Source organism: Streptomyces sp. TBY4 (genome assembly GCF_024213195.1).
GTDB lineage: Bacteria > Actinomycetota > Actinomycetes > Streptomycetales > Streptomycetaceae > Streptomyces.
Window position 1 is genome coordinate 1 of record NZ_JANAVF010000005.1, and the last position, 56,742, is coordinate 56,742.

Below are 56,742 nucleotides of genomic sequence, written 5' to 3' on the forward strand. Positions count from 1 at the left end.
GCTCCGCACGCCCGGTGTCCCTGTACCGCTAGGGGGTGTCCGCAACGTCCCGCCGGCCGCCCGCAGGGCGGCCCCGCGGCGTCTGGCGCGTGCTCTCGGTGTGCCGGGCGGAAGCCCGCGTACTGGACGTACTCGGGATTTCGCCCGGTGCGCCGAGAGCGCGTGCCAGGCGCCGCGGGGCAGGCGGGACTTTGCGGACACCCCCTAGGAGCGCAGGAAGGCCCGTACGCCCGCCGAGGTGGGATCGTCCCCGAGCAGGTCGTTGTGCTTGAGACAGCCGACGGGGGTGTTCACCGCCCCGGTGAGCGGCACGCTGTCGTCGGGGTTGATGACCTCGTCGCAGTTCGACCAGAAGGTGGCGTACCGCACCGCGCCGGGGGTCTCGTCGCCGGAGTTCAGGTTCTTCACCACGTAGGAGCCCGGGGTCATGTCGCGGCAGGCCTGGTCCCACAGGGCGCAGGCCCAGGCGGTGGAGGTGCCGCGGTTGGGGCCGGCGAGGGAGACCCACTGGTCGACGTACGGGCCGCCGCCGCCGAACTTCACGTACCAGCGGGTGACCAGCGAGCCGAAGGAGTGCGCGACGAGGTCCACCCGGGCGGCGCCGGTCTGCCGGCGGACCTCGGCCACGTAGGCGGCGAGCCGTCCGGAGAGGACCTCGTTGACCGACTGGTGGGTGTCGTAGCCGAAGGAGAAGAGCTCGGAGTCGGCGTAGCCGTCGGCGCGCAGGTCCTCGCGCAGGGAGCCCCAGACGCCCGGGTCGGCGTTGTAGCCGTGGACGAAGACCACCGGATCCCGCACGAGCGCCTTGGCGGACGACGCGCCGGAGGCAGCGCCGGAAGCCGGGGCCTGGGCCTGGGCCGGGAGCGCGGGCGCCGCGAGCAGGGTCAGGCAGAGCGTCAGCAGGGCAAGCAGTCGCTGGCGGACCGTCAGCATCGAGTCCCCTTTACCTTGTTACGCACGAGTAGCACGATCGGTGCGGGCATGGTCGCGCCTGGCGTCGCAGAATTCCACCCCCGTGCAGCACTCACCGGCACCCCTCGTGACCCTTCCGTATCTCAGGACACCCCCCACCCGGAGCATCAAATCGGGCAATACGGGTAATTCACCCGAGAAGATACGAAGTGTGACCGGCACCCGCCGGTCTTCTTGCGTCAGCGCTCTCGGGAGGATCTGCCGTGACCGTCAGTCTTGAGCAGTTGCGCCGCTGCCACGTGGCCGTCGACCTCGGAGCGGCCAGGACCCGCGTCTACGTCAAGGGCCTCGGCCTGGTCGTGGACGAGCCCAGCGTCGCCGCCGTGAACACGCGGACCGGTGCGCTCATCGCCGTCGGCACCTTCGCCGAACGGATGACCGGCCGCACGCCCGACTACATCCGCGTCGTCCGCCCCGTCTCCGGCGGCACCGTCGTCGACATCGAGATGGCCCAGCGCATGCTGCGCCACCTCCTCGGCGAGAAGCTGCGGCGCGCCCTGCGCCGCAAGCCCCGGCTGCGGGCCGCCGCCTGCACCCCGCACGACGCCGACCCGCTCGCCCAGCGGGCGGCGGTGGAGACGATGGTCGGACTCGGAGCCCGGCGCGTCGAACTCGTCGACACCCTGATCGCGGCGGCCGTCGGCTGCGGACTGCCCGTGGAGCAGCCGACCGCGACGATGATCATGGTGTGCGGGGCGGCCGCCACACAGGTCGCCGTCCTCTCCCTCGGCTCGATCGTCACCGCGCAGCGGATCCCGGTGGGCGGCGAGGCCATCGACCACGCCGTCGTCCAGCACCTGCGCCACGCGCACGAGCTGATGCTGCCCAGCCAGGCCGTCCGCCCGCTCCAACTGGCCCTGCACGGCAACGGCATCACCGCGGACGGCCCGGCCTCCACCCTCATCCACGGCCGCGACGTGGCCACCGGCCTCGCCCGCTCCGTCCACGTGGACACCGCCGCCGTCCGGGACGCCATCCACACCCCGCTGACCGCTGTGCTCGACGGCATCGGCAAGGTGCTGCGCGACTGCCCGCCGGACCTGGTGGCCGACCTGACCGACCGAGGGATCATGATGGTGGGTGGCAGCGCCTTGCTGCCGGGCCTGGACCAGATGCTCCGCGACGCCACCGGGATGCCCGTGGCCATCGCCGAACGGCCTGACGTATGCGCGGTACTGGGCCTCGGCATGATGCTCGAAGGGAAGATCGCCCCCATGGTTCTGAACCCCCTGGCCGAATGACGCACGCCGAGTCGCCCCCACCGGCTCCCGGAGACGGGCAGGGCATCACCGCCCGCCAGGTCGCCAGCCTGCCCGTCCTCCTGGAGGCGGTCCTCAACGTCGGCTCCGAACTGGAACTGCGGACCACCCTCCAGCACATCGTCGATTCGGCGACGGATCTGTGCGGGGCACGGTACGGAGCGCTCGGGGTCGTCGACCCCGAGCGCGTCCGGCTGACCGGGCTGTTCACCTCCGGCCTGACCGAGGACGAGAAGGCCGCGATCCCCCACCTGCCGGACGGCCGCTCCGGCCTGCTCGGCGCCCTGATCGCCGATCCGCGCCCGCTCGTCCTCGAGGACCTGAACGAGGACCCCCGCGCCGCGGGCTTCCCGCCGGGGCACCCCCCGATGAAGGGGTTCCTCGGGGTCGCGATCCGGGTCCACACCGAGGTCTTCGGCAACCTCTACCTCACCGACAAGCAGGGCGGCGGCCCCTTCACGGACGAGGACCTCGCCCTGCTGCGCGTCCTCGCCTCACAGGCGGGGATAGCGATCGGCAACGCCCGGCTGTACGAGACCGCGCGCCGCCGGGAGCGCTGGATCGAGGGCGCCGCCGCCGTGACCACCACCCTGCTGGCGGGCCGGCCGGCCGCCGACGCCCTGATGTGCGTGGCCGAACGGGCCCGGCTGCTGGCAGACGCCGCGGCCGGGGTCGTCCTCCAGCCGACCCCCGAGGGCGGCATGGAGATCGTGGCCGCCTCCACGCACGGGGACCCCGGCGACCTGGTGGGCACCGCCATCGCCCCGGGCTCGGCGGTCCTGGAACAACTCCTGGGCGGCGAGCCGGTCTTCATAGAGGACTCGGCGACCGACCCCCGGATGACCACCCACGTACGGGAGCGCTTCGGACCCAGCATGATGCTGCCCCTCCAGAGCGGCGGCCAGCTCATCGGAACCCTCGCCCTGCCCCGCGTCCGCGGCGGCCCGGCCTACGACGCGGTCGACCGGCTCCTGGCCTCGCAGTTCGCCTCCCAGGCGGCACTGGCCCTGGTCCTGGCGGACGCGCAGCACGACCGCGAGCAGCTGGCCGTCTACGAGGACCGGGACCGGATCGCCCGCGACCTCCACGACCTGGTCGTCCAGCGGCTGTTCGCGACGGAGATGATGCTGGAGAGCACCCGGCGGCGCTCCTCCAAGGCGCCCTCCGGGGACACGGTCGGCGAGGAACTGAGCCGGGCGGTGGACGAGCTCGACTCCACCATCCAGGAGGTCCGCACGGCCATCTTCTCCCTCCAGCAGCCGCCGACGGACGCCCCGACCACCTTCCGGGGGCGGGTCCTGCGCGAGACGGGCGGCGCGGCGGTCCTGCTCGGCTTCCAGCCGTCGGTGCACTTCGCCGGGACGGTGGACGCGCTGCTCTCGGAGCCCGTCGCGGGCGACCTCCTCTCCGCCCTGCGCGGGGCGCTGGCCGCGGCGCACCGCCGCGCGGAGGTCACCTCCATCGACGTCGAGGTCGACGCCGTCCCCTCCCGCGTCCGCCTCACCGTCTCCGACGACGGCCGCACAGAATCAGGCACCAGGGGCACCACCCTGACCTGGGAAGCCCCCCTTTGACCCCGGGGGGCGGGTGCGGCGCCGTTCCGGGGGCCGGCCCCCGCACCCCCGGGCGGAGCCCCAGGGGGTCCAGGCGCAGCCCGGTACCCCCTCCCAGCCCGTCCGGCGTTTGAGGACCGGGGTCCGGGCAGCGCCCGGGGAACGGTGGAAGGGCGGGTAGGGGACTTCGAACCGCAGGGCCCAGCCACCCGCACCGCGCGAGCCCCCGCAGCCCCCTCCCCGTAGGGTGTCGGCGTGACGACCCGCCCCTCGGCCCGCGCCGCCATCGCCTCCGCCACCGACCCCGGCACCTTCACCGAACTCCCCACCCCGCCCGGGGACTCCGCCCCCGACGGCCCCCTCGGCTGGGCCGGCTACGACGACTCCCGCGCCCGCGCCGCGCAGCGGACCGGCGAGGCCGAGTCCGTCGTCACCGGCACCGCCCGCATCGGCGGCCACGAAGCCACCGTGATCTCCTTCGAGTTCGGCTTCCTCGGCGGGTCCCTCGGCCACCGCACCGGCGACCGCCTGGAGGCGGCCTACACCCACGCCCGCACCCACCGCCTCCCCCTGGTCTCCCTCATCGCCACCGGCGGCTCCCGCATGCAGGAGGGCATGCTCGCGCTGACCCAACTGCAGCGCGTGGCCCGTCAGTCCGCCCTCACCCGCGCCGCCGGCCTCCCGCAGATCGCCGTCCTGCGCGACCCCACCACCGGCGGCGGCTGGGCCACCCTCGGAGCGGGGGCCGACGTGATCCTCGCGCTGCCGGGGGCGCAGGTCGGGTTCGCCGGGTCCCGGGTGCGCCCGCCGGACGCGGATCCGGCCGCCTACACCGCCGAGGGGCAGTACGCCGCCGGGCACGTGGACGCCCTCGTCCCCGCCGCGCAGCTGCCCACCACCCTGGCGGCCTGGCTCCGGGTGCTCGCCGCGCCCCGCTCCGCCGATCCCGTGGAACCCCCGGCCGCGCTGGCCGACGTAGCGCTGCCGCCCACGGGATGGGACGCCGTCCTGCAGGCCCGTCACCCCGGCCGGCCGCGCGCGGAGCAGTACCTGGACTCCTACTTCGAGCTCCGACTCCACCTCTCCGGCGACCGGGCGGGCGGCACCGACCCCGGGATGCTGTGCGGGTTCGGGCTCCGCGAGGGCCGGGCCGTGGCCTACGCCGCCCAGTGCGGCACCGCCACCCGCCCGGCCGGGTACCGTACGGCGGCCCGCGTCATCCGGCTCGCGGACCGGCTCGGCATCCCGGTGCTCACCCTCGTGGACACCCCGGGCGCGGCCAACGACGCCGCCGCCGAGCACGCGGGCGCGGGCGCCGCCATCGCCGACGCCTTCGCGGCGCTCGCCTCCGCCGCGGTCCCCGTCACCACCCTCCTGATCGGCGAGGGCGGCTCCGGCGGCGCCCTGGCCCTTGCGGCGCCGGGCCACACCTGGGTCACGCCGGACAGCTACTTCTCGGTGATCGCCCCCGAGCTGGCGGCGGCCATCCTCAAGCGCCCCGCGGAGTCGGCCCCGGCGACGGCGGACCAGCTGCGCGTCCGCCCCCAGGACTTGGTCGCCCTGGGCATCGCCCGCGGCATCGTCTCCCCCGCGAAGGAGGGGCCCCGCTAGCGCCCCCAACTCCGCGCAGGCAGCTTCACGTCCACCCGGTACAGCCGGGTGATCTGCTGCGGGAACTCGTTGTCGTCGCTGACCAGCAGCAGCCGCACCCGCCCGTGGCCGCCGCGCCCGTCGTCATCTGTCACCACCATGCCCTCGACGTTGTCGACCAGCGGGTGGTTCTGCGGCAGCCTGGAGGGCGCGCCCAGCGTCGGGCAGCCGTCGAGGTCCCCGATCGGGGTCTTGCGCGCGGTCCGCAGCCCCTCCCCCTCGGCCAGCGCCGCCACCTTCGAGGTGTCCGTGGCGCCGAGGGGGTCGGCGACGTACAGCCGCACCGTGATCTTGAACTGCTGCGTGAAGCCGCGCTCCAGCACGATCAGCCGGCCGTCGCGCGTCGGCGCGAGCTCCACCAGCCCGTGTCCGGCGTCCACCGGGTACGCGTACTGCCGCCCCAGCACGAACTCGCCGCCCCGGCCCCGGCGTTCCCAGGTCTGGATCCGCTGGAGCGTCCGCCCCTGCGCATCCTTCCCGTCGCCGGCCAGCACGCCCTCGACTCCGGCGACGAGGGTGTGCCCGCCGGGCAGCAGGGTCAGGGATTCGAAGGTCTGGTTGACGGTGGCCCGGCCCTCGGGCGCGAGCTTGAACCCGTCCGGGACGGGCAGCGAGCCCAGCACCTCGCCGGTGCGGGAGTAGCGCCGGATCGCCGGGGCGGTCTCGTCCGTCACCAGGTACGTACCGTCGCGGTCGACGACGATCCCCTCGGAGTCGACGGCCTTCCCCGCGCCGTCGGTCAGCGGCAGCCGCGCGGCGGCCGTCGCGGTCGGGGTGTCACCGCGGCCCACGTTCAGCTTGTACAGCGCCGACTTGTCGGAGATCGCGGCGAGCGTGCCGTCCCGGTCCACCGCGAGCCCGGAGAGCCCGCCGACCAGCTTTCCGTCGAGGAGGGTCTTGTCGAGGGAGTCCGAGTATCCGGCGACCGAGAGGTACGGCGAGCAGGAACGCTCCCCCTTCGGCCCCCCGGGCACCGGGAGGTCCCGGGCCTGGGCCTGCGGGACGAGGGCTCCGGCGAGCGCGGCGGTGGCCACGGCGGTGGTGACGAGCGTACGAAGGCGCATGAAGGCCTTCCTCCTGGGGCGAGACGAAATGACTTCCGAACTGTCATATGGCTAATCGAAAGAGAACGGAAGCCCCGGCAACGCGATGGCAACGAACCCGCCAACTTCCCTTCACACCCGGCCGGATCGGGCGAACCGCCCCGGACTGATCCCCACGTGCCGCCCGAAGTGCCGTGCCAGGTGCGCCTGGTCGTAGAACCCCGCCGCCACCGCCGCCTCGGCCGGCCGCATCCCCGCCAGCAGCAGCCGCCGCGCCCTCGCGACCCGCAGCCCAGTGAGGTAGGCGTGCGGAGGGAGCCCGAACGCCTTCCGGAAGCTGCGGATCAGGTGGGTGGGATGGGCGTGCCCCAGAAGCGCGGAAGCCTCCTCCAAGGTGATCCCGCCGAGGACCCGCGCATCGAGGAGCTCGCGCAGTCGTACGGCCGTATCCGGGCCCGGAGCCCCGTACGGGACCACGTGCCGGCGCCCCTCCAGCCACGTGCGCAGCCGCTCCTGGACGAAGGCGAGCCGCGACTGCGCCTCCAGCCGCTCGACCGCGCCGGCCGGCAACTCCCCGGCTCCCAGCGCGCGGTGCAGTCCGTGTACCCGGTCCCGCAGGGCTGCGTCGAGCAGCAGCGGCGCATCGACGGCGGCCCCGGTCAGCGACTCCGGGAGCACGGACGCGTCGAGGTACAGCACGCGCTTGCGGAAGCCCGCCTCGGTGACGGTCCGCCCGTCGTGCACCACCCCGGGCGGCAGCAGGGCCACCGTGTCCGAGCCGCCCACGCCGTGCCGTTCACGGTCGAGCCCGAAGTCGACGCGGCCGCCGTCGAGGATCATCAGCGTCCACGTGTCGTGGACGTGCGCGGGGTAGGCGTGATCGGTGAACCGGGCGTGGAACACCTCGGCTATGCCCGGCACCGGCGGCTGCCAGGCGGAGACCGAGCTGTGCGGACGTAATGCGGCCATGTCAGGAACGTACAAGACCGGTCGGCGCCCGCCCCGGCAGTCTGCCCGCATGACGACACACGAGGGCACGTACGAGAACGGTCAACCCACGGGCACGGCGGGCACGGGGCGCGTGGTGAACATCGCGGAGAAACTGGCCGGTTTCACCGAGCAGTGGGCCCCGCGCCGGATCGCCCGGATCAACGACTACGAGGTCAAGATCGCGAAGATCCAGGGCGAGTTCGTCTGGCACACCCACGAGGACACCGACGAGCTCTTCCTCGTCGTCAGCGGCACCCTGACGCTCCGTCTGCGCACCGGGGACGTCGTGCTGAACCCCGGCGAGATCTACGTGGTCCCGCGCGGGGTGGAGCACTGCCCGCAGGCCGACGGGGAGACGGCGATCCTCCTGTTCGAGCCCTCCGGCACCGCCAACACCGGCGAGCAGGGCGGCGACCGCACCCGGGAGCCGGTGGACGCCTGAGGCGGGCGCCCGCCCGCGCCTCTCAGGCCTGCGGCGTGCGCGCGTCGTAGCGGGCGAACCCCCGCCACCGCGCGGCCAGCAGCGCCACGACGAGTACACAGCCGAGCCCGCCTCCCGTGATCGCGACGGTCGGGGAGGTGAGTTCGGCGGCGGTCCCGGCGAGGAAGTCCCCGAGGCGGGGCCCGCCGGCGACGACCACGATGAAGACTCCCTGCAGGCGGCCCCGCATCCCGTCCGGGGTCGCAGCCTGGAGCATGGTGGTGCGGAACACCCCCGAGATGCTGTCGGCGCACCCCGCCAGGGCCAGGAAGAGCAGCCCGAGCCAGAGGTCGCGGGTCAGCCCGAAGACGGCGATGGCCAGCCCCCACGCGGCGACGGAGAGCAGGATCGCCACCCCGTGCCGCCGGATCCGCCCCTGCCAGCCGGAGAACAGCCCCCCGAGCAGCGCCCCGACGGCGGGAGCGGCGACGAGCAGCCCGACCGTCCTGGCGTCGCCGCCGTACCAGACCACGGCCACGGCCGGGAACAGCGCCTTCGGCTGGGCCAGCACCATGGCGGCCAGGTCGGAGAAGAAGGTCATCCGGACGTTCGGCCGGGTCCCCAGGAAGCGCAGGCCGTCGAGGACGGAGGCCCGCCCGGTGCGCCCGGCCGCCCCCTCGGGCTTCATGGGCGGCAGCCGCCACACCGCGTAGAGGGCGGCGCCGAAGGTGACGGCGTCGATCAGGTACGCGGCCTGGTAGCCCCACCAGCCGACGATGACCCCGCCCAGCGCCGGGCCGGCGGTCATCCCGAAGGTCATGAGCACGGAGTTCAGCGCATTGGCGGCGGGCAGCTGCTCCGCGGGCAGCAGCCGCGGGATCATCGCGGACCGGGCGGGGCCGTTGAGGGCCCCGCAGAGGGACTGGAGCGCGACGACGGAGTAGAGCAGCCAGACGCGGTGGTAGTCCAGGAGCGCGGCGCCGGCGAGGGCGAAGGCCAGGGCGGTCAGGCCGAGCGCGCTGACGAGGCCGAGCTTGCGGCGGTCGACGGTGTCGGCGATGGCCCCGCCGTAGAGCCCGAAGGTGACCAGCGGGACGAGCGCGCAGAGCCCGACGAGTCCGACCGAGAAGCTGGAACCGGTGATCTCGTAGACCTGGAGCGAGATGGCCAGGGCGGTCATCGCCTGGCCCAGCCAGGAGATGATCCCGCCGCACCACAGCCGCCGGAAGTCCGGGGAGGTTCTGAGCGGGGTGAGGTCGGCCACGATGCGGCGTCGGGGGCGGGTGGACTGGGGCGGAGCGGTCGTACGAGTCACAACGGATGTTAAGCCGCCACCCGGCGGAGCCCGCTCGGATCCCACTCGAACCTGACTCGAACCCCACTCGCCGCCCCCCTTCGAACTCCCTTCGGCCCCCGCCCGGAGTAACTCCCCTTTCCCGCACGCGCACCATTCACCCCACCCGGAACCGGGGCCCCGCAATCGCATATTCCTTGCCGCTAACTCGCCACTATCACCGGACATTTGACCGAATAGACGTGCGCTCCTCGCCTGGAGTTCAGCTCATGATGAAAAGACTCGTATGTCCAGGGAGGCGCAGTGATCGAACCTGGCACCAGCACCACGAGCACCGGCACCAAGAGCCCCGGCACCACGAAGACGGAGGCGCCGCGCGCGGCCGTTCCGGCCGATCCGGTCTTCCCCCTCACCCTGGGGGTCGAGGAGGAGTTCCTCCTCGTCGACGCCCGCACCCTGCGGGTGGTCCCGGCCGCCCCGCTCGTCCTGTCCACCGCCGCGGGACTCCCCCACGAACTGCACGCCGAAGGCACCCGCTACCAGGTGGAGATCTCCACCCCCGTCGCCGACTCGGCGGCGACGCTGCGCAGCGAGCTCGCCGGCCTGCGCCGCACCCTCGCGCGGGCCGCCCGGGCCCACGGCTGCCGGCTGCTGGCCGCGCCCTCGCCGGTGGTGGCCGTGGAGGGCCCGCTCCACCTGACCGACGACGAGCCGCGCCAGCGCGAGCAGGCCCGGCGCTTCGGCGCGCTCACCGACACCCTCGTCAGCTGCGGCCGGCACATCCACATCGGCACCCTCGACGTGGACACGGCGGTGGCCGTCTCCAACCGGGTCCGGCCCTGGCTGCCCACGCTGATCGCCCTGGCGGCCAACTCCCCCTTCTGGGGCGGCCGCGACACCGGCCACGCCAGCTGGCGGGCGATGGCCTGGGCGGGCTGGCCCTCGGCCGGCCTGCCTCCGCACCACACCTCGACGGCCCACTTCCGGCGCTCCGTGCAGACCCTGCTCGGCTCCGGGGCGGCCCTCGACACCAAGATGGTCTACTGGGACCTCCGGCCCTCGGGGAACTGGCCGACGCTCGAACTGCGGGCCCCCGACATGTCCCCGGACATCGACTCGGCCATCCTCCAGGCGGAACTGGCCCGCGCCCTCGTCGCGACGGCCCTGCGCGAGATCGCCGAGCAGCGTCCGGACCCGCCCGTACGGGAGGACGTACTGCGCCTCGCGCGCTGGCGGGCGGCCCACGACGGCCTGGAGGGCTTCGGCCTGGACCCGTACACGGGGGTGGAACTCCCGGCGGCGGACCTCGCGGAGGCCCTGCTCGACCTGGTGGCCCCCGAACTGGCCGCCTCCGGCGACCTCGACCACGCCGCCACGACCCTGGCCGGCCTCCTCCGCGACGGCTCGGGCGCCCACCGCCAGCGCACGGCCTTCGCCCGCCGGGGCGACCTGAAGGACGTCCTCCGCCACCTGGCAGACGAAACGGAGGCCCCCTGACGACCCCACCCACCCGAAGAAACGCCAAAGCCGCAGGTGCGATCGTTTCTGCACCTGCGGCTCGCAGTGGGGCGGGTGGGACTCGAACCCACGGCCGACGGATTATGAGTCCGCTGCTCTAACCGGCTGAGCTACCGCCCCTTCACGGCGTGGCGCGTACATGTGTGCGCGCCGTCTGCCGCAGCATAGCCGCTCATACGATCTCCTGCCTCGGATGCCTCGCATGATCGGCTTCGCCTGCCCAGAGAGACCGCGCCGGGCGCTGTCCGGTTGCGTGCGGAGGGCAGAAAAAAGAAAAAGGACCCACCTGGGGTCCTCGTTCCTTCTTGCTCCCCCGACTGGACTCGAACCAGTAACCTGCCGATTAACAGTCGGCTGCTCTGCCAATTGAGCTACAGGGGACCGCGCTCCCCCGACTGGACTCGAACCAGTAACCTGCCGATTAACAGTCGGCTGCTCTGCCAATTGAGCTACAGGGGATTGCTGCGTTGCACCGAACAGCCCACCTCCGGCCTTGGCCGGGGGGCGAGCGCCCGTTGCGAGTCATAGATTAGCGCAAGCAGGGGGGTGCTCCGCCAATCGGTATCGCCAGCGGGCCGGGCACCACACGACGAAGGGTGGCAGGCATGCGGTACAAGGTCACGTTCGCGGTCGGGCTGGCCCTCGGGTACGTGCTCGGGACCCGGGCCGGACGCGAGCGGTATGAACAGTTGAAGAAGTCCGCGCGACAGTTCGCGCAGAACCCCGCGGTCCGAAACGCCGCCGAGAGCGCTGGTCAGACGGGTCGGGAGTTCGCCGGCAAGGCATACGCCGCCGTGAGCGACAAGGTGGGCGACGCGGTGCCGGACGCCCTCGCGGGGCGGGTACGGGGCCTGCGGGCGCGGGTCGCCGGCAATGGCGCGGCGGGCGAGGACGACTGGGGCACCAGCAACACCTGACCGGAGCGGGACGGCCCGGAGCGGGCCGCCCCGGGCCTCGCTCGGGGCCCTGCACCCGGGTCCCGCGCGCTCCGGGGCGGTCGAGTCCGCCCCCGCGTGCGGCAGAATTCTCCGCATGGGGATAGTCGCCGGGCTGGACAGCTCTTCCACGTTCACACGCATCGTCGTCTGTGACACCGAGACGGGCGCCGTGCTGCGCCAGGGGTACGCCCCTCATCCGCAGCCCACCGGCGAAGCCGTGCCGCACGAGACCGATCCGCAGGCCTGGCTGCTCTCGCTCGGCGAGGCCGCCGGCGGCGGGCTCCTCGAAGGGGTGCAGGCCATCGGGGTCTCCGCGCAGCAGCACGGGCTGCTGCCGCTGGACGCGCAGGGCGGCCTCGTCCGTCCCGCCCTGATCGGCAACGACAAGCGCGGTCAGGCCGCCGCCGCCGAGCTGATCGAGTCCCTCGGCGGACGGCAGGCCTGGGCCGAGGCCGTCGGCTCCGTCCCCCACGCGGCGCAGCCCGTCGCGAAGCTCGCCTGGCTGGCCCGTACCGAGCCCGAGGCGGCCCGGCGGGTGGCCGTGCTGATGTCCCCGCACGACTGGCTGGTGTGGCAGCTGCTGGGCCGCCCGGCGCGGCGGACCACCGACCGGGGCGGCGCCTCCGGCACCGGCTACTGGTCGGCGGCCGCCGGCGCCTACCGCCCCGACCTGGTCGAGCTCGCGCTCGGGCACCGGGCGCTGCTCCCCGAGGTGCTCGGGCCGGCCGAAGCCGCCGGGACCACGCCCGAGGGGCTGCTGATCTCCGCCGGCACCGGGGAGACCATGGCGGCCGCGCTCGGACTGGGCATGGGCCCGGGCGACGCCGTGGTCTCGCTGGGCGCGTCCGGATCGGTGATGGCGGTGCACCACGAGGCGCTGTCGGAGCCGGGCGGGCTGATCACCTCCCTCGCGGACGCCACCGGGCTGCACCTGCCGGTGGTGAACACGCTGAACGCCGTACGGGCCCTGCGCGGCACCGCCGAACTGCTGGGCACCGATCTGGAGGGGCTGAGCGAGCTCGCGCTGAAGTCGACCCCGGGCGCGCACGGACTCGTACTCCTGCCGTACCTGGAGGGTGAGCGGACGCCCAACCTGCCGCACGCCGCCGGGACCCTGTCGGGGCTGCGCCGGGACTCCATGAAGCCGGAGCACCTCGCGCGGGCCGCCTTCGAGGGCATGCTGTGCGGACTGGTGGACGCGCTCGACGTGCTGCGCACCCGCGGCGTGGAGATCCGCCGGGTGTTCCTGCTCGGAGCCGCCGCCGAGCTGCCGGCCGTACAGGCCTTCGCGCCGGGGCTGTTCGGCACGCAGGTCCTCGTACCGGCGCCGGCGGACTACGCGGCCCTGGGCGCGGCCCGGCAGGCCGCGTGGGCGCTGGGCCTGGCGCAGGGCGGCCCGGCCTCGAACACCCCGCCGGTGTGGCCGGCGCCCGCGGCGCAGCTGTTCGAGCCGGACGAGGAGTACCCGGCCTGGCAGGGCGTGCGCCAGCAGTACGTCGCGACCCGGGACCAGATCCACCCGGGGGCGTTCCGCGGCTAGGGGGTCCTGCGCGGCCTAGGCCCGGCAGCTCCGGCGTTCTACTCCTTTTGACCGGGCTTTACGAAATCCGGTGGGTTCCGGCCTCCCGTTGGCAGAAGATGGTGTGAACCCCTCGATCATGCCGACCGGAGCCTGCGCGTGCTCATACGACTTCTGCGGACCCATCTGGGTCCGTACCGGAAACCGATCGCCGTGCTGGTCCTGCTGCAGCTGCTGCAGACCAGCGCGAGCCTCTACCTGCCCACGCTGAACGCGGACATCATTGACAACGGTGTCGTGCACGGCGACACGGGCTACATCCTGCGTTTCGGCGCACTGATGCTCGGCGTCTCGCTGATCCAGCTCGTCTGCAACGTCGGCGCCGTCTACTACGGGGCCCGTACCGCCGCCGCCTTCGGCCGGGACGTCCGGGCCGGCGTCTTCGACCGCGTGCAGAGCTTCTCCGCGCGTGAGCTCGGCCACTTCGGCGCCCCGTCGCTGATCACCCGTACGACGAACGACGTGCAGCAGATCCAGATGCTCGTGCTGATGACCTTCACCCTGATGGTCTCCGCGCCGATCATGTGCGTCGGCGGCATCTTCATGGCGCTCTCGCTCGACGTGAAGCTCTCGGGCGTCCTGCTCGCCGTGGTCCCCGTCCTCGGTCTGTCGGTCGGCGCGATCGTGCTGAAGACCCGCCCGCTGTTCCGGCAGATGCAGACCCGTCTGGACACGGTCAACCGGGTCCTGCGCGAGCAGATCACCGGCAACCGGGTGATCCGCGCCTTCATCCGCGACGACTACGAGAAGGAGCGCTTCCGCGAGGCCAACGCCGACCTCACCGGCGTCTCGCTGGCGGCCGGCAAGCTGCTCGCGCTGATGTTCCCGACGGTGATCGTGGTCGTGAACATCTCCAGCGTCGCCGTCGTCTGGTTCGGTGCGATGCGCATCGACGCCGGCGGGATGGAGATCGGCCAGCTGACGGCCTTCCTCGCCTACCTGATGCAGATCGTCATGTCCGTGATGATGGCCACCTTCATGTTCATGATGGTGCCGCGCGCCGAGGTCTGCGCCGAGCGCGTCCAGGAGGTCCTGGACACCGAATCCAGCGTGATCCCGCCCACCGACCCGGTCCGCGAGCTGCACAGCCGCGGCCGCCTGGAACTGCGCGGCGCCGACTTCCGCTACCCGGGCGCCGAGGTCCCCGTGCTGCGCGGGGTGGACCTCGTGGCCCGGCCCGGCGAGACCACCGCGGTGATCGGCTCCACCGGCAGCGGCAAGTCCACGTTGCTGGGGCTGATCCCCCGGCTCTTCGACGCGACCGGCGGCGACGTGCTGGTGGACGGCGAGGACGTGCGCCGCCTCGACCCGGAGCTGCTCGCCAGGACGGTCGGCATGGTGCCGCAGAAGCCGTACCTCTTCTCCGGGACGGTCGCCAGCAACCTGCGCTACGGGCGCCCCGACGCCACCGACGAGGAACTGTGGCACGCGCTGGAGGTCGCGCAGGCCAAGGGATTCGTCTCCGAGCTGGAGGGCGGGCTCGACGCTCCGATCACCCAGGGCGGGACCAACGTCTCCGGCGGCCAGCGCCAGCGGCTCGCGATCGCGCGCACGCTCGTACAGCGCCCGGAGATCTACCTCTTCGACGACTCCTTCTCGGCCCTGGACTACGCCACGGACGCGGCGCTGCGCTCCGCGCTCGCCCGCGAGACCGAGGAGGCGACCGTGGTCATCGTCGCCCAGCGGGTCTCCACGATCCGCGACGCGGACCGGATCATCGTCCTCGACGAGGGGCAGGTGGTGGGCGAGGGGCGCCACCACGAGCTGATGGCCGGCAATGAGACCTACCGGGAGATCGTGCTCTCCCAGCTGACGGAGGCGGAGGCCGCATGAGCGGGCCCGGAGGACGGATGATGGGGCCGCCGGTGACGCGGTCCATGGACTTCAAGGGCTCGGGCAAGCGGCTGCTGAGCGCGCTGGCACGCGACCGGGCCAAGCTGTGGGGCATGATCCTCGCGGTCGTCGGCAGCGTCGCCGCGTCGGTGACCGGGCCGAAGATCCTCGGTGAGGCCACCGACCTCGTGTTCGCGGGGATCGTCGGCCGGGACATGGATCCGCGCCTCACCAAGGCGCAGGCGCTGGAGCAGATGCGCGCCAGGGGCCAGGGCGGGATGGCGGACATGCTGTCCGGCACCGACTTCACCCCGGGCAAGAGCATCGACTTCGGCGCGGTGGGGGCGGTGGCGCTGTGGGCGCTGGCCGTCTTCACGGTCGCCGGTCTGCTGATGCTCGTCGCCACCCGGCTGTCGAACCACATCATGAACGGCACCGTGTACCGGCTGCGCGAGGAGCTGCAGGCGAAGCTGTCGCGGCTGCCGCTGTCGTACTTCGACCAGCAGAAGCGCGGCGAGGTGCTCAGCCGGGCCACGAACGACATCGACAACATCGGGCAGACGATCCAGCAGACGATGGGTCAGCTGCTCAACTCGCTCCTGACGATCGTCGGCGTGCTGGCGATGATGTTCTGGATCTCGCCGCTGCTGGCGCTGGTCGCGCTGGTGACCATCCCGGTGTCCGCGTACGTCGCCGCGAAGATCGGCAAGAAGTCGCAGCCGCAGTTCGTGGCGCAGTGGAAGTCCACGGGCGCCCTGAACGCGCACGTCGAGGAGATGTACTCGGGCCACACGCTGGTCAAGGTCTTCGGCCGGCAGAAGGAGTCCGCGGCCCTGTTCGCCGAGCAGAACGAGGCCCTGTACAAGGCCTCCTTCAAGGCGCAGCTGGTCAGCGGGATCATGCAGCCGGTGATGCTGTTCATCTCGAACATCAACTACGTGCTCGTCGCGGTCGTCGGCGGTCTGCGGGTGGCCTCGGGCACCCTGTCGATCGGTGACGTCCAGGCCTTCATCCAGTACACGCGCCAGTTCTCGATGCCGCTCACGCAGGTCGCCTCCATGGCGAACCTGGTGCAGTCCGGCGTCGCCTCCGCGGAGCGGGTCTACGAGCTGCTGGACGCGCCGGAGCAGGAGCCGGACGCGGAGGTTCCGGAGCGTCCGGAAACCCTGCGCGGGCAGGTCACCTTCGACAAGGTCGCCTTCCGCTACGAGCCGGACAAGCCGCTGATCGAGAACCTCTCGCTGACGGTCGACCCCGGCAACACGGTCGCGATCGTCGGCCCGACCGGCGCCGGCAAGACCACGCTGGTCAACCTGCTGATGCGGTTCTACGAGGTCACCGGCGGGGAGATCGCCCTCGACGGCGTGGACATCGCGAAGATGACCCGCGAGGAGCTGCGCGCCGGGATCGGCATGGTGCTCCAGGACACCTGGCTGTTCGGCGGCACCATCGCGGAGAACATCGCCTACGGGGCCACCCGCGAGGTCACGCGCGCCGAGGTCGAGGAGGCCGCGCGGGCGGCCCACGCCGACCGGTTCATCCGCACCCTGCCCGAGGGGTACGACACGGTGCTGGACGACGAGGGAGCCGGCGTCAGCGCGGGCGAGAAGCAGCTGGTCACCATCGCGCGGGCGTTCCTGTCCGACCCGGTGATCCTGGTGCTCGACGAGGCGACGAGCTCGGTGGACACCCGTACCGAGGTGCTGATCCAGAAGGCGATGGCCCGCCTCGCGCACGGCCGTACGTCCTTCGTGATCGCGCACCGGCTGTCCACGATCCGCGACGCCGACCTGATCCTGGTGATGGAGAGCGGCTCGATCGTGGAACAGGGCACGCACGAGCAGCTGCTGCTCTCGGGCGGCGCGTACGCGCGGCTGTACGCGGCGCAGTTCGCGCAGGCGGTGGCCGAGGTCGACTAGCGCGGCCGGTATCCGGTACCGGGAGGGGCGCCCATGAGGGCGCCCCTTTTCCCGTACTCGGTTCTTTCCGTACTCAGTCCAGATAGCCGCGCAGCTGGTCCGCGAAGGCGTGGTCGCGCAGTTTGCTGAGGGTCTTGGACTCGATCTGGCGGATCCGCTCCCGGGTCACCCCGAAGATCCGCCCGATCTCCTCCAGGGTGCGCGGCCGCCCGTCGGCGAGCCCGTAGCGGAGCTGGACGACCTTGCGCTCCCGCTCCCCGAGGGTCGAGAGCACCGCTTCCAGGTGTTCGCGGAGCAGGAAGAACGCGGCCGATTCCACCGGCGAGGCGGCGTCCCCGTCCTCGATGAGGTCGCCGAGCGCGACATCGTCCTCCTCGCCCACGGGTGCGTGCAGCGAGACCGGCTCCTGCGCGAGGCGCAGCACCTCCAGGACCCGCTCGGGGGTCAGCTCCAGGTGGACGGCGACCTCCTCGGCGGTGGGTTTGTACCCCCGCTCCTGGAGCATGCGGCGCTGGACGCGCACGACGCGGTTGATCAGTTCGACGACGTGGACGGGGACCCGGATGGTGCGGGCCTGGTCGGCCAGCGCCCGGGACATGGCCTGGCGGATCCACCAAGTGGCGTAGGTGGAGAACTTGTAGCCGCGGGCGTAGTCGAACTTCTCCACGGCGCGGATCAGTCCGAGGTTCCCCTCCTGGACCAGGTCGAGCATGGTGAGTCCGCGGCCGACGTAGCGCTTGGCCACGGAGACGACGAGCCGCAGGTTCGACTCGATGAGGCGGCGTTTGGCCATGCGGCCCATGACGACCAGCTTGTCGAGGTCGAGCGTGAGCTGCAGGTCGAGCGGGGCTCCGCTGCCGAGCTTCTCCTCCGCGAACAGGCCCGCCTCCACGCGCCGCGCGAGCTCGACCTCCTCGACGGCGGTGAGCAGCGGGATCCTGCCTATCTCGCGCAGGTACTGCCGGAAGAGGTCGGCGGACGGTCCCGCTCCGCCGGTGCCCTCGGCGGCGCGCTTGCGCGGCGCGGGCACCTTCTCCAGCAGCTCCGGGCCCTCCAACTCCTCGGGCTCTTCGGCCTCCTCGGCCTCCTCCTCGTGCATGGCGTCGGCCTCTGCCTCGGGCTCGGGCTCTTCGGCCGCGGGCACTCCGGCGGGCGGGCTGACGGTGACGGTCAGGCTCTGGGTCTGCACGGGGGCGACCTCCACAGGGCTCCGAGGACGGGTGCACCGCACCTCAGTGTGGGGTACGACACATCGCTGCCACGAGGGGCGTGCGACCACTTTCTGGGTCCGGTGCGTAACCCATCGTTACCCCCGGACCAGAACCCCGATGCGGATCGGACGCATGTCCGAGAGGATCGACGTCATGTCTGCGTACGAAACCCACGTCACCGTGCGCTGCCCGGATCCGGCGGAGCTGGCGCGGCTCGAATCCTGGGCGGCGGAGCGGGAGTTGAAGGTGACCCACATCGTGCTGGCCCGGGGCCGGATGCCCTCGCAGCCGATGCTGACGCTGCCCGGCCGGGACGGGCACGAGGTCCTGCTGCCCCGGCTGCGCGCGGCCGGCTTCGACCCGGTCCGGGTCAAGGTGGAGACCGTCCCGTGGACCGCGGAGCCCCCGGGGCCGGGCGGCGGCTACTTCGAGCACCACCTCAAGCTGCGGCTCCCGGCCGACTGGGACCGGGCCGCCCTGGAGTCCCTCGTGGTCCCGCACGGCGCGCACGTGTCGTGGAACGCCCGCCGGGTCCTGCCGGGAGCCGGGCAGGAACGTTTCGTGACCCAGCGGTGGCGGGGTACGGCGGAGGGGGCGACGGCGGCGTGCGACGCGCTGGTCGCGGCGCTGGCCGGGGCCGGGTACGAAATCCGCTCGGAGGAGCGGGAGTTCGTGCTGTACGACAGTGACCTGTCGGTGGACGACGGGTGGATCGAGGAGGGGACGCCATCATGAGCGGCCAGGAGTGGAAGCCGTCGATTCCGGGCGGACCGGACGACCCCGCGGAGCCGGAGGCGGAGCGGTGGCGACGGAGGGACCAGCGGCCCCGGACCCTGAGGACGGGCGACCGGGGCGATTCGAGCGCGGTGGCCTTCGATCCCGCCCTCAAGCACTTCACCGAGGCGTACCGGGCACTGGACCCGGTGATCCCGGAGCCGGCGGAGCGAGCAGCCTGGCGGTCGGCCCGACGGGCGGCGATGGACGTGGCGTTGGGCGCGGTCGGGGCCTCGGGCGACGCCGGGTCGCTGGTGCTGCGCGGCAGCATGCTGATGTCCCAGTGGTTCGGGAAGACCGCGCGGGAACCGCACGACCTGGACTTCGTCGTGGTCCCCGCGGACTGGATGATCGAGGAGGACCGTACCGGGCGGATGCTGGACGCGATCGCGGCCGGGGCCGAGCGGCTGGCCCCGTACAGCGGCCTGGTGATGCCGGCGTCGGAGGCGGTCTCCGAGTACATCTGGACGTACGAGCGCGTTCCGGGGCGCAGGCTTGTCCTGCCCTGGTCCGCACCGGGGATGCGGGGCGGTCAGGTCCAGCTGGACTTCGTCTTCAACGAGCCCCTGCCGGCCCGGCCCGAGCCCGTGTTGGTGGCGGGGGTGCCGCTGCTGGGGGCCACCCGGGAACTGTCCCTCGCCTGGAAGCTGTTGTGGCTGGCCGGGGACCTGTACCCGCAGGGCAAGGACCTCTACGACGCGGTCCTGCTGGCGGAGGCCTGCGCGCTGCCGTACCCGCTGCTGGCGGACGTGTTCCGGCTCTCCGGGGAGTTCGGGCAGGAGTCGCCCGCCCCAGCGCACTTCGAGGAGCTCGCGCGGACGGACTGGGACACGTTCCACGCGGAGTACCCGGGGATCCCCGGCTCCGCCGAGTCCTGCACGAACCGCCTGCTGCGAGCGCTCGAGCCGACCTTCGCCGCCGGCTAGGCCGGTTCCACCCGGACCGCGCAGACCTTGAACTCCGGCATGCGGGAGACCGGGTCCAGCGCCGGGTTGGTCAGGGAGTTGGCGCGGCCCTCGCCCGGCCAGTGGAAGGGCATGAAGACGGTGTCCGCACGGATGGTGTCCGTGACGCGGGCCGGGGCGACCGCGCGGCCGCGGCGGGAGGTGACCGCGAGGGGGGCTCCGTCGACCGCGCCGATGCGGGCCGCGAGGCGGGGGTGGAGTTCCACGAAGGGGCCGGGGGCGGCTTCGTTGAGCTCGTCCACCCGGCGGGTCTGCGCGCCCGACTGGTACTGGGCGACGACCCGGCCGGTGGTGAGCAGGAGCGGGTACTCGGAGTCGGGGACCTCGGCGGCGTCCCGGTGGGAGACGGGCACGAAGCGGGCCCGGCCGTCCTCGGTGGCGAAGCGGTCCAGGAAGAGGCGCGGGGTGCCGGGGTGGGGCTCCGCGGCGGGTCCGGCTTCGGGTCCGGCTTCGGGTCCGGCGGCGGGCCCGGGGGCCGCGGGGCAGGGCCAGAAGACGCCCTGTTCCGCTTCGATGCGGGCGTAGGTGATGCCCGAGTAGTCCGCCGGGCCGCCCGCCGAGGCGCGGCGCAACTCCTCGAAGACCACCTCGGGTTCGGTCGGGAAGGCCTTCGGCACGCCGAGGCGGGCGGCGAGGCCTTGCAGGACCTCCAGGTCGGAGCGGACCCCCGGCGGCGGGGTGAGGGCCCGGCGGCGGAGCAGGACGCGGCCCTCCAGGTTGGTGGTGGTGCCGGTCTCCTCCGCCCACTGGGTGACCGGGAGCACCACGTCGGCCAGGGCCGCCGTCTCGGAGAGGACCACGTCGGCGACGGCCAGGAAGTCCAGGGAGCGGATGCGTTCCTCGATGTGGGCGGCGCGCGGGGCCGAGACCACCGGGTTGGAGCCCATCAGGAGCAGGGCCTTGACGTCCGAGCCGAGCGCGTCGAGGAGTTCGTACGCACTGCGGCCCGGGCCCGGGAGGCTGTCGGGGTCGATCCCCCAGACCCCGGCGACGTGGGCCCGGGCCGCCGGGTCGGTCAGTTTGCGGTAGCCGGGGAGCTGGTCGGCCTTCTGGCCGTGTTCGCGGCCGCCCTGGCCGTTGCCCTGGCCGGTGAGGCAGCCGTAGCCGGAGAGCGGGCGGCCGGCCCGGCCGGTGGCGAGGCAGAGGTTGATCCAGGCCCCGACGGTGTCGGTGCCCTTGGACTGCTGCTCGGGGCCGCGCGCGGTGAGGACCATCGCGGAGTCGGGAGCGCAGAACATCGCCACCGCCTCGCGGAGCTTCGGCACCGGCACGCCCGTGATGCGCTCCACCAGCTCCGGCCAGTGCGCCATCGCGGCCGCGCGGGCCTCCTCCCAGCCGCTGGTGCGCCCGGCGATGAACTCCTCGTCCGTGTGGCCGCCGGCGACGACGAGGTGCAGCAGGCCGAGCGCCAGGGCCAGGTCGGTGCCGGGGCGCGGGGCCAGGTGCAGGTCGGCCTGTTCGGCGGTGCGCGTGCGGCGCGGGTCCACCACGATCAGCGTGCCGCCGTTCTCCCGGAGTTCCCGGAAGAAGCGCAGGGCGGGCGGCATGGTGTCGGCGGGGTTGGAGCCGACGAGGATGACGCAGCCGGTCCGGGGGATGTCCTCCAGCGGGAAGGGCAGCCCCCGGTCGAGCCCGAAGGCCCGCTGGTGCGCGGCGGCGGCCGAGGACATGCAGAACCGGCCGTTGTAGTCGATCTGCGAGGTCCCGAGCGCGATGCGGGCGAACTTCCCGAGGGCGTACGCCTTCTCGTTGGTCAGCCCGCCGCCGCCGAACACCCCGACCGCGTCCGCCCCGTACGACCGCCGCGTGCGGGCGAGGCCCTCGGCGACGGCGTCCAGGGCCTCCTCCCAGGTGGCCGGCTCCAGCCGCCCGGCGTGGGTGCGGACGAGCGGCTCGGTGAGGCGCACCCGGGAGGAGAGCACGGCGGGGGCGGTGCGGCCCTTGCCGCACAGCGCGCCCCGGTTCACGGGGAAGTCCCCCCGCTCCTCCACGACCACGCCGGCCCCGCCCGGCTCGGGGCGGAGGTTCATGCCGCACTGCAGCGCGCAGTACGGACAGTGCGTGGCGGTGACGGAGTCCGAGGTGTGCATACGGTCCAGCGTGCGTCGGCGGTGTTACGCGGGCCGCCGCCGCGCGTTACAACTCGGCGTGCTCCACCTCAGCGCCCCCGGCCGGCCCCGGTGAGGCCCGGCGGCGACCCGGCTGCGGCCCGGTCACTGCCCCGTCAGGTACTTCACCGTGAGGCCGGCCGTCCAGCCGCCGTCGACCGCGAGCTCGGCGCCCGTCATGTAGCCCGCGGCGTCCGAGAGGAGGAAGGCTACGGCGGCGGCGATCTCCTCGGGGAGGCCGACGCGGCCGAGGGGGGTGCCGGGGTAGTTGCCCTCGCCCGCCTGGATGCCGACCGGGGCCGTCATCGGGGTGAGGGTCATGCCGGGGTGGACGGAGTTGACCCGGATCCGGGATTCCGCGAGCTCCACCGCGCCGATCTTCGACAGTCCGCGCACGCCCCACTTGGAGGCTCCGTAGCCGGCGGTCAGGGCGAGGCCGGTGAGGCCGGCGGCGGAGGAGATGTTGACGATGGAGCCGCCGCCGTTCTCCCGCATCAGCGGGATCGCGGCCTTGATGCCTATGAAGGTGCCGACCAAGTTGATCTCGACGACCTTGCGGAAGTGCTCGACGCTCTCGTGCTCCAGGAACGCGCCGGAGGCGATGCCCGCGTTGTTGACCAGGCCGTCGATGCGGCCGAACTCGGCGAGGGCGAAGGCGAAGGCCGCGTCCCAGTCGGATTCGCTGGTCACGTCGTGGCGCAGGAAGCGCGCGGCGTCGCCGAGCTTGGCCGCGGTCTCGGCGCCCTCGGCCTCCAGGACATCGGTGATCAGCACCTTGCCGCCGCCGTCCACGACGGCCTGGGCAGCCGCCGCTCCGAGGCCGCGGGCCCCACCGGTGATGACGACGACCTTGCCGCTCAGATCCACAACAGCCACGGTTCCACACCCTCGTCCTGACGCATACGACTGATCGCTATATGACTAATCGGCATACGCCGATCGCGGCGTCAGTCTGCCAGAGAGGCCAGGGCCCGCGACACCCCCTCTTCCTTCGGTCCCAGGAACCGCGGATCCGGGCGGAAGGCCGCGTCCAGGGCCGCCTTGCCCGCCGCGAAGACCTCGCGGGCCCCGCCGTAGTACCAGGTCGCGTCGTGTACGTCGTCCACCCCGACCCCGTACGAGTCCACCCCCGCGGCCCTGCACAGCGCGACCGCCCGGCGGATGTGGAAGCCCTGGCTGATCAGCACCGCCCGGTGCACGCCGAAGACCTCCTTGGCCCGGACGCAGGAGTCCCACGAGTCGAAGCCCGCGTAGTCGCTGACGATCCGGCCGTCCGGCACTCCGTGTTCCGTCAGATACGTGCGCATCGCGTCGGGCTCGTCGTACTCGGTGCGGCTGTTGTCGCCGGTGACCAGGACGACCTTGATCCTTCCCGCGCGGTAGAGCTCGACGGCGGCGTCCAGCCGGTCGCGGAGGTACGGGGTCGGGCGGCCGTTCCACAGCAGCCCGGCGCCGAACACCATCGCCACCTCGGCGGCGGGCGCGTCCGCGGTGGTCCGCAGCCGGGGCCCGGCGGACGCGTGCGTCCACGCCGAGGGCAGCAGGGCCAGCACGCAGCCCGCCATCACCACCTGGACGGCCCGCCGCCGGGCCCGTACGGTCCGGGGCACCCCGATCCGGACGGCCTTCAGCCGCTCCCGCGCCGCCCCCGGCAGAACTCGTAGCCGACCTCGTAGCCCTGCGCGCCTCAATGCGATCCCCTTGTCGGTGCTGCGGATGTCATGCCGGTGTCCCGTCGTCTACGGACGCGTGTGCGGTCCGGGCGGTTGCCCGCCGTGGAGGGCCGGCAGCTCAGGACAGGCCCCTCACCACGGCGTACGCCGCTCCCCGCCCCAGCGCCGGAAGCAGGCAGGAGATCCACGCCGGCGCGCCCGCCACCGGGTGCGGGTGCCCGTACAGGGCGGGGAGGTGCAGGGCGAGGGCGAGCAGCAGCGCGGCGGTCCAGCAGAGCCGCGCGCGCCCGGAGCGCGGGAGGGCGCGCAACTCCTCCGGGTCCATCACCGCCGTGGCGGCCAGCCCGGCCCCCAGCACGAACAGCATCAGCAGCGTGGCCAGCAGGACCGCCTTGCGGGCCTCGTCCACCTGCGGGAACGGTTCCCAGGACCCCGGACCGGCCACGGACCGCAGGTCCTTGCGCTCGTCCACCCGGCCCTCCAGGGCGGGTTGCGAGGGTGCGTGGAGGAGCAGTACGCGGTCCCCCGCCTTCGGCTCCGCGTAGGTGTAGGCCGACGCCCGGACCGGCTCCGCGCTTCCCGGGACGGTCAGTTCGAGCCGGGAGGTCCACCCCAGCACCCGGCCCTCGCTGGTGTGGGCCTGCACTCCCGAGGGTGCGTGCGCCACCACGGCCGCCGCCACCACCGCGCCGGCGCGCCGCAGTTCGGGTTCCGGCTCCCGGTGGTGCTGCTGGAAGGAGGCCACGAGGAGGGTCGCGGACGCCAGGGCGATGAGCAGCCAGACCGTCACCTCACGCGCCCGCACGCCGAACGCCCCGGGGCGGGTGGTCACACCCGACCGGCCCCCGGACTTCGGGCCGGACCCCCCGGGCCCGAGCCACTCCGCGCCGCGCGCGCCCGGCCCGGACACCCCCGCGCCGGACCGCGCCGGACCGGCCTCACGCTGCGCCCAGGCCGCCAGGGCCGTGCTCAGGACGGCGGCGCCGGCGGCGGTCCAGCCCCAGAGGGCGATCCGGCCGAGCAGGTCGCCGGAGCCCCACGCACCGAGCGACAGCACGCAGGCGACGGCGGCCGCACCGCCGGACAGCCACGCGCAGCCGCGGGCCGCCCGGCTCACGAACCCGTTCACGGCTCCCCCGCGCATCCCCGCACCGCCCACCCGTCACCGCGACTGTCCCCGCACCCCTGTTTCCCGCGACCGTCTCACACCCGCCCGGCACGCCGTCCCCGGCCCCGTCCCCGAACCCCGCCCCCGGCCCGCGCCTCTGGCCCCGTCCCCGCGCCGCCGGCACCCCGCACGCCCCGATCCCACCCCCGCCGTCCACCCCCCTGTGAGCAGGCGGAAAACACCCGTCATCCCGGCGCAACGCATCGGCAACCTGCCGCCCGCAGGATCGGTTCATGACGGAGCCGGCGCACCCTCCCGAATTCCCGCCCCCGCCCCTCCCCTTGCCGTTGCCCCTGCCGCCCGCGACCACGGCGGAGCTGCTGACCCGGATCACCGCCCAGCTCGGTACGCAGCTCAGCGGTCTGCGCCCCCGACACCACGCAGGAGTCCTCCCATGCAGCAGCCCGCCCTCGTCGCCGTGGCCCACGGCAGCCGCGATCCGCGCGCCCTCCACACCGTCGAAGCCCTGCTCGAACGGGTCCGCGAGCTCCGCCCCCGCCTCGACGTCCGGCTCGGCCACATCGAGCTGAACCACCCGCTGCTGGAGCACACCCTCGAGCGGGCCTCCGGAGCCGCCGTCCTGGTGCCGCTGCTGCTCGGCCGCGGCACCCACGTCAAGCGGGACCTGCCGGCCGCCGCCGCCCGCGCCGGGCACCTGCGGACCCGGGTCGCCGCCCCGCTGGGCCCGCATCCGCTGCTCGTCGAGGCCCTGTACGAGCGGCTCGTGGAGGCCGGCTGGAGCGCCGGGTCGGCGGTGGTGCTGGCCGCCGCCGGGTCCCGCGACCCCGACTCCGCCGCCGACGTGCGGGCCACCGCCGACCTGCTCTCGGAACGGCTCGGCGGGGTGCCCGTGATGCCCGCCTACGCCTCGGGCACCGCGCCCTCCGTGCCCGGCGCCGTGCGGGCCCTGGCCGCGCGGGGCCTCCACCGGGTCGCGGTCGCCTCCTACTTCACCGCCCCGGGCCGCTTCGCCACCGCGAGCGCCGCAGCCGCGCCGGGGCCGGCGGCCGCACCGCTGGGGGCCCACCCCGCCCTGGCCCGGCTGGTGCTCCAGCGCTACGACGAAGCCCTGGCCGCGCTCGCAGGACCCGTAGGACGGGAGCAGTCGCGGGAGCAGCCGCTCGAACTGGCCACCGCGTAACGGCCGGGTCGGGTCCCAAACGCTCGGATTGCTCCTCTTGACTCGTCTTGTCGGTTCGTGCGGTTACCGTTTGACCATGGAAGGCATGGAAGGCACCACCGCACCTGTCCGACCCGCCCTCGACCTGCCCGGCGAGCCGTACGATCCCGCCGACACGGAGCGCTGGGCCACCGAGCCCGACAAGCGGCCCGGGCGGACCGCCTTCCAGCGCGACCGGGCCCGCGTGCTGCACTCCGCCGCCCTGCGCCGGCTCGCCGGGAAGACCCAGGTGGTGACTCCGGGGACGCGTTCGTACGACTGGGACGCGAGTCCCCGTACGCGGCTGACGCACTCCCTCGAGTGCGCCCAGGTCGGCCGCGAGCTCGGTGCCGCGCTCGGCTGCGATCCCGATCTGGTCGAAGCCGCCTGCCTGTCCCACGACATGGGGCACCCGCCCTTCGGCCACAACGGCGAGGAGGCGCTCAACGAGTTCGCCAAGGACTGCGGCGGCTTCGAGGGCAACGCCCAGTCGCTGCGGCTGCTGACCCGGCTGGAGCCGAAGCGGTTCGTCCCCGATCCGGCGAGCGGGGAGCTGGTCAGCGTCGGGCTCAACCTCACCCGGGCCTGCCTGGACGCCGCCACCAAGTACCCCTGGGCGCGCGGGGACCACCCCACCGACCCGGGCTCGGTGAAGTTCGGGGCCTACGAGGACGACCTGCCGGTCTTCGCCTGGCTGCGCCGCGGTGCGCCCGCGGACCGCAAGTGCTTCGAGGCGCAGGTGATGGACTGGTCGGACGACGTGGCGTACTCCGTCCACGACTTCGAGGACGGCCTGCACGCCGGGCACCTCGACCCGAACCTGCTCTTCGCCGAGCCCGAGCGCACCGAGATCTGGCGGGTGGCCATCGGCCGGTACGTGCCCTCCGACACCGAGCCGGAGGAGCTGCGCGAGGCGCTGGACCGTTTGATGGAGCAGGAGTGGTGGCCGCACGGGTACGACGGCTCGGCCGTGGCGCAGGCCCGGCTGAAGGACGCGACCAGCCAGCTGATCGGGCGGTTCTGCCTGGCCGCCGAGGGCGCCACCCGGCAGGCGTACGGGACGGGCCGGCTGACCCGGTACGCGGCGGAGCTGGTGGTGCCGCGCGAGGCGCGCAACGAGTGCGCGGTGCTGAAGGCGGTGGCCGACCTGTACGTCATGCAGCGCGACGAGCAGGAGCGGATCCGAGCCGATCAGCGCATCGTCCTGGCCGAACTCGCGGAGGCCGTCAGTGCCCGCGCGCCCGAGGGACTGGACCCGCAGTTCCGTGCGATCTTCGACGCGGCTCCGGACGACCGGGCCAGGAAGCGGGCGGTCGTGGACCAGATCGCGGCCCTCACGGACGCCTCCGCGCGCTCCCTGCACGCCCGCCTCACCCAGCGCACGCGACGCGCCGAAGGGTGAGCCGATCGGGCCACTCCCCCTTCACGCGGCACGCTGGGTGCGGGACGCTCGCATGTGGTCGCATGTGGCGCAGAGGTTATGAGGAGGCATCAGGTGGTCGACGCACACCGGACGTTCGTCATCGTCGGCGCAGGGCTGGCCGGGGCTAAGGCGGCCGAGACGCTGAGGTCCGAGGGGTTCACGGGGCGGGTGATCCTGATCGGCGACGAGCGCGAGCATCCCTACGAGCGCCCCCCGCTCTCCAAGGGCTACCTGGCGGGCAAGGAGGAGCGCGACAGCGTCTTCGTGCACGAGCCGTCCTGGTACGCGGCCTCCGACATCGAGCTGCACCTCGGCCAGCCCGCGGTCCACCTCGACCGGGAGGCCAAGAAGGTGGTCCTCGGCGACGGCACGGCGCTGCCCTACGACAGGCTGCTGCTCGCCACCGGCGCCGAACCGCGCCGGCTCGACATCCCCGGCACCGAACTCGTCGGGGTGCACCACCTGCGCCGGCTCTCGCACGCGGAGCGGCTGCGCAAGGCCCTGGCGGGCCTCGGCCGGGACAACGGGCACCTGCTGATCGCGGGGGCCGGCTGGATCGGCCTGGAGGTCGCCGCGGCGGCCCGCGGCTACGGGGCCGAGGTCACCGTGATCGAGCCGGCGCCGACCCCGCTGCACGCGGTGCTCGGCCCGGAGGTCGGCCGGCTCTTCGCCGACCTGCACACCGAGCACGGGGTCCGCTTCCACTTCGGCTCCCACCTGACGGAGATCGTCGGGCACGACGGCATGGTGCTGGCGGCCCGTACGGACGACGGGGAGGAGCACCCGGCGCACGCCGTCCTCGCGGCGATCGGGGCCGCCCCGCGGACCGCGCTGGCGGAGACCTCGGGCCTGGCCCTGGTGGACCGGGAGCACGGGGGCGGGATCGCCGTGGACGCCTCGCTGCGCACCTCGGACCCGGACGTGTTCGCGGTCGGGGACGTGGCAGCCGCGCACCACCCGGTGCTGGGGGCCCGGCTGCGGGTGGAGCACTGGGCGAACGCGCTCAACGGGGGGCCGGCCGCCGCGCGGGCGATGCTGGGGCAGGAGGTCTCGTACGACCGGGTTCCGTACTTCTTCTCCGACCAGTACGACGTGGGCCTGGAGTACTCGGGGTACGCCCCGGCGGGCGGCTACGACCAGGTGCTGATCCGCGGGGACGCGGGCAAGCGGGAGTTCATCGCCTTCTGGCTCTCGGACGGCCGGGTGCTGGCCGGGATGAACGTGAACGTGTGGGACGTGACCGAGGACATCCAGGCCCTGATCAGGTCGAAGGCGCCGGTGGACCGGGAGAAGCTGTCGGATCCGTCGATTCCGCTTTCGGTCCTGGTTCCGGCGGAGGGGGTCTGACGGGATTGTCTCCGCCCGGCCGTAGACTTCACGCGTGGCAGGACGGATCAACGACGACGACGTGAAGGCGGTACGGGACGCGGTCCCGATCGACGCCGTGGTCTCGGAGTACCTCCAGCTGCGCAACGCCGGCGGCGGCAACCTCAAGGGCCTCTGCCCCTTCCACGACGAGAAGTCCCCGTCCTTCCAGGTCAGCCCCAGCAAGGGCTTCTACCACTGCTTCGGCTGCCAGGCGGGCGGGGACACCCTCGACTTCGTCATGAAGATCGACCACCTCTCCTTCTCGGAGGCGGTGGAGCGGCTCGCCGGCCTGGCCGGCATCACCCTGCGGTACGAAGAGGGCGGCTACACCGCCGGCACCAGCGGGCGCGGCGAGCGCATCCGGCTGGTCGAGGCGCACAAGGCCGCGGCCGCGTTCTACATGGACCAGCTCGGCAGCGCCGAAGCCGAGATCGGCCGCAAGTTCCTGGCCGAGCGCGGCTTCGACCAGGCCGCCGCCCAGCACTTCAGCGTCGGCTACAGCCCGGCCGGCTGGGACCACCTGACGCGCTTCCTTCGCGGCAAGGGCTTCAGCGACAAGGAGCTCATCACCTCGGGCCTGGCCCAGGACAGCCGCAGCGGAAAGCCCATCGACCGCTTCCGCGGCCGGCTGATGTGGCCCATCCGCGACATCAGCGGCGAGGTCGTCGGCTTCGGCGCGCGCAAGCTGCGCGAGGACGACAACGGCCCCAAGTACCTGAACACCCCCGAGACGGCGATCTACAAGAAGTCCCAGGTGCTGTACGGCATCGACCTGGCCAAGAAGGAGATCGCCAAGACCTCCCGGGCCGTGGTGGTCGAGGGCTACACCGATGTCATGGCCTGCCACATGGCCGGGGTCACCACCGCGATCGCCACCTGCGGCACCGCCTTCGGCGGCGACCACATCAAGATCCTGCGCCGGCTGCTCATGGACAACGCGACCGCCGAGGTGATCTTCACCTTCGACGGGGACGCGGCCGGGCAGAAGGCCGCGCTGCGGGCCTTCGAGGACGACCAGAAGTTCGCCGCGGAGACCTCCATCACCATCGCCCCCGGCGGCATGGACCCCTGCGACCTGCGGCTGGCCAAGGGCGACGCGGCCGTGGCGGACCTCGTCGAGGCGCGCACCCCGCTGTTCGAGTTCGCGCTGAAGCACATCGTGGCCCGGCACAACCTGGAGAACCCGGCGGGGCGGGCGGCCGCGCTGGAGGAAGCCGCCCCGGTCATCAAGAAGATCAAGAACGTCGCGATCCAGCACGAGTCGGCGGTGCAGCTCGCGGGCATGCTGGGCATGCGCGACGAGCAGTTCGTGGTCAAGCGGATCGCCCAGCTCGACCGCTGGGCCCGGGAGCGCGGCAACCAGCCCCAGCAGCAGCGCCGGGGGCAGGCCGACCACGCGTACGAGGACATCCCGGCGCCGGCCGCCACCCCCTCGGGTCCCGCGCTGAACCTGCGCAGCCCCGCCGCCCGTACCGAGCGCGAGCTGCTCAAGCTGGCGCTCCAGCGCCCCGCCCTGGTCTCCCCCGCCTTCGACGCGTACGGGATGGACGAGTTCACCGCCCCGCCGTACGCGGCGGTCCGCCAGGCCATCCTGGACGCCGGCGGCGCTTCGCTCGGCACCGAGGACTACGTGACCCGGGTCCGGGACGCCGCGCCGAACGACACCGTGCGCGCGCTGGTCACCGAACTCGTCGTCGAGGCCATCCACGCGAAGAACGTGGACGAGGTCTACGCCGGGGTCCAGCTGGTCCAGGTCAGGCTCCGCGCGGTCGACCGCCGGGTCCAGGAGATCCAGGGCACCCTGGCCCGCCTCGGCCACCAGGGCGCGCCGGAGCAGCTGGCGGCGGTCCAGGAGGAGTTGTGGGTCCTCCAGCAGTACGGCCAGCGCCTGCGCAACCGCGGCGCGGAAGGCCTCTAGGTCCCAGCGGCGTTCCGCTGTCCGGCCCGGCCAGGGGCGTCGCGCCCGTTCCGCCCGGCCTCATCGGTGATCGTCATGCGCCTTCTCCGCGGGCGGCCGCCACCGCCACCGCGGCGATGCGCGGCACGAGGGCCGGAGTCGGCGGCTGGGCCAGGAGGAACACCCAGGCGAAGGCGGTCCCGAGCACTGCGGCGTGAACCAGCGCGGGGTCTGCCCGCACGGCCAGTTCGCCCCGCGCGAAGGCCCGTTCGAGCAGGTCCGCCACCTGCACCCGCTCGCCGGCGATGAAGGTTTCCTGGAAGCGCGCGGCGATGTCCGGCTGCTGCTTCAGGTCCGCGAGCAGGCCGGGGGTCGCGGCGGCGACCACCGGGTCGGAGAAGATCCCCAGGATCAGCTGCGCGAGGGCGGCGAGGTCTCCGGTCAGCGATCCGGTGTCCGGCAGCGGCCGCGGTTCCCGCCCGTGCACGAGCGCGGAGAAGACCAGCTCGCCGCGCGAGGCGTGGCGGCGGTAGATGGCCGCTTTGCCCACGCGCGCTCGGGCGGCCACGGCGTCCACGGTCAGCGCGGCGTATCCCACGTCCAGCACCAACTCGCGCACCGCGTCACGGATCGCGTCGTCCACGCGGCTGTCCCGCGGCCGGCCAGGAGATCCCGCGCTACCTGGGCTGGACCCTGGCGGCGTGGGTCCTCCTCTGCGGCTGGATCCTCGAACCCTCCGGCTTCCCCCTCGGCCTCGTCCCGACCGCACTGCTCCTCCTCGCGCACCGCGCGCGCCCGGAGGCCCGCCCCGATCCGAAGGACACGCCCTAGCGGCGCAGCCAGTCGCCGCCCGGGATGGGGGTGCCGGAGCGGGCGAGGCGGTGGGCCAGGGGCGGGGCCGCCAGGTAGACCCAGGCGCGGACCGGGGTGCCGTCGGGGCGCAGGGCCTCGCGGGCGGTGCGGTCGTAGATGTTGGCGGGGTGTCCCGGGCCCGCGTACTCCTCGAGCAGGTCGAGCGCCGCGAGGAGTTCCGCGTAGGCCCCGGGGGCCGGGGTGATCAGCTCCCCGGCTATGGCGGAGCCGGGGCGGTCCACGGCGTACGGGTATCCGGGGCCCTCGTACAGGGCCGCGTCCGGGAGGCGGGCGGGCTCTTCGGCGGCCGTGCGGCCGCGCAGGAACAGGTCGTGGTTGACCTCGCCGGGGCGCAGGGTCCCGTAGACGAAGAACGGGAGCTCCTCCCGCTCCTCCCGCCCCTCCCGCTGCGGAATCGTTCCTTCGCCCTGGCCTTCCGGCCGATCGGCCGATGTCATGCGGCCCTCCCTCGATTCAGACTGATCTGCTGCTGAGCGGACTCCCGGCGACCACGGTCCACCCGGCCGTGGGGCACCGACCGTGGGACACCGGCCGTGGGACACCGACCGTCGGCCGGGGCCGAAAGTCCCGACTTCGGCCGCAGGAGCCCGCGTACGCACCGCTGTTACACGACCGCCCGGTCCCCGTGACCGACGCCGCCTACCGTCAGTCTGCCTCGCCGCCCGCCGCCCTCCCCCACCACCCGACGGTTCCGCCTCCCATGACTCGACCGACACTCCGCAGCCTCGCCGCCGCCCTGCTCTGCATCGGCCTCGGCGGCTGCGCCGCACCCGGCGGCCTCGGGCCCGGCGAGGTCGCGCCGCCCGTGTCCTCCCAGCCCCAGCCGAAGCCGCTGTGGCCCACCTGGACCGACTCCCCGAGCTCCGGCGGCACGCCGGTGGCCGGCCGGGTGCCGCCGCCGAAGCCGCTCGAGGGCGCTCCGCCCGTCGGGCCGGAGGGGATCGAGAAGATCGACGTGATGGCCGTGCTCCGCGCGGACAAGGGGATGAAACGCTTCGGCGACGGGAAGACCATCGAGGAGCCGGGCAAGGCCGGGGTCCGCCCGGCCCGGTTCGCGGACCTGACGGGCGACGGGAAGCCCGAGCTGATCGTCGCCGTCGACACCCCGACCGGGCGGTCGGTGCTGAGCGTCTACACCGCGGTCGGCAGGACGGTCGTTCCCATCCTGTCCACCAGCGGCCGGCGCCTGCGCGCCGAAACCGTCGGCACCGACCTGCTGGTCCGCACCACCGACGACGACGGCTCCGCGCACGACATCCGCTTCCACTGGGACGGCCAGCGGATGAGCGTCCTCAGCGACGAGCACAAGTTCGGCAACGCCATCCCCGCCCCGGGCTCCGGCACCTGCCCGGCCCCGCCGCCGTCCGGCCCCGCATCCTCCGCCCCCACCCACCGGGCGGCCAGGTGAAGCGCTTCCTGCTCCGCTGCCGCCGCCTCCCGCACACCCTCGGGCTGCGCTGGAAGATCGCCGTCCTGCTCGCGGCCGGCTGCTCGCTCGTCGCCCTCACCATCGGCGTCCTCATCCACGAGGCCCGCGCGGACCAGGTGGCCGACGCGGCGCGCAAGAGCGCCCTCGCGCAGCTCGTCCGGGTGCGGCAGGTGTACGAGCTCACGGGCCAGCTCGACTTCGACAAGGTCGGGGAGGCCGACGCCCGCCTCGACTGCCCGAGCCTGCCGGAGCCCCTGCGGCAGGCCGCCCTCTCCGGGCAGCGCACCACCTACCTGGACCTGCACGGCCGCCACCCGGCGGTGTGGGCCGCCCGGCCGGTCGGCGGCGACCAAGTGCTCTCCGTACGCCAGCCGCTGGTGGAGGAGCGGGCCGAACTGTGGGAACTGGACCAGAAGCTGATGGCCTTCGGCGTGATCGTCGTCACCCTCGCGGCGATCGGCGGGGCGGCGCTGGCCAGCCGGCTGAGCAAGGACCTGCGGTCGGCGGCCGAGACGGCCCGGCGGATCAGCACGGGCGAACTGGACGCGCGGATCGGCCCGTCGGGCGTGCCGGGGACGCGGGACGAGGTGGCCGAGCTGTCCGCGGCGGTCGACACGATGGCGGCGAGCCTGCAGCGGCGGCTGGTGGCGGAGCAGCGGTTCACTGCGGACGTGGCGCACGAACTGCGGACCCCGCTGACCGGTCTGCACACCGCCGCCGAACTGCTCCCGCCGGGGCGGCCCACGGAGCTGGTGCGCGACCGGGTCGCGGCCCTGCGCACCCTGACGGAGGACCTCCTGGAGGTGGCCCGGCTGGACGGGGACCGGGAGGTCGCCCAGCTGGACGCCCACCCGCTGGGGCCGCTGGTGGTGGCGATCACCCGGCGCTCGGGGGTGGAGGCCCGGGTCCTGGGCGCCGCCGCCGCCGACGACGGCAACGGCACGGTCCGCGTCCGCACGGATGCCCGGCGGCTGGAGCGGATCCTGACCAACCTGCTGGCCAACGCCCGCAGGCACGGCCGGGACCCGATCACCGTGACGGTGGCCGGCAACACGGTCACCGTCCGGGACCACGGGCCGGGCTTCCCCCGGACCCTGCTGCGGGACGGCCCGCAGCGGTTCCTGACGGGCGCGGCGGAACGCGGCCAGGGCACCGGCCTGGGCCTGACCATCGCCCTGGGCCAGGCCCAGGTCATCGGCGCCCGGATCACCCTCACCAACCCCGCCCCCACCGGGGCCTCGGCCACCGTCACCCTGCCTCCGGCCTGACCAATCCAGCCCCGCCGGCGTTTGAGGCGCGGGGTCCGGGGCGGAGCCCCGGGAAACGGAGAAAGGGCGGGGCGGGGACAGGCTCCGCGCAGCGGCGACCCGCACCCGCGAGGCCACGTCACCCGGACGGGGTGGGGCCCCACAAATGCCCCCGCACCTCACCCCACCTGCGAGAACAGGCCGTCAATCCCACCCTCCACCGCCAATCTGACACCACATCAGCAGGCGCCCGCCCCCGCTCCCGGGTTACCTCGGAGACACGACCCCGTGTCCACAGGAGCCCCCATGCGCCGACGCACCGCCCACGTGCTCACCGCCACCGCGCTGACCGCCGTCGCGTTCACCGGCCCGGTGGCCGGCGCGGTCGCCGCCGCGGACCTGGGCATGGCGGGCTTCGGCATGACGGGTTTCGTGGCCGGCGACTTCGCCCCGCTGGAGGTCTGGCCCAAGTCGGCCGCCCCCGGGACCACCGTCACCGTGAACACCAAGGCCTGCGGTCCCGGAAGTCGTGCCGAGGGCGACGCCACCACCGTCGGGGGCGGCCGCTTCACCCTGACCCCCGGCACCCACAAGGAGGTGGTCGTGGGGCAGTTCCAGGTCTCCCGCGGAGCCCACCCCGGCACCCACGCGATCGGAGCCACCTGCGCGAACGGCAAGTTCGCCACCGGCGACCTGATCGTCACCGAGCACGACCGCGCCCCCCAGGGCCACGTGCGCACCGGGGTGGGCGGTGGCACGACCACCACCACCGACCCCGTCAAGATCGCGGCGGGAGCGGCAGTGCTGGCCGCAACCGCCGTCGGCGGTACCTGGTTCCTGCGTCGCCGGGCGAGCGGCACGCGGAACTGACGGACGCCCACCGCGGCTCCGGCCGCGGTCCGACCGGTACCGTCCCCCGTCGCCCGCCCCGCGAGGTCCCCCCGTTCGCGGGGCCGGGCGACGGCCAGTCACCAGGTTCACGTCGCACATCACACGTCACCAAGCCGAGGGGGCCGCATGGAGGCAGAGGCACGCCGCGCCCGCGCCCGCGCCGGCGGGCTCGTCGCGCTCGCCGCCTGCGTCGGCGTCTGGCTCATCGGCAGCGGCTCCGGCGAGCCCGTCCGGCCGCCGCTGCCCTCCCCCGGTGAGGCACTGAGCGCACAGGCCCGGTTCCCCGGGGCCATCGCCGCGCTCCCCGGTTCCCCGCCCACCCGGATCCGGATCCCCTCCATCCGGGTGGACGCCCCGCTCACCGGGCTCGGGCTGCAGGCCGACGGCAGTCTCGAAGTGCCGCCGCCCGCCCGCCGGGACCTGGCGGGCTGGTACCGCGAGGGCACCACCCCGGGGGCCACGGGCACCGCCGTAGTCGCCGGGCACGTGGACGACGCCACCGGGCCGGCCGTCTTCTACCACCTCGGCGCGCTGCGCCGGGGCGCCCTGATCGAGATCGCCCGCGCTGATGGACGTACGGCCATGTTCACCGTCCACGCGGTGGAGGTCTACGACGCCAAGGCCTTCCCCGACTCCCGCGTGTACGGGTCCGCACCGCGCGCCGAGCTCCGCGTCATCACCTGCGGCGGGGGCTTCTCCCCGCGCACCGGCTACCAGGGCAACGTGGTCGTCTTCGCCCACCTGACGGGCACGTACTAGGCCGTCCGGCCGGTGGTGCGGACGACGGCCTGCTCGCCGTGGGGTCCGAACAGGTGCAGGATCTCCACCACCTCGCCCTCGGCGGGGCCGAACCAGTGGGGCTCGCCCGTGTCGAACTCGGCGACCTCCCCGGGGCGCAGGGTGAGGCTCCGCTCGCCGATGACGAGGTGGAGCTCGCCGGCGAGCACGTAGAGCCATTCGTAGCCGGCGTGGGTGACCAGCCTCGGCTCCCGGTACGCGAGCACCTGCTTGAAGACCTGGACCCGGCCCGGGTACGTCGTCAGGGGGACGAGGACGCTCCCGTCCCGGTGGCGGGGCTTCAGGTGGACGCGTGCGTCACCGGTGGCCGGGGCGGCCACGAGCTGGTCCAGGGCCACGCGGTGGGCCCGCGCGAGCGGGATGAGCAGTTCGAGCGTCGGGCGCCGTTTACCGGACTCCAGACGGGAGAGCGTGCTCACGGAGATCCCGGTGGTCCGCGCGAGCGCCTCCAGGGTGAGGCCGCGCCCGCGGCGCAGGGCGCGCAGGCGCGGGCCGATGGCGTCGAGGGTGCGGGCGAGCTCGGCGGGGTCGTCGGCTGCGTCGGCTCCGGTGGGTTCCGCGGGTCCGGCCTCCCTGTTCATGGGCCCATTTTTACGGGCCAGTGCTGCGACCCGGCAAACCCTTCCGGTCACAGCACTAGAACGCCGGCGCGTACCAGCGGCGGTGGACGTACGGCTCCACGCACAGGACCGCGGCGCCCGCCACGGCTCCGACCAGGAGCGAGGTCCAGCCGCCCCCGGCGACGAGCGCGCCGGCGCAGGCGGCGGCCACGACCAGCGGCCGGGCCAGGGTCAGCGGGCCGAGCCCGACGACCATGGCGAGGGTGCTGGCCCGGTACGGCAGGGTGAAGTAGGAGGCGAGCGAGAGCCCGACGGCGAGGGCGTAGGCCCCGAGCGGGACGAGGAAGCCGGTGCCGCCTTCGGCCAGGGCCCCGTACGCCCGGTCCGGGTCCTCGGCGAGCAGCAGGACGGCGCCGGCCGTGAGGGCGGGGGCCAGCAGCAGGACGGAGCCGACGGCCAGTCCGCGCAGGGCCGCGCGGACGACGGCACGGTGCTTGCGGATCCGGGCGTCCCGGCCGGCGTAGGCGCGGAAGCCGCTGAACGCCGCGTCGACGAGCCCGAGGACGGCGAGCGGCAGGACCGGGTTCACCGCGCGGCCCCGGCGGCGGCCGCCGCCCAGGACTCGGCATCGTGCCCCGGCGGTCGGCCGCGCGTCAGGTGCTCCGCGCCCACGAGCCGGCGGGAGGATCGTCCGAGGGCCTGGCGCAGCGGGTCCTCCAGGTAGGGGCGGATGCCGAGGACCGGGCGCAGGGTGGTGCAGAAGGGGTTGGCCAGGCCCCGGGGCTCGTAGAGCAGCGGCCGGATGCCCGGTACGGTCGCGGCGCGCAGCAGGGTTTCGTCGGAGTGGGCGCGCCGGGCGGAGACGACCCCGTCGTGGCGGCCGAGCGGATGGCGCATGCGGGCGCGGTGGAACATCCAGGCGCCCACGGGTGCCAGCCGGGTGGCGGCGATGTCGAAGTGGCAGAAGGCGAGCGCCTGGGAGTCGGCCTGGGCCTCGAAGAACGCCGCGAGGGCGGGGCCGCGGAAGTGGTGCAGCACGCCGGTGGAGACGTAGACGGTGGCGACCTCCGGCAGGTCGAAGGCATTGCCGTGGACGAACCGGCAGTCGAGCCCCTCGGCGCGGGCCAGCCGGTCGGCCTCGGCGACGAGGGCGGCGTCGAGGTCGACGCCGATCAGCTCGACGTTCGGGCCGAGGGCGCCGGTGGACGCCAGCCAGCGGACGAGGTAGCCGAGCCCGGACCCGATGTCGACCAGGCGGAACCGGCCGCGGCGGCCGGCGATCTCGCGGATGGCCTCGAACAGCGGGTCCAGTACGTCCACCAGCCGTTCCCCGACGCGCAGCTCCTCGCTGAGCCGCTGCAGCTCGGTGTGGACGCCGATCATCAGCCGGTCCACGGCGAGCGGGTCGAGGACGTCGTCGGGGCCGACCGGCAGCCCTGCGACGATCCGGGCCGCACGCGGGTCCCCGGCCTCGTCGAGGCGGCGGACCACATCACCCCGGCGCACCGGCAGTCGCGCCCCGCTGAGCGGATCGGTGACGGTGATCAGGTCGGATATCTCGAGGTGGGGCACGACGCAGACTTTATCCCCCTTGCGGCCGGCCCTCCGCAGGTCAGCCCCACTGTTCGAGGCCCAGCTTGACCACCAGGGCCCCGACGACCGTCAGGAGGACCCCGCGGACGAATCCGCTGCCCTTCTTCAGTGCCATCCGGGCGCCGATCATGGCGCCGGCCAGGTTGAACACGGCCATCAGGGCCGCCAGTTGCCACAGCACCATGCCCTGGTAGGCGAACATGGCGAGCGCCCCGGCGTTGGTGCACACGTTGACGATCTTCGCGGTGGCGGAGGCCGTCACCAGGTCGAGGTGGAGCAGGGCCGTCAGCGCCAGGACCAGGAAGGTGCCGGTGCCGGGGCCGATGAGCCCGTCGTAGAAGCCGATGCCGAGGCCGGCGAGGGCGATGGTCAGCAGCACCCTCCGACGGCTGACAGGCGCGGCCCCGGGCGCGGTGCCGAAGGCGGGGCGGAAGAGGACGAACGCCGCGACGACCACCAGGACCGCCATGATCAGCGGGCGCAGCGCGTCCTTGCTGATGCCGCCGGCGAGGGCGGCTCCGCCCATCGAGCCGGCGAGCGCGGCCAGGCCGATGCGGACGGCGAGCTTCACGTCCACCGGGGTCTTGCGCAGGTACGAGACGGCCGCGCCCGAGGTGCCGACGATGGCCACGGCCTTGTTGGTACCGAGGACGGTGGCGGGGTGGGCGTTCGGCAGGCCGAGCAGCAGCGCGGGCAGGAGGAGCAGGCCGCCGCCGCCCACGACGGCGTCGATCCAGCCGGCCGCGGCGGCGGCCACGCACAGCACGATGATCATGGTGGTCGATATCTCAGGCACGCCCCGACCCTATGGAGCAGATGGCTGCATCGGCCATCAATCCCCGGAAACTTGCGCAAAGGTTGAGCTTCGCCCGCCAGGAACCCGATCCGGGGCGACGGGAGCCGCCGGCTCCACCACCACGGTCAACACACTGGCGACCACCACACTGACCAGCCCGAGCCCACCCGCGAGCCGCCTCCCCGCCGGCACGGACCCCCACGCCACCAGCACCGCCCTGGCAGGCGAGGCCCGAGGCCTACGATGCCGTGCCAAACCCGGCCCCGCCGACGCCAAACCCAGCCCCGCCAAACCTAGCCCCTCCGGCGTTTGAGGAGCGGGGTCCGGGGCGGAGCCCCGGGGAACGGTGGAAGGGCGGGTAGGGGACTCCGCCCGCGCAGCGGCCAGGGACACGGGCAGGGTGACGTGCAACGGGTGACGCACGGAGCGGCGACCTCTCGGGTGAGGGTGCAGGGGCGGAAGGGAAATCGGGCGTGGGCTCAGAACCCAAAGCACTCCGCATGGATCCGCCCCACCGGCACCCCGGCCCGCACCAGCGCGGCCATCGTGGCGTCCGCCATCCCCGGCGGCCCGCACAGGAACACGTCGTGCTCCGCCAGCCCCGGAACCAGCGCCGCCAGCGCCTGCGGGGCCAGCGGATCGAAGGCCGCGCCCGACGGCCCGAGCAGGTAGCGCAGCCCGGCCTGCCGTTCGGCGGCGATGGCCTCCAGTTCGGAGCGCAGGACGAGCTGTTCCTCGGCGCCCGCCCGGTAGAGCAGGGTGATGTCACCGGGCCCGCCGGGCAGCGTCTCGAACAGCGCCCGCATCGGGGTGATTCCGACCCCGCCGGCGATCAGCAGCACCTTGGTCCGGGTCCGCCGCGCCGCGGTGAGCGCCCCGAAGGGCCCGGTGGCCAGCACCCGGGTGCCGGGGCGCAGCCGCCGGATCCGGCGGGAGTGGCCCCCCAGCGCCTTCACGGTGATCCGCAGGGTGTTCCCGCGGACCGGCGCGGACAGCGAGAAGGGCAGCGCGGTGTGCCACAGCCTGCGCTGCAGGAACCGCCAGCGCAGGAACTGCCCCGGCTCGGCGCGCAATTCCGCGAGGTGCTCCCCGTACACCAGAACGGAAACCACCCCGGGCCCCTCCACCCGGACCTCGGCGACCCGCAGCGCGTGCCGCAGGGCCTGCCGTACGGGGACCACGGCCCGGTACCAGACCAGCAGGACGGCGACCACGGCGTGGGCGAGGGCCCAGAACCATACGACGGGCCCCAGGTCGGGCCCGGCGAGCTGGTGCCCGAAGGCGAGCGCGGCGGCGAGGTACACCAGGAGGTGGATCCCCCGCCAGGTTTCGTGACTGACCCGGCGGCGTACGGAGCGCGCGGAGCTGATGCCGACGGCGGCCAGCAGCACGGTCCCGGCCGCCGCGGCGGCCAGCGCCGGGTACCCGAGCAGCCCCCGGACGGCCGACAGCACGTCGATCCCCCCGTGCACGGCGTAGCCGCAGAGCGCGAAGGCCGCGTGCCCGAAGCAGAGCAGCAGGACGTGGCGGCCGCCCAGCGCGTGCCAGCGGGCGAGCCGGGCCGCGCCCACCCCGTGCTCGACGGCGGGGACCCGGGCCATGAGGAACAGCAGGACGAGCACCCCGTACCCGGCGAGCAGCCCGGACAGGTGCGCGGCGGTGGCGAACAGCGCGTCGAGCCGGGCGGAGGGCCGCACCTGCGCGGCCCACAGCAGCGCGACGGCCCCCGCCCCGCCGAGCATCCCGCCCTTGACCCGAACCGCCATGTCCCGCTCTCGCATACGGCCACGCTAAGGGGGGTCCGGCGGGCTCCCCGGCCCTCCCGGTGATCCTTAAGGCGGCCTTGAGGAACGCCTCACGGGCAGTTAACCCGCTCGCTGAGGTCGGCGTTCCGTCAGGGAAACAAGGGCGATGCCGTGGGGAAACAGCGGCCGCGCACTCTCGTGTCATGACCTCGGAACAGCAACGCGTGGTGGTGATCGGCGGCGGCCTCGCCGGCCTGCGGCTCGCCGCCCGGCTGGGCGGGGACGTACGCGTCCTCGGCGAGGAGGCGCACGCCCCCTACAACCGGGTCCTCCTCGCGGAGGTCCTGGCCGGCCGGTACGCACCGGAGGTGACGGCCCTGCCGGCCCCCGGACCGGCGCTGCGCCGGGGCGTGCGGGCGGTACGGATCGACCGGGCGGAGCAGGTCGTGCACTGCGACGACGGCTCGGTCGAGCGGTACGGCACCCTCGTCCTGGCCACCGGGTCGAACCCGGTCCTCCCTCCCCTGCGCGGCCTCTTCGAACCGGAGGGCCGCGATCTCCCCGCCGGGGTCCACGCGTTCCGCACCATGGACGACTGCCTGGCCCTGTCGGCGGCCGTACGTCCCGGCGTGCGCGCGGTGGTGATCGGCGGCGGCCTCCTCGGCGTCTCGGCGGCCCGCGCCCTGGCCGAGCGGGGCGCCCAGGTCGTCCTCGCCCAGCAGGGCGAACGCCTGATGGAACGCCAGCTCGACGCGGAAGCCTCCGAGATCCTGCACACCCACCTGACCGGCATGGGCATCGAGATCCACACGGAATGCAGGGTCCGCGGCCTGTCGACGACCCCGCACCCTGCCGGCGGCATCAGCCGAAATCCAGCCCCTCCGGCGTTTGAGGAGCGGGGTCCGGGGCGGAGCCCCGGAACGCCTCGCAGGGTCACCGGGGTCGAGCTCGCCGACGGCTACCGCCTCGACGCCGACATCGTCGTCCTCGCCTGCGGAGTCCGCCCCCGCACGGGCCTCGCCCTGGCCGCCGGCCTCGACGTCGGCAAGGGCGTCCTCGTCGACGACGAACTCCGCACCAGCGACCCCCGCATCCACGCCATCGGCGACTGCGCCGAGCACGCCGGCCGGGTCTACGGCCTGGCCGGGCCCGCCCTGGAGCAGGCCGAGGCCCTCGCCGGAGTCCTGCTCGGAACCGGCCGGGGACTCACCGCGGACCCCGCCTACAACGGGACCCGCGCCCTGACCCGCCTCACCCTCACCGCCGGCGGCGACCGGCCCCTCGACCTCGCCGCCTTCGGCGAGACCACCCCGCGCCCCGGCGACGACGTGGTCCGGCTCACCGACGCCACCCGCCGCACCTACCGCAAGGTCGTCGTCCGGGGCGACCGCCTCGTCGGCGGGGTCCTGCTCGGCGAACTCTCCAGCGTGGGCGCCCTCGCCCGCAGCTGGGAGGACGGCGCCCCCCTCACCGACCAGCACGGTCCGACCGACCTGCACCACCTGCTCACCGACGACGGAGGCTCCTGATCATGGCCGAAGCCACGCCCACCCCCGCCCCGGCCACCCCCCAGGCCCCCGCCCCCTCGATCCTGCTCATCGGCCACGGCATGGTCGGCCAGCGCTACCTGGAGGCGCTCGCCGAACTCGGCGCCACCGCCACGCACCGGATCACCGTGCTCTGCGAGGAGCCCCGCCCCGCCTACGACCGCGTGCACCTGACCTCGTACTTCTCCGGCAGCACCCCCGAGGACCTCTCCCTCACCCCCGCCTCCTTCATGGCGGAGCACGGGATCTCCCTGCACCTCGACGACCCCGCCGAGAGCATCGACCGCGACGCCCGCACCGTCACCTCCCGCTCGGGGCGGGTGTTCCCGTACGACGTGCTCGTGCTCGCGACCGGCAGCTACCCCTTCGTCCCGCCGGTCCCCGGCAAGGACGCCCCGGGCTGCTTCGTCTACCGCACCATCGAGGACCTCCTCGCGATCGAGGAGTACGCGAAGACCCGGACCACCGGCGCCGTGGTCGGCGGCGGACTGCTCGGGCTGGAGGCCGCCGGCGCCCTCCAGGGCCTCGGGCTCACCACCCGCATCGTGGAGTTCGCTCCCCGCCTGATGCCCGTCCAGGTCGACGAGGGCGGCGGCGCCGCCCTGCTGCGCACCATCGAGGACATGGGGCTCACCGTCCACACGGGCGTCGGCACCCAGGCGGTCCTCACCGGCCCGGACGGCGCGGTCAGCGGCATGAAGCTGTCCGACGGCTCCACGGTCGACACCGACCTGGTCGTCTTCTCCGCCGGGGTCCGCCCCCGCGACCAGCTGGCCCGCGAGAGCGGCCTCGCCGTCGGCGAACGCGGAGGCATCTCCGTCGACGCCCGCTGCCGCACCTCCGACCCGCACGTCTACGCCATCGGCGAGTGCGCGCTCGCCTCCGACGGCCGGGTCTACGGCCTGGTCGCCCCCGGGTACGAGATGGCGGAGACGGCCGCGGCCGACCTGCTGGGCCGCGAGAAGGAGTTCACCGGCGCCGACCTCTCCACCAAGCTCAAGCTCCTCGGCGTGGACGTGGCCTCCTTCGGCGACGCCCACGGCGCGACCGAGGGCAGCCTCGACGTCGTCTACTCCGACTCCCGCTCCGGTGTCTACAAGAAGGTGGTCGTCTCCGCCGAAGGCGTCCTGCTCGGCGGAGTCCTCGTCGGCGACGCCGACTCCTACGGCCTGCTGCGCCCGCTCACCGGCTCGGTACCGCCCGTCACCCCCGAGCAGCTGGTGCTGCCAGCCGGTGCCGGTGCGCCCGTCGCGCTGGGCCCGGCCTCGCTCCCGGACGGCGCGGTGATCTGCTCCTGCCACAACGTCACCAAGAAGGCCATCACCGCCCACACGACGGTGCCCGAGGTCAAGAAGTGCACCAAGGCGGGCACCGGCTGCGGCAGCTGCCTCAAGGTGATCGGCCAGCTGATGCCGCCGGCCGCCGACAAAGGTCTCTGCGACTGCTTCTCCTACACCCGCGCCGAGCTCTACGAGATCGTCCGCACCCTGCGCGTGACCTCGTACGAGAAGCTCCTCGACAGCCACGGCCGCGAGGAGGCCCGCGGCGGCGAGGGCTGCGAGGTCTGCAAGCCCACCGTCGGTTCGATCATCGCCTCGCTCGCCCCCACCCTCGGCGCGAGCGGCTACGTCCTGGACGGGGAGCAGGCCGCCCTCCAGGACACCAACGACCACTTCCTCGCCAACATGCAGCGCAACGGCTCGTACTCGGTCGTCCCGCGCATCCCCGGCGGCGAGATCACCCCCGACAAGCTCATCGTGATCGGCGAGGTGGCCCGCGACTTCGGCCTCTACACGAAGATCACCGGCGGGCAGCGCATCGACCTCTTCGGCGCCGCCATCGACCAGCTCCCCCGCATCTGGGCCCGGCTCGTCGAGGCCGGATTCGAGTCCGGGCACGCGTACGGAAAGGCCCTGCGGACGGTGAAGTCCTGCGTGGGCCAGACCTGGTGCCGCTACGGGGTCCAGGACTCGGTGCGGATGGCCATCGACCTGGAGCTGCGCTACCGGGGCCTGCGCGCCCCGCACAAGCTCAAGTCGGCGGTCTCCGGCTGCGCCCGCGAGTGCGCGGAGGCGCAGAGCAAGGACTTCGGGATCATCGCCACGGCGAGCGGCTGGAACCTCTACGTCGGCGGCAACGGCGGGGCCACCCCGCGCCACGCCGACCTCCTCGCGCAGGACCTGTCCGACGCCGAACTGGTCCGGCTCATCGACCGGTTCCTGATGTTCTACATCCGCACCGCCGACCGGCTGGAGCGGACCTCCACCTGGCTGGACCGGCTGGAGGGCGGCCTCGACCACCTGCGGGACGTGATCGTGCACGACTCGCTCGGACTGTGCGCCGAGCTGGAGTCCCTGATGGCCGACCACGTGGCGCACTACCGCGACGAATGGGCCGAGACCCTGGACGACCCGGAGCGGCTGCGCCGGTTCGTGTCCTTCGTCAACGCCCCGGGCGCACCCGACCCGAGCGTGAAGTTCGTCCCCGAACGCGGCCAGGTCAAGCCCGACCTGACCGTCCTCACCCTGGAACCCCTGGGAGGCACCCGATGACCGTGGAACTGCAGGTGGCCGAGGGCTGGCTCACCGTGTGCGAGCTCTCGGCGCTGATCCCCGGGCGCGGGGTGGCGGCGCTGCTGCCCGACGGGAGCCAGGCCGCCGTGTTCGTCGACCGCTCGGGACGCCCGTACGCCATCGGCAACCGGGACCCCTTCACCGGGGCGCAGGTGCTCTCGCGCGGGCTGATCGGCTCGGCCGGCGGGCGGCCCTTCGTGGCGTCGCCGCTGCTCAAGCAGCGCTTCGACCTGGAGTCGGGGCACTGCCTGGACGACGAGGAGGTGGCGGTCCGGACCTACCCGGTGCGGACCGCCGCGACCTCCGCCTGAGGCTCAGCCCTGGATCATCGACGGGTCCATCCACATGATCTCCCAGGTGTGCCCGTCGAGGTCCTCGAAGGCGCGGCCGTACATGGTGCCGTAGTCCTGGGCGTCGCGCGGCTCGGTGGCACCCGCCGCCAGGGCCGTGTCCACGGTCTCGTCCACCTTGGCGCGGCTCTCGGCGCTCAGACACAGCAGCACCGAGGTGCTGGTGGCGGTGTCGGCGATGGCCTTGTGGGTGAAGGACTTGAAGCGCTCCTCGGCCAGGAACATCGCGACGATGGTGTCGGTGATGGGCATCGAAGCGGTGCTCTCGTCGGTGAACTGGGCGTTGAAGGAGTAGCCGAGCTTCCCCCAGAAGGTCTTGGTGGCCTCGAGGTCCTTGACCGGCAGGTTGACGAAGATCATGGTGGAGGACATCGCGGTCTCTCTTCTCTCGGCGCGTGTGGTTGCGTTCCGTTGCTTTCGAGAGGTAGACCGCGGGTCCCCGGGGAACTCATCGCTCCCGGCGGAGTTTTTTCAGATTTCTTCGACGTCCTACGAAACCGCAGGTCAGGCCGTCATCGAGCGCAGCTCCAGGGCCGCCAGCGGTACGAAGCCCACCGTGCCCTCGCCGCGCAGCAGCTCCGGGCCGTCCCCGGCCAGCCGCTTGAGCATGGTCAGCGCGATCCGCTCGCCCACCGCCTTGGCCCGCTCCGCGTTCGGCCCCCGGTGCAGTCCGTCGATCGTGGCCCGCCACAGCTGCACCCAGCGGCCGAAGTCCTCGGCGGTCATCGCGCGGGCCGACTGGAGGGCCGCGTGCGGGGCGAAGGCGTTGCGCCGGTAGTCGGCGCTGCGGAAGAGGGCCCGCTCCCAGAAGTCGGTGATCCGGGGCAGGTGCACGTCGAGGTCGGTACCGGCGATCTCCGTGAAGAAGGGCCCGATCCGCGGATCGGCGAAGGCCGCCGTGTAGAAGCGACGCAGGACGACGTCGAGGTCGGCGCGGCCGGTGATGTCGGCGGTGCCGGCTGCGCCCGCTGCGCCCGCCGTGTCCGTTGCGTCCGCCGTGTCCGCTGCGTCTTCGGAGAAGTGGCTCATCACTCCACCATGCTCCCGCACCCGGCTCCTCCCCAGGGCAGAAAGTCCCCTATGGGGCCGCCCCGCTCCCCTTCCGCGGCACGGGGATTTCGGAATATCCCCCTCAGGAGGATTGACCTCGCGCCGGTCGCTCCCGCGTCATATGGAATTGACGTCACGTCAACTCGACGCTTCTAAGTTCCTGCACGCGTGCGTGACTCCCGCCCGACCGGGCGCGGAGCCCCTCCTCCACAGGAGTGACCGTGGAACGTCGTACCTTCCTTCGCGGGGCCGTCATCGGCTCCTCCGCCGCCGCCTTCGGCGGCACGCTGATGCACGGCGCGGCCTACGCGGCCCCCGCCCAGCCCGGCGCCGGTCCCTACGGGGCGCTCGGCGCCGCCGACGCCAACGGCATCATGCTGCCCGCCGGCTTCAGCAGCCGGGTGATAGCCCGCTCCGGCCAGACGGTCTCGGGCACCTCGTACACCTGGCACAGCGCCCCGGACGGCGGCGCCTGTTTCGCCGACGGCACGGGCTGGATCTACGTGTCGAACTCGGAGATCAACCCCTCCGGCGGGGCGAGCGCGGTGAAGTTCAACTCCTCGGGCACGGTCACCGGCGCCTACCGGATCCTCTCCAACACCCGCCAGAACTGCGCGGGCGGCAAGACCCCGTGGAACACCTGGCTGTCCTGCGAGGAGGTCAGCCTCGGCTACGTCTACGAGACCGACCCCTACGGCGTGAACGCGGCCGTGCAGCGCCCCGCGATGGGCCGCTTCAAGCACGAGGCGGCCGCCGCCGACCCGGTGCGCCAGGTCATCTACCTGACCGAGGACGAGAGCAGCGGCTGCTTCTACCGCTTCATCCCCACCACCTGGGGCAACCTCTCCTCCGGCACCCTCCAGGTCCTCAAGGCCGGCACCGCCACCTCCGGCTCCTTCACCTGGGCCAACGTCCCCGACCCGGACGGCTCGCCGACCGCGACGCGCAGCCAGGTCTCGGGCTCGAAGAAGTTCAACGGCGGCGAGGGCTGCCACTACGCCAACGACACGGTGTGGTTCACGACCAAGGGCGACAACCGCGTCTGGCAGCTCAACCTCACGAACAGCACCTACGAGCTGGCCTACGACGACTCCCTCGTGCCCGGCGGCGCGGCCCCGCTGACGGGCGTGGACAACGTCACCGGCTCCTCGTACGGCGACCTGTACGTGGCCGAGGACGGCGGCAACATGGAGATCTGCGTGATCACCCCGGACGACGTGGTCGCCCCCTTCCTCCGCATCACCGGCCAGTCCTCCTCGGAGATCACCGGCCCGGCCTTCTCCCCCGCCGGCAACCGCCTCTACTTCAGCAGCCAGCGCGGCACGAGCGGCAGCTCCACGGGCGGCATCACGTACGAGGTCACGGGCCCGTTCCGCACCTGACCACTGCTCCACATCCAGCCGCGCCGGGCCACATCCAGCCCCGCCGGCGTTTGAGGCGCGGGGGTCCGGGGGCAGAGCCCCCGGCAACGGCGCCGCACGGCACCACCAACCGCGCCCCGGCGGGTCTCGAACCCGCCGGGGCGCGGCCGTGTCACGACACCACGGCCCCACCCTTGAGCAGCGCAGCTCCAAGCGGCGTCACCGTGTGCAGCACGGCGTTGCCCCGCCGCAGCGTGGTGACCAGCCCGGCCTCCCGCATCACCCCCGCGTGCTGGCTCGCGGAGGCCAGCGACACCCCGGCCCGCCGTGCCAGCTCGCTCGTGGTGGCCCCGTCCCCGATCGCCTGGAGCACCACCGACCGGGTGTGCCCGACGAGCTTGCCCAGGGTGTGCTGGCGGTGCCGGCGCCGCTCCTCCGCCGGCCGGGCCGCCTCGCCGCCGGCCTGCGCCGAGGAGGGCTCGGCCGCCGCCGGATACACCAGTACGGGCGGCAGCTCCGGATCGTGCAGGGTCACCGCCGTGCGGCGGCAGAAGAAGGAGGGCTGGAGCAGGAGCCCGCGCCCCCGGAGCCGTACGTCCCGGTCCACGGGGTAGTCGCACTCCAGCACCGGGGCCCGCCACCGCAGCATCGGCGGCAGCGAGGCCAGCAGCTCGTCCGCGCCCCCGTCGAGCAGGGCCCGCCCCCGCGCGGCCCGCTCCGCCTCGATCTGGGCCTGGATGTGGCTCCAGTACGGCTCCACGGCCGCCCGGTGGTACCCGCGCAGCTCCCCCAGCAGCCGGGGCAGGTGCGCGGTGTCCCCCTCCATGAAGTCCCGCAGCCGCCGCGGGACCGGGGGCTCTGAGCCCCGGTACGGGCCCCCGCCGGCCGCCACCGGCATCCCGAAGGCCGCGGCCATGCCGGAGCCCGCCTCGACGCTCCGGCCGACCAGCGCGAGCTCGCGCCGCAGCCGCTCGGGGCGGATCCCGCGCAGTGCGTCGAGGCCCACGTCCCACCCGTACTGCCCCTCCGCGGGGGTCAGGAAATCGGGGAAATACCCGCGGCTCGGTATCAGCGCGCCGAGAAGTCGCGTTTCACCATTCAGCCTGGTGCGTGTTTCCGCACGCCAATCGCCGAAGAGCCGGGTATCGCGCCGGTCCCGTAAACGGTGAAAACTCAAGATGGTTTCCCACAACGCATCCGGACGCCCTGCCATCCTTACGCGTGCGAGGTCCACTCCCGTGAAATGGATACGCAGCACCCGAACCCCCACCTGTGCAACCGCAATCCCCCCGCCCCTCGAGTATGCACGCCGTCACACGTGGTCACCATGGCCTTTCAGCCACAGTTGAAACCCCTTTCGGCGAAGGTGTGACAACCGAAATCCTGTACTCCGCCGGGCACACTCCGGCGCGACCGAAACGCTCCGCGAAGGCCGTGGGGGGCTTTGCGGGGCCTGGCGGTCGGTCGCACCGGGAAGCGCCGACGTGTCCGGCGGATAGGCGACAGGCGGTGGACGGGTGGGGATCCGTCCGCCGCCTGTTGCCGTTAAGGCATCTGGAACAACATTGAACCAATACTGGGCCCCGGGAAGACCGGGGAACCACGTGGCCGGGGACGCCGGAGAACCCCCGAGAGCCCCCCGAAAATAGACGCGCCTGCCACCGGACGTCAGGGAACCCGGGGGCAGGCGCGGTCGAGGGGGCCCCGTCATCGGGGCCGCGGCGGGGTCAGCGGCTGTCGCTGCCCTTCGCGTCGGCGGCGGCGCGGCCGGCCTCCAGGCGCGCGACCGGAATCCGGAACGGCGAGCAGGAGACGTAGTCCAGGCCGACCTCGTGGAAGAAGTGGACGGACTCGGGGTCGCCGCCGTGCTCTCCGCAGACGCCGAGCTTGAGGTCGGGGCGGGTGGCCCGGCCGGCCTCCACGGCGCTGCGGACCAGCGCACCGACGCCGTCGCGGTCGATGGTCTCGAAGGGCGAGACCCCGAAGATGCCCTTCTCCAGGTAGGCGGTGAAGAAGCTGGCCTCGACGTCGTCGCGGGAGAAGCCCCACACGGTCTGGGTCAGGTCGTTCGTGCCGAAGGAGAAGAACTGCGCGGCCTCGGCGATCTGGCCGGCGGTGAGGGCGGCGCGGGGCAGCTCGATCATGGTGCCGATGGTCAGCCGCAGGTCGGTGCCGGTGGCGGCCTCGACCTCGGCGATGACCGCGTCGGCCTCCTCGCGGACGATCTCCAGCTCCTGGACGGTGCCGACCAGCGGGACCATGATCTCGGCGCGCGGGTCGCCCTTGGCGTTCTTGCGCTCGGCCGCGGCCTCGGCGATCGCCCGGACCTGCATCTTGAACAGGCCGGGGATGACCAGGCCGAGGCGGACTCCGCGCAGACCCAGCATCGGGTTCTGCTCGTGCAGCTTGTGCACCGCCTGGAGCAGGCGCAGGTCGTTCTCGTTGGCGTCCTTGCGGGACTCGGCGAGGGCGACGCGCACCGAGAGCTCGGTGATGTCGGGCAGGAACTCGTGCAGCGGCGGGTCGAGCAGGCGCACGGTGACGGGCAGCCCGTCCATGGCCTCGAACAGCTCGACGAAGTCCTTCTTCTGGAGCGGCAGGAGGGCACTGAGTGCCTCCTCGCGCTCGTCGTCGGTGTCGGCGAGGATCAGTCGCTCCACGAGTTCGCGGCGCTCACCGAGGAACATGTGCTCGGTGCGGCACAGGCCGATGCCCTGGGCGCCGAAGCGGCGGGCGCGCAGCGCGTCCTCGGCGTTGTCGGCGTTGGCCCGTACGCGCAGGCGGCGGACGCGGTCGGCGTAGGCCATGATCCGGTGCACGGCGGCGACGAGCTCGTCGGCGTCGTCGGCGCCGGCGTGCATGCGGCCCTCGAAGTACTCGACGACCGGGGACGGTACGACGGGTACCTCACCGAGGTAGACCTTGCCGGTGGAGCCGTCGATGGAGACGACGTCGCCCTCTTCGACGACCGTTCCGCCGACCGTCATGCGGCGGCGCTTGGTGTCGACCTCCAGGTCCTCGGCGCCGCAGACGCAGGTCTTGCCCATGCCGCGGGCGACGACGGCGGCGTGCGAGGTCTTGCCGCCGCGCGAGGTCAGGATCCCCTCGGAGGCGATCATGCCGTCCAGGTCGTCGGGGTTGGTCTCGCGGCGGATCAGGATGACCTTCTCGCCGGAGCGGGACCACTTGACGGCCGTGTAGGAGTCGAAGACGGCCTTGCCGACGGCCGCGCCCGGGGAGGCGGCGATGCCGCGGCCGAGCAGGGTCGTGCTGGCACCCTCGTCGAAGCGCGGGAACATCAGCTGCGCGAGCTGGGCGCCGTTGACGCGCTGGAGGGCCTCGGCCTCGTCGATGAGGCCCTGGTCCACGAGCTGGGTGGCGATGCGGAAGGCGGCGCCGGCGGTGCGCTTGCCGACGCGGGTCTGGAGCATCCACAGCTGGCCGCGCTCGATGGTGAACTCGATGTCGCAGAGATCCTTGTAGTGGGTCTCCAGCGTCGTCATGATCGTCATGAGCTGGTCGTACGAGACCTTGTCGATGGTCTCCAGGTCCGCGAGCGGCACGGTGTTGCGGATGCCCGCGACCACGTCCTCGCCCTGGGCGTTCTGCAGGTAGTCGCCGTAGACGCCCGCGTGGCCGGTGGCCGGGTCGCGGGTGAAGGCGACGCCGGTGCCCGAGTCGGGGCCGAGGTTGCCGAAGACCATGGAGCAGATGTTGACCGCGGTGCCCAGGTCGCTCGGGATGCGCTCCTGGCGGCGGTAGAGCTTGGCGCGGTCGGTGTTCCAGGAGTTGAAGACCGCTTCGACGGCGAGGTCGAGCTGCTCGCGGGCGTCCTGCGGGAACTCGCGGCCGGCCTGCTTGGCGACGATCTTCTTGAAGCCGGCGACCAGCTTCTTGAGGTCGGCGGCGTCGAGGTCGGTGTCGACCGTGACGTTCTTGGCGGCCTTGGCCTCGTCGAGGGCCTCTTCGAACAGCTCGCCGTCCACGCCGAGGACGGTCTTGCCGAACATCTGGATCAGGCGGCGGTACGAGTCCCACGCGAAGCGCTCGTTGCCCGCCTGGGCGGCGAGGCCGGTGACGGAGTCGTCGGAGAGGCCGATGTTGAGGACCGTGTCCATCATGCCCGGCATCGAGAACTTGGCGCCGGAACGCACGGAGACCAGCAGCGGGTCGTCCGACTGGCCGAGCTTCTTGCCCATCTTCGCCTCGAGGGCGGCGAGGTGCGCGCTGACCTCTTCGCGCAGCTCGGCCGGGGCCTCGCCGCTGTCGAGGTAGACCTTGCAGGCCTCGGTGGTGATGGTGAAGCCGGGAGGGACCGGCAGACCCAGGTTGGTCATCTCGGCGAGGTTGGCACCCTTGCCGCCGAGAAGGTCCTTGAGGTCGCGGTTGCCCTCCGTGAAGTCGTAGACGAACTTCTGATCTTTGTTTTCCGACACGGGTCTCGACTCCTCGAGGCTCGGTGGCTGCCCTGACGGCCAGGAACATACCCAGATCGAAGGCTTATGGGTACGTCCACTTGGCGGTCATGTGGCCGTAACCAGCCGACTGCCAGCAGATCCAATGTAACTGGTGAGTAGCCAAAACCTACGAAGACCCTTCAGGTCCCGAAGGGTGAGGTGCCCACTGAGGCTTGTTTCCGCTCGGATGAGCGATCATCGATACATTTGCGTTCAAGAGTTGAACGAACAAAGGGTGGCACCCAGTGCCACCCTTTGAAAGTCTTACCCGTGACCATCGCGCTCATCTGAGCGAAACCTCACCCATGCGTGGCGTATGTCACGCCGTCGGCGGCACGTTTTGCCACCTGTTTCTCAGCCGCCGGACGTGTCCAGTTCCGCGTCCTCGCTCACGCCCGCGCAGTCGTACGGATCGTTCAACCAGCCCTCGGGCAGGACAACCCGGTTGTTTCCGGACGTACGGCCCCGAGGACCGTCCGCGCTGTCGGGCCAGGGCTGATCCAGATCCAGCTCGCTCAGATGAGCGTCCAGCTCGGCCAGGGAGGAGGTCACGGCGAGCTTCTGCCGCATCTCCGAGCCGACCGAGAAGCCCTTGGTGTACCAGGCCACGTGCTTACGGAAGTCGATCACCCCGCGCGCCTCGTCGCCGATCCACTCCCCCAGCAGCTCGGCGTGGCGCAGCATCGTGCGCGCGACCTCGCGCAGGGTCGGCTTGTGGAAGTCCTCCGGACGCCCCTCGAAGGCCGCGACCAGGTCGTTGAACAGCCACGGCCGCCCCAGGCAGCCGCGTCCCACGACCACGCCGTCGCAGCCGGTCTCGCGGACCATCCGCAGCGCGTCCTCGGCGCACCAGATGTCGCCGTTGCCGAGCACCGGGATCTCCGGGACGTGCTCCTTGAGCCGTGCGATGGCCTCCCAGTCGGCGGTGCCGCCGTAGTGCTGGGCGGTGGTGCGGCCGTGCAGGGCTATGGCGGTGACGCCCTCCTCGACGGCGATCCGGCCGGCGTCGAGGTAGGTGAGGTGGTCGTCGTTGATGCCCTTGCGCATCTTCATGGTCACCGGCAGGTCGCCGGCGCCCGCGACGGCCTCGCGCAGGATCGCGCGCAGCAGGTTGCGCTTGTACGGGAGGGCCGAGCCGCCGCCCTTGCGGGTGACCTTGGGCACCGGGCAGCCGAAGTTGAGGTCGATGTGGTCGGCGCGGTCCTCTTCGACGATCATGCGGACCGCCTTGCCGACCGTCGCGGGGTCGACTCCGTACAGCTGGATCGACCGGGGCTTCTCGGTCTCGTCGAAGTGGATCAGCTGCATGGTCTTCTCGTTGCGCTCGACCAGGGCCCGGGTCGTGATCATCTCGCTCACGAACAGCCCCTTGCCGCCCGAGAACTCGCGGCACAGGGTACGGAACGGGGCATTGGTGATGCCGGCCATCGGCGCGAGCACCACCGGGGGCTGCACGGTGTGCGGGCCGATCGCGAGAGGCGGGGGGAGCGTGGTCATCCCACCATTGTGGCTCAGCCGCGCCGTTGATCGCATGTCGTTAGTTAGGCGTACTATCGGCATCATGGACGAGCTGACCCAGCGGCGCCGCCTGCTGATCCTGACGATCTGCTGCATGAGCCTGCTCATCGTCAGTCTCGACAACACCGTCCTGAACGTCGCCCTCCCCTCCATGCGCCGCGATCTGGACGCCTCCGTGGCCGGCATGCAGTGGACGATCGACGCGTACACGCTGGTCCTGGCCTCGCTGCTGATGCTGGCGGGCTCCACCGCGGACCGGATCGGCCGCCGCAAGGTCTTCACCCTCGGCGTCGTGCTCTTCACCGCCGGCTCGGTGCTCTGCTCGCTCGCGCCGAGCCTGGGCTGGCTGATCGCCTTCCGGATGATCCAGGCCGTCGGCGGCTCCATGCTCAACCCGGTCGCCATGTCGATCATCACGAACACCTTCACCGAACCGCGCGAGCGCGCCCGGGCCATCGGCGTCTGGGGCGCGGTCGTCGGCATCTCCATGGCCGCGGGCCCGCTGATCGGCGGCCTGCTCGTGGACTCGGTCGGCTGGCGGTCGATCTTCTGGATCAACCTGCCCGTCGGCATCCTCGCCCTCGTCCTGACCCTGCGCTACATCCCGGAGTCCCGGGCCGACCACCCGCGCCGCCCCGACCCGGTCGGACAGCTGCTGGTCATGGGGCTGCTCGGCTCGGTCACGTTCGGGATCATCGAGGCCCCCGCCGCCGGAGCGACCTCCCCGCTGATCCTGGGCTGCGCACTCGTCGCCGTCCTGTCCCTGGCCGGGCTGCTGGCCTACGAGTCACGGCGCGCGGAGCCCCTGATCGACCCGCGGTTCTTCCGCAGCGCCCCCTTCAGCGGGGCCACGGTGATCGCGGTCAGCGCCTTCGCCGCGCTGTCCGGCTTCCTGTTCCTGAACACCCTGTACCTCCAGGACGTACGGGGCCTCGATGCCCTGGACGCCGGCCTGTACATGCTGCCGATGGCGGCCTTCGCCTTCCTCTGCGCCCCCGTGTCGGGGCGACTGGTCGCCACCCGGGGACCGCGGCTGCCGCTGCTGGTCGCGGGCGTGACCATGGGGGCGAGCGGGCTGCTGTTCGCCGCGTTCTCGGCCGAGAGCTCGACGCCGATGCTGTTCTGCGGGTACGTGCTCTTCGGCATCGGGTTCGGCCTGGTGAACGCGCCGATCACCAACACCGCCGTCTCCGGGATGCCCCGCGCCCAGGCCGGCGTGGCCGCGGCGGTGGCCTCCACCAGCCGGCAGACCGGCGGGGCGCTGGGCGTGGCCGTCGTCGGCTCGGTCCTGGCCGCCGGGATGGCGGGCGGGATCGGGATGGCGGGCGGATCCGGATCCGCGGCCGCCTTCGTGGCCGCGGCCCGGCCCGCCTGGTGGATCATCACGGTGTGCGGGCTGCTCGTCCTGTGCGTCGGCTACGCCACCAGCGGCGGCTGGGCCCGGGAGACGGCCCTGCGCACGGCCCGCGCCCTGGAACCGCGCTCCGGCCCGGAGCGCACGGGCACCGCACCGCGGCACTGAGCCGGGGCGGCTATACCGGCCGACCCCTTGCCTGCCCGCCTACTCGTCGCAGGCGAAGTCCTCGGCGTGCGAGTCGATCCGGTCCAGCAGGCTCCGCAGCGCTTCCCGGTCCCGCTCCGAGAGGTGGGCGAACAGTCCGAGTTCCACCGCGTCGAGGGCCGCGTTCGTCTTCGCGAGGGCGGCGGTGCCCGCGTCGGTGATGGCCACGTTGTGGCGGCGGCGGTCGGCCGGGTCCCGGCGCCGCTCGACGAGCCCGCCGCCCTCCAGGTCGTTGAGGATCCCGACGAGCACGCTCGGGTCCACCTCGAGCCGCTCGGCCAGCGCGCGCTGGCCGATGGGTCCGCCGTCCAGGTGCGTCAGGGTCATCGCGTGGCGCGGGGTGAGCCCGGCGGCGCTGAGCGCCTTCTTCATGCGGGTCTGGGTGATCGATCCGTGCCAGGCCAGCAGCATGCCCAGCCGCTGCGGCGGATGCGGGGAGTCCTGAATCGCCGTCATGTCCACATCGTAACAACCGGGAAATGATTGCGCACTGCCGATCGTTGATGGTATTCAATGATTCTAAATCGCCGATCGTTGGAGTCAGCCATGTTCACCGCCTATGCCGTCGTCGCCGGGCTGCTCGCCCTCGTCCTTGCCGCGTCCGCGACCTTCACGTTCCTGCGCAACCCCTCGATCACCGAGAGCATGGCCAACGTCGGCGTGCCGGATTCCTGGCTCCCCCGACTGGCCTCCCTCAAGGCGGCCGGCGCGATCGGCCTGGTCGCGGGCCTGTGGGTGGCCCCCCTCGGCATCGCCGCCGCCGTCGGCGTCACCCTCTACTTCCTCGGCGCGATCGTCGCCCACCTGCGCGCGAAGGACTACAACTTCGCCCCCGCGGCCGCCCTCGCCCTGATAGCCGTGGCCGCCCTGGTCCTACGCGCGGCCGCCTGACGGGCCGCCCCCAGCGCCGCCGCACCCCTCACCCGGCCCCGTCCGCCGTGCGGACGGGGCTTCCTCGCACGTACGAGTGACAGATATTGAAATCTGTCATCCGTCATGCCATTCTCGTTCCATGACCACGAACCAGAGCACCCCGGCCCACCTCCCGACCCCGCACCGCACCCTCGGCAGCACCGGACCCGGGGTCTTCCCCCTCGGGCTGGGCTGCATGGGGATGTCCGCCCTCTACGGCGAAGCCGACCGGGCGGAGTCCCTCGCCACCATCCACGCCGCCCTCGACGCCGGGGTCACCCTGCTCGACACGGGCGACTTCTACGGCATGGGGCACAACGAGCTCCTCATCAACGAAGCCCTGCGCACCGCCCCCGCCGCGGCCCGTGAGAAGGCGCTGACCAGCGTGAAGTTCGGCGCCCTGCGCACGGTCGAGGGCGGCTTCACCGGGTACGACGGGCGGCCGGAGGCCGTGAAGAACTTCCTGGCCTATTCGCTCCAGCGGCTCGGCCGGGACCACATCGACGTCTACCGCATCGCCCGCGTGGACCCCGACGTGCCGATCGAGGAGACCGTCGGGGCCATCGCCGAGGCGGTCACGGCCGGGCACGTCCGGCACATCGGCCTCTCCGAGGTCGGCGCGGACACCCTGCGCCGGGCCGCCGCCGTGGCACCGATCTCCGACCTCCAGATCGAGTACTCCCTGATCTCGCGCGGGATCGAGGAGGAGATCCTGCCGACCGCCCGCGAGCTCGGCATAGGCGTCACGGCGTACGGAGTGCTGTCG

48 protein-coding genes and 3 tRNA genes (1 of these 51 only partly in view) are annotated in these 56,742 nt (G+C 73.1%); 26 read left to right on the top strand and 25 right to left on the bottom strand.

The genetic code is table 11. The features are described 5' to 3' along the window. Nucleotides 1-204: 204 nt before the first annotated feature. Nucleotides 205-933, bottom strand: coding sequence for a triacylglycerol lipase (locus NLX94_RS13380; RefSeq protein WP_254382929.1), 729 nt, complete (start codon nt 931-933; stop codon nt 205-207). 242 nt (nt 934-1,175) lie between these two features. Here NLX94_RS13380 and NLX94_RS13385 point away from each other — a divergent pair, with 242 nt between their 5' ends. The 3 genes from NLX94_RS13385 (at nt 1,176) to NLX94_RS13395 (ending at nt 5,395) form a co-directional block, all read left to right on the top strand. Continuing rightward, a complete protein-coding gene (locus NLX94_RS13385) occupies nt 1,176-2,213 on the top strand; it encodes a rod shape-determining protein (protein ID WP_254382930.1) in 1,038 nt (345 codons plus the stop codon). Then, nucleotides 2,210-3,805, top strand: a complete 1,596-nt coding sequence (locus NLX94_RS13390) for a GAF domain-containing protein (RefSeq protein ID WP_254382931.1) — start codon at nt 2,210-2,212, stop codon at nt 3,803-3,805. The genes NLX94_RS13385 and NLX94_RS13390 overlap by 4 nt, the downstream gene beginning before the upstream one ends. A gap of 234 nt (nt 3,806-4,039) precedes the next feature. Continuing rightward, a complete protein-coding gene (locus NLX94_RS13395; RefSeq protein WP_254382932.1) occupies nt 4,040-5,395 on the top strand; it encodes a carboxyl transferase domain-containing protein in 1,356 nt (451 codons plus the stop codon). Here the strand turns inward: NLX94_RS13395 and NLX94_RS13400 are convergent. Continuing rightward, a complete protein-coding gene (locus tag NLX94_RS13400) occupies nt 5,392-6,498 on the bottom strand; it encodes an esterase-like activity of phytase family protein (protein ID WP_254382933.1) in 1,107 nt (368 codons plus the stop codon). The genes NLX94_RS13395 and NLX94_RS13400 overlap by 4 nt on opposite strands. A gap of 111 nt (nt 6,499-6,609) precedes the next feature. Then, nucleotides 6,610-7,446 (bottom strand): AraC family transcriptional regulator, encoded by an 837-nt coding sequence (locus NLX94_RS13405; RefSeq protein WP_254382934.1) that lies wholly within the window; start codon nt 7,444-7,446, stop codon nt 6,610-6,612. A gap of 49 nt (nt 7,447-7,495) precedes the next feature. On the opposite strand from NLX94_RS13405, the gene NLX94_RS13410 reads away from it, so the two are divergent. Continuing rightward, on the top strand, nt 7,496-7,909 hold the full coding sequence (locus tag NLX94_RS13410; protein ID WP_254382935.1) for a cupin domain-containing protein: 414 nt from the start codon (nt 7,496-7,498) through the stop codon (nt 7,907-7,909). 22 nt (nt 7,910-7,931) lie between these two features. Here NLX94_RS13410 and NLX94_RS13415 read toward each other — a convergent pair whose 3' ends face one another. Beyond that, nucleotides 7,932-9,203, bottom strand: a complete 1,272-nt coding sequence (locus NLX94_RS13415; protein ID WP_254382936.1) for an MFS transporter — start codon at nt 9,201-9,203, stop codon at nt 7,932-7,934. Nucleotides 9,204-9,485: 282 nt separating this feature from the next. Between NLX94_RS13415 and NLX94_RS13420 the strand changes: the two genes are divergently transcribed. After that, nucleotides 9,486-10,679 carry a glutamate--cysteine ligase gene (locus NLX94_RS13420; protein WP_254382937.1) on the top strand — a complete coding sequence of 398 codons (1,194 nt, stop codon included), beginning with the start codon at nt 9,486-9,488 and terminating at the stop codon, nt 10,677-10,679. Between the two features lie 67 nt (nt 10,680-10,746). Here NLX94_RS13420 and NLX94_RS13425 read toward each other — a convergent pair. The 3 genes from NLX94_RS13425 to NLX94_RS13435 all read right to left on the bottom strand — a co-directional run bounded on the left by NLX94_RS13425 (nt 10,747) and on the right by NLX94_RS13435 (nt 11,159). Next, nucleotides 10,747-10,820: transfer RNA gene (locus tag NLX94_RS13425), tRNA-Ile, on the bottom strand. Nucleotides 10,821-11,008: 188 nt separating this feature from the next. Then, nucleotides 11,009-11,081: transfer RNA gene (locus NLX94_RS13430), tRNA-Asn, on the bottom strand. Between the two features lie 5 nt (nt 11,082-11,086). Continuing rightward, nucleotides 11,087-11,159 (bottom strand) — tRNA-Asn (locus tag NLX94_RS13435). A gap of 146 nt (nt 11,160-11,305) precedes the next feature. Here NLX94_RS13435 and NLX94_RS13440 point away from each other — a divergent pair. The 4 genes from NLX94_RS13440 (at nt 11,306) to NLX94_RS13455 (ending at nt 16,969) form a co-directional block, all read left to right on the top strand. Then, complete coding sequence (locus NLX94_RS13440) at nt 11,306-11,617, top strand: YtxH domain-containing protein (RefSeq protein WP_254382938.1); 312 nt, start codon at nt 11,306-11,308, stop codon at nt 11,615-11,617. A 115-nt stretch (nt 11,618-11,732) separates the two neighbouring features. After that, complete coding sequence (locus NLX94_RS13445) at nt 11,733-13,178, top strand: FGGY family carbohydrate kinase (RefSeq protein WP_254382939.1); 1,446 nt, start codon at nt 11,733-11,735, stop codon at nt 13,176-13,178. Between the two features lie 138 nt (nt 13,179-13,316). Continuing rightward, on the top strand, nt 13,317-15,050 hold the full coding sequence (locus NLX94_RS13450; RefSeq protein WP_254382940.1) for an ABC transporter ATP-binding protein: 1,734 nt from the start codon (nt 13,317-13,319) through the stop codon (nt 15,048-15,050). Then, entirely contained in the window at nt 15,047-16,969 is a 1,923-nt protein-coding gene (locus NLX94_RS13455; protein ID WP_254382941.1) for an ABC transporter ATP-binding protein, read from the top strand. The genes NLX94_RS13450 and NLX94_RS13455 overlap by 4 nt, the downstream gene beginning before the upstream one ends. A gap of 73 nt (nt 16,970-17,042) precedes the next feature. Here NLX94_RS13455 and NLX94_RS13460 read toward each other — a convergent pair whose 3' ends face one another. After that, on the bottom strand, nt 17,043-18,248 hold the full coding sequence (locus NLX94_RS13460; protein ID WP_374683945.1) for an RNA polymerase sigma factor: 1,206 nt from the start codon (nt 18,246-18,248) through the stop codon (nt 17,043-17,045). A gap of 85 nt (nt 18,249-18,333) precedes the next feature. On the opposite strand from NLX94_RS13460, the gene NLX94_RS13465 reads away from it, so the two are divergent. Both NLX94_RS13465 and NLX94_RS13470 read left to right on the top strand, forming a co-directional pair. Further along, nucleotides 18,334-18,915, top strand: coding sequence for a hypothetical protein (locus NLX94_RS13465; RefSeq protein WP_254382943.1), 582 nt, complete (start codon nt 18,334-18,336; stop codon nt 18,913-18,915). Continuing rightward, nucleotides 18,912-19,880: a nucleotidyl transferase AbiEii/AbiGii toxin family protein gene (locus NLX94_RS13470; RefSeq protein WP_254382944.1), complete on the top strand. Its 969-nt coding sequence runs from the start codon at nt 18,912-18,914 to the stop codon at nt 19,878-19,880. Before NLX94_RS13465 ends, NLX94_RS13470 begins: the two co-directional genes overlap by 4 nt. On the opposite strand, the gene NLX94_RS13475 is transcribed toward NLX94_RS13470, so the two are convergent. The 4 genes from NLX94_RS13475 to NLX94_RS13490 all read right to left on the bottom strand — a co-directional run bounded on the left by NLX94_RS13475 (nt 19,877) and on the right by NLX94_RS13490 (nt 24,829). After that, nucleotides 19,877-22,009 (bottom strand): molybdopterin oxidoreductase family protein, encoded by a 2,133-nt coding sequence (locus NLX94_RS13475; RefSeq protein ID WP_254382945.1) that lies wholly within the window; start codon nt 22,007-22,009, stop codon nt 19,877-19,879. The two genes, NLX94_RS13470 and NLX94_RS13475, sit on opposite strands and share 4 nt — an antisense overlap. Before the next feature lie 123 nt (nt 22,010-22,132). Beyond that, nucleotides 22,133-22,903, bottom strand: a complete 771-nt coding sequence (locus NLX94_RS13480) for a glucose 1-dehydrogenase (RefSeq protein WP_254382946.1) — start codon at nt 22,901-22,903, stop codon at nt 22,133-22,135. 71 nt (nt 22,904-22,974) lie between these two features. Further along, nucleotides 22,975-23,592, bottom strand: coding sequence for a vancomycin high temperature exclusion protein (locus tag NLX94_RS13485; RefSeq protein ID WP_254383351.1), 618 nt, complete (start codon nt 23,590-23,592; stop codon nt 22,975-22,977). Between the two features lie 226 nt (nt 23,593-23,818). Next, nucleotides 23,819-24,829, bottom strand: a complete 1,011-nt coding sequence (locus tag NLX94_RS13490; RefSeq protein ID WP_254382947.1) for a hypothetical protein — start codon at nt 24,827-24,829, stop codon at nt 23,819-23,821. Between the two features lie 433 nt (nt 24,830-25,262). Here NLX94_RS13490 and NLX94_RS13495 point away from each other — a divergent pair, with 433 nt between their 5' ends. The 4 genes from NLX94_RS13495 to dnaG all read left to right on the top strand — a co-directional run bounded on the left by NLX94_RS13495 (nt 25,263) and on the right by dnaG (nt 30,736). Further along, on the top strand, nt 25,263-26,009 hold the full coding sequence (locus NLX94_RS13495) for a sirohydrochlorin chelatase (protein WP_254382948.1): 747 nt from the start codon (nt 25,263-25,265) through the stop codon (nt 26,007-26,009). Between the two features lie 76 nt (nt 26,010-26,085). After that, on the top strand, nt 26,086-27,429 hold the full coding sequence (locus NLX94_RS13500) for a deoxyguanosinetriphosphate triphosphohydrolase (protein WP_254382949.1): 1,344 nt from the start codon (nt 26,086-26,088) through the stop codon (nt 27,427-27,429). Nucleotides 27,430-27,522: 93 nt separating this feature from the next. Next, nucleotides 27,523-28,797, top strand: a complete 1,275-nt coding sequence (locus NLX94_RS13505; RefSeq protein WP_254382950.1) for an FAD-dependent oxidoreductase — start codon at nt 27,523-27,525, stop codon at nt 28,795-28,797. A gap of 34 nt (nt 28,798-28,831) precedes the next feature. Continuing rightward, entirely contained in the window at nt 28,832-30,736 is a 1,905-nt protein-coding gene (dnaG, locus tag NLX94_RS13510; protein WP_254382951.1) for a DNA primase, read from the top strand. 73 nt (nt 30,737-30,809) lie between these two features. On the opposite strand, the gene NLX94_RS13515 is transcribed toward dnaG, so the two are convergent. Together NLX94_RS13515 and NLX94_RS13520 are read right to left on the bottom strand one after the other, a co-directional pair. After that, entirely contained in the window at nt 30,810-31,358 is a 549-nt protein-coding gene (locus NLX94_RS13515; protein ID WP_254382952.1) for a TetR/AcrR family transcriptional regulator, read from the bottom strand. Between the two features lie 184 nt (nt 31,359-31,542). Next, nucleotides 31,543-32,025, bottom strand: coding sequence for a gamma-glutamylcyclotransferase family protein (locus tag NLX94_RS13520; RefSeq protein WP_254382953.1), 483 nt, complete (start codon nt 32,023-32,025; stop codon nt 31,543-31,545). A 263-nt stretch (nt 32,026-32,288) separates the two neighbouring features. Between NLX94_RS13520 and NLX94_RS13525 the strand changes: the two genes are divergently transcribed. From NLX94_RS13525 to NLX94_RS13545, 4 genes are all read left to right on the top strand, one after another. Further along, nucleotides 32,289-32,996: a hypothetical protein gene (locus tag NLX94_RS13525; RefSeq protein ID WP_254382954.1), complete on the top strand. Its 708-nt coding sequence runs from the start codon at nt 32,289-32,291 to the stop codon at nt 32,994-32,996. Continuing rightward, nucleotides 32,993-34,285, top strand: coding sequence for a HAMP domain-containing sensor histidine kinase (locus NLX94_RS38920; protein ID WP_308402427.1), 1,293 nt, complete (start codon nt 32,993-32,995; stop codon nt 34,283-34,285). The genes NLX94_RS13525 and NLX94_RS38920 overlap by 4 nt, the downstream gene beginning before the upstream one ends. A 285-nt stretch (nt 34,286-34,570) precedes the next feature. Beyond that, complete coding sequence (locus NLX94_RS13540) at nt 34,571-35,134, top strand: hypothetical protein (RefSeq protein WP_254382955.1); 564 nt, start codon at nt 34,571-34,573, stop codon at nt 35,132-35,134. 147 nt (nt 35,135-35,281) lie between these two features. Continuing rightward, on the top strand, nt 35,282-35,914 hold the full coding sequence (locus NLX94_RS13545) for a class F sortase (protein WP_254382956.1): 633 nt from the start codon (nt 35,282-35,284) through the stop codon (nt 35,912-35,914). Here the strand turns inward: NLX94_RS13545 and NLX94_RS13550 are convergent. The 5 genes from NLX94_RS13550 to NLX94_RS13570 form a co-directional block, all read right to left on the bottom strand. Further along, nucleotides 35,911-36,534, bottom strand: a complete 624-nt coding sequence (locus NLX94_RS13550) for a helix-turn-helix transcriptional regulator (protein WP_254382957.1) — start codon at nt 36,532-36,534, stop codon at nt 35,911-35,913. The genes NLX94_RS13545 and NLX94_RS13550 overlap by 4 nt on opposite strands. A 55-nt stretch (nt 36,535-36,589) precedes the next feature. Next, on the bottom strand, nt 36,590-37,102 hold the full coding sequence (locus NLX94_RS13555; RefSeq protein ID WP_254382958.1) for a hypothetical protein: 513 nt from the start codon (nt 37,100-37,102) through the stop codon (nt 36,590-36,592). Next, the gene (locus tag NLX94_RS13560) at nt 37,099-38,085 is read right to left on the bottom strand and encodes a class I SAM-dependent methyltransferase (protein WP_254382959.1); all 987 of its coding nucleotides are present in this window, start codon (nt 38,083-38,085) and stop codon (nt 37,099-37,101) included. The genes NLX94_RS13555 and NLX94_RS13560 overlap by 4 nt, the downstream gene beginning before the upstream one ends. Nucleotides 38,086-38,125: 40 nt before the next feature. Beyond that, the gene (locus NLX94_RS13565) at nt 38,126-38,902 is read right to left on the bottom strand and encodes a TSUP family transporter (RefSeq protein ID WP_254382960.1); all 777 of its coding nucleotides are present in this window, start codon (nt 38,900-38,902) and stop codon (nt 38,126-38,128) included. 479 nt (nt 38,903-39,381) lie between these two features. Next, nucleotides 39,382-40,683 (bottom strand): ferric reductase-like transmembrane domain-containing protein, encoded by a 1,302-nt coding sequence (locus NLX94_RS13570; RefSeq protein ID WP_254382961.1) that lies wholly within the window; start codon nt 40,681-40,683, stop codon nt 39,382-39,384. Between the two features lie 167 nt (nt 40,684-40,850). Between NLX94_RS13570 and NLX94_RS13575 the strand changes: the two genes are divergently transcribed. From NLX94_RS13575 to nirD, 3 genes are read left to right on the top strand one after another with little or no spacing between them, the layout of a single operon-like run. After that, nucleotides 40,851-42,176: an NAD(P)/FAD-dependent oxidoreductase gene (locus NLX94_RS13575; protein WP_254382962.1), complete on the top strand. Its 1,326-nt coding sequence runs from the start codon at nt 40,851-40,853 to the stop codon at nt 42,174-42,176. 2 nt (nt 42,177-42,178) lie between these two features. Next, nucleotides 42,179-44,746, top strand: a complete 2,568-nt coding sequence (gene nirB / locus NLX94_RS13580) for a nitrite reductase large subunit NirB (protein WP_254382963.1) — start codon at nt 42,179-42,181, stop codon at nt 44,744-44,746. After that, on the top strand, nt 44,743-45,078 hold the full coding sequence (nirD, locus tag NLX94_RS13585) for a nitrite reductase small subunit NirD (RefSeq protein ID WP_254382964.1): 336 nt from the start codon (nt 44,743-44,745) through the stop codon (nt 45,076-45,078). Before nirB ends, nirD begins: the two co-directional genes overlap by 4 nt. A 3-nt stretch (nt 45,079-45,081) precedes the next feature. Here the strand turns inward: nirD and NLX94_RS13590 are convergent, their stop codons facing one another. Then, complete coding sequence (locus tag NLX94_RS13590; protein WP_254382965.1) at nt 45,082-45,489, bottom strand: VOC family protein; 408 nt, start codon at nt 45,487-45,489, stop codon at nt 45,082-45,084. Between the two features lie 132 nt (nt 45,490-45,621). After that, on the bottom strand, nt 45,622-46,146 hold the full coding sequence (locus NLX94_RS13595) for a group III truncated hemoglobin (protein ID WP_254382966.1): 525 nt from the start codon (nt 46,144-46,146) through the stop codon (nt 45,622-45,624). Nucleotides 46,147-46,388: 242 nt separating this feature from the next. Here NLX94_RS13595 and NLX94_RS13600 point away from each other — a divergent pair, with 242 nt between their 5' ends. Then, nucleotides 46,389-47,549, top strand: coding sequence for an alkaline phosphatase PhoX (locus tag NLX94_RS13600; protein ID WP_254382967.1), 1,161 nt, complete (start codon nt 46,389-46,391; stop codon nt 47,547-47,549). A 151-nt stretch (nt 47,550-47,700) separates the two neighbouring features. Here NLX94_RS13600 and NLX94_RS13605 read toward each other — a convergent pair whose 3' ends face one another. From NLX94_RS13605 to dusB, 3 genes are all read right to left on the bottom strand, one after another. Further along, nucleotides 47,701-48,786, bottom strand: coding sequence for a helix-turn-helix domain-containing protein (locus tag NLX94_RS13605; RefSeq protein WP_254382968.1), 1,086 nt, complete (start codon nt 48,784-48,786; stop codon nt 47,701-47,703). 469 nt (nt 48,787-49,255) lie between these two features. Continuing rightward, nucleotides 49,256-51,964 (bottom strand): pyruvate, phosphate dikinase, encoded by a 2,709-nt coding sequence (gene ppdK / locus NLX94_RS13610; protein WP_254382969.1) that lies wholly within the window; start codon nt 51,962-51,964, stop codon nt 49,256-49,258. A 375-nt stretch (nt 51,965-52,339) separates the two neighbouring features. Beyond that, nucleotides 52,340-53,482, bottom strand: a complete 1,143-nt coding sequence (gene dusB / locus NLX94_RS13615; protein ID WP_254382970.1) for a tRNA dihydrouridine synthase DusB — start codon at nt 53,480-53,482, stop codon at nt 52,340-52,342. Nucleotides 53,483-53,546: 64 nt separating this feature from the next. On the opposite strand from dusB, the gene NLX94_RS13620 reads away from it, so the two are divergent. After that, entirely contained in the window at nt 53,547-55,025 is a 1,479-nt protein-coding gene (locus tag NLX94_RS13620) for an MFS transporter (RefSeq protein WP_254382971.1), read from the top strand. Nucleotides 55,026-55,064: 39 nt separating this feature from the next. On the opposite strand, the gene NLX94_RS13625 is transcribed toward NLX94_RS13620, so the two are convergent. Continuing rightward, nucleotides 55,065-55,520, bottom strand: coding sequence for a MarR family winged helix-turn-helix transcriptional regulator (locus NLX94_RS13625; RefSeq protein WP_254382972.1), 456 nt, complete (start codon nt 55,518-55,520; stop codon nt 55,065-55,067). Nucleotides 55,521-55,610: 90 nt separating this feature from the next. Here NLX94_RS13625 and NLX94_RS13630 point away from each other — a divergent pair, with 90 nt between their 5' ends. Then, nucleotides 55,611-55,955, top strand: coding sequence for a DoxX family protein (locus NLX94_RS13630; RefSeq protein ID WP_254382973.1), 345 nt, complete (start codon nt 55,611-55,613; stop codon nt 55,953-55,955). Between the two features lie 121 nt (nt 55,956-56,076). Then, a protein-coding gene (locus NLX94_RS13635) for an aldo/keto reductase (RefSeq protein WP_254382974.1) crosses the window boundary here: on the top strand, nt 56,077-56,742 show its 5' portion. 375 nt of this gene lie beyond the right edge of the window; 666 of the gene's 1,041 nt are visible here — the first part of the coding sequence; the start codon lies at nt 56,077-56,079; its stop codon lies beyond the right edge, outside the window.

Bases quoted from the DNA above. Each gene is read 5' to 3' on its own strand.
- NLX94_RS13380 (WP_254382929.1), bottom strand. From the start codon at position 933: ATGCTGACGGTCCGCCAGCGACTGCTTGCCCTGCTGACGCTCTGCCTG.
- NLX94_RS13390 (WP_254382931.1), top strand. From the start codon at position 2,210: ATGACGCACGCCGAGTCGCCCCCACCGGCTCCCGGAGACGGGCAGGGC.
- NLX94_RS13400 (WP_254382933.1), bottom strand. From the start codon at position 6,498: ATGCGCCTTCGTACGCTCGTCACCACCGCCGTGGCCACCGCCGCGCTC.
- NLX94_RS13405 (WP_254382934.1), bottom strand. From the start codon at position 7,446: ATGGCCGCATTACGTCCGCACAGCTCGGTCTCCGCCTGGCAGCCGCCG.
- NLX94_RS13410 (WP_254382935.1), top strand. From the start codon at position 7,496: ATGACGACACACGAGGGCACGTACGAGAACGGTCAACCCACGGGCACG.
- NLX94_RS13440 (WP_254382938.1), top strand. From the start codon at position 11,306: ATGCGGTACAAGGTCACGTTCGCGGTCGGGCTGGCCCTCGGGTACGTG.
- NLX94_RS13445 (WP_254382939.1), top strand. From the start codon at position 11,733: ATGGGGATAGTCGCCGGGCTGGACAGCTCTTCCACGTTCACACGCATC.
- NLX94_RS13455 (WP_254382941.1), top strand. From the start codon at position 15,047: ATGAGCGGGCCCGGAGGACGGATGATGGGGCCGCCGGTGACGCGGTCC.
- NLX94_RS13465 (WP_254382943.1), top strand. From the start codon at position 18,334: ATGTCTGCGTACGAAACCCACGTCACCGTGCGCTGCCCGGATCCGGCG.
- NLX94_RS13470 (WP_254382944.1), top strand. From the start codon at position 18,912: ATGAGCGGCCAGGAGTGGAAGCCGTCGATTCCGGGCGGACCGGACGAC.
- NLX94_RS13475 (WP_254382945.1), bottom strand. From the start codon at position 22,009: ATGCACACCTCGGACTCCGTCACCGCCACGCACTGTCCGTACTGCGCG.
- NLX94_RS13485 (WP_254383351.1), bottom strand. From the start codon at position 23,592: ATGGCGGGCTGCGTGCTGGCCCTGCTGCCCTCGGCGTGGACGCACGCG.
- NLX94_RS13495 (WP_254382948.1), top strand. From the start codon at position 25,263: ATGCAGCAGCCCGCCCTCGTCGCCGTGGCCCACGGCAGCCGCGATCCG.
- NLX94_RS13500 (WP_254382949.1), top strand. From the start codon at position 26,086: ATGGAAGGCATGGAAGGCACCACCGCACCTGTCCGACCCGCCCTCGAC.
- NLX94_RS13520 (WP_254382953.1), bottom strand. From the start codon at position 32,025: ATGACATCGGCCGATCGGCCGGAAGGCCAGGGCGAAGGAACGATTCCG.
- NLX94_RS13525 (WP_254382954.1), top strand. From the start codon at position 32,289: ATGACTCGACCGACACTCCGCAGCCTCGCCGCCGCCCTGCTCTGCATC.
- NLX94_RS13540 (WP_254382955.1), top strand. From the start codon at position 34,571: ATGCGCCGACGCACCGCCCACGTGCTCACCGCCACCGCGCTGACCGCC.
- NLX94_RS13545 (WP_254382956.1), top strand. From the start codon at position 35,282: ATGGAGGCAGAGGCACGCCGCGCCCGCGCCCGCGCCGGCGGGCTCGTC.
- NLX94_RS13550 (WP_254382957.1), bottom strand. From the start codon at position 36,534: ATGAACAGGGAGGCCGGACCCGCGGAACCCACCGGAGCCGACGCAGCC.
- NLX94_RS13570 (WP_254382961.1), bottom strand. From the start codon at position 40,683: ATGCGAGAGCGGGACATGGCGGTTCGGGTCAAGGGCGGGATGCTCGGC.
- NLX94_RS13575 (WP_254382962.1), top strand. From the start codon at position 40,851: ATGACCTCGGAACAGCAACGCGTGGTGGTGATCGGCGGCGGCCTCGCC.
- nirB (WP_254382963.1), top strand. From the start codon at position 42,179: ATGGCCGAAGCCACGCCCACCCCCGCCCCGGCCACCCCCCAGGCCCCC.
- nirD (WP_254382964.1), top strand. From the start codon at position 44,743: ATGACCGTGGAACTGCAGGTGGCCGAGGGCTGGCTCACCGTGTGCGAG.
- NLX94_RS13590 (WP_254382965.1), bottom strand. From the start codon at position 45,489: ATGTCCTCCACCATGATCTTCGTCAACCTGCCGGTCAAGGACCTCGAG.
- NLX94_RS13595 (WP_254382966.1), bottom strand. From the start codon at position 46,146: ATGAGCCACTTCTCCGAAGACGCAGCGGACACGGCGGACGCAACGGAC.
- dusB (WP_254382970.1), bottom strand. From the start codon at position 53,482: ATGACCACGCTCCCCCCGCCTCTCGCGATCGGCCCGCACACCGTGCAG.
- NLX94_RS13620 (WP_254382971.1), top strand. From the start codon at position 53,547: ATGGACGAGCTGACCCAGCGGCGCCGCCTGCTGATCCTGACGATCTGC.
- NLX94_RS13625 (WP_254382972.1), bottom strand. From the start codon at position 55,520: ATGACGGCGATTCAGGACTCCCCGCATCCGCCGCAGCGGCTGGGCATG.
- NLX94_RS13630 (WP_254382973.1), top strand. From the start codon at position 55,611: ATGTTCACCGCCTATGCCGTCGTCGCCGGGCTGCTCGCCCTCGTCCTT.